Here is a 57,294-nt window from a genome sequence, read left to right as displayed (position 1 = left end):
CCCAGTCCTTGGGTTGAGCGCCTTGTGAGATCCGGTGCCACGTTAGTGGCAGCGCCCTGGCGCAGGAGGGAACACAGCGCGATGCCAAAGGACGAGCCCTCTCGGGCTTGAGAGCACCAAACCAAGAGATGAAACTATAGGCTTGTGGGAACTACAGGATCAGCAGCAGCTAGTAAGTATAGCCTGTGTCAAAAAGTAGAAAGCAGCGGCTAGGGAAGTATGGCTGAAGTATAAAGACACAGGCGGACGCCCCGAAATGCTCCGGGACTTTCAGCTTGCGCCAGGAAAGTATGAAGTATAGCAGTAAGTATAAATCAGCAAGTATAAAAAGTATGCTTACGCGGATTAGGGAATCCGCAGCAGAGAGGTTCCGGACAGGGGTGTCCGGAACAGCAATTTTAAACCTGGAACAGCAAGTATAAAGTATAACTCAAGTATAAAAACCACAGCCTTATGAATCGGAAAACCCGGAGCACTTGCAGGAAGGCGCTGGGGCTCTACTTCCGGAATTTTGAAGCTGTAAGAAACATCATCTTTAATTAATCTGCTTCCGGAATCCACCTTTGCCGCTGCTCCTGCGGCCTTTGCCGGCGGTACCGAAACCTTTGGTGCGTACACCACTGCCGTCACTTCCGCTGCTGCCTTTGGCTATACTTTGTAGCTGCTCCACTTCCTCGGGGGTAAGTTCGCGCCACTCACCGGGCTGCAGACTGCCTATACTTAGCGGGCCAATTTCCGGACGGATCAGGCGGAGCGTGGGGTAACCCACGGCGGCGGTCATGCGGCGCACCTGGCGGTTCATGCCCTGTGCTATTTTGATCTCCAGCCAAGTGGTGGGGACGTTTTTCCGGAAACGGATTGGGGTGGAGCGCTCCCATACGTCAGGATCGCCCTCCAGCAGGCGCACTTTGGCCGGGGTTGTTTTGCCGCCCTTTATCTGAACGCCTAGCCGCAACCTGGTCAGCGCCTCATCAGCAGGCACACCCTCCACCTGCACCCAGTAGGTTTTCTCAACCTTAAACTTGGGGTCGGAGAGGCGGTGCTGCAGTTTTTTGTCATCAGTCAGCAGCACCAGTCCCTCGCTGTCATAATCGAGGCGGCCGACGGGGTAGATACCAGGCACGGGCACAAAATCCTTCAGCGTGGCGCGGCCTGCCTCGTCGGTGAACTGCGTGAGCACTTCGTAGGGCTTATTTACTAGGATGTATTTCAAAGTATAAGTATAAATCGTGGATGGTTTAGCTAGCCCGACTGCTTTTGCTGCCTGGCCTGCCACTCCTCAAACTCCGGTTTCAGGAGCGAGAACATGATGGAATCCTCCAGTTGGCCACCTACCAGGTAGTGGTTGCGCAGCCGGCCTTCGCGCTTAAAGCCAAAATGCTGCACCAGCTGCAGCGAGGGCGTGTTGTAATCGGCGATCAGCGCCTCCACGCGGTACAGGTCCATTTGCCGGAAGCCAAAGGTAAGTATAGTTTCCAGCGCTTCCGTCATCAGGCCCTTGTTTTTATACTTTGGATTGGTCATGGCATAGCCCACCTCCGCGCGGCGGTGGCCGGGCACCCAGGTATGAAAGTCGCAGTGGCCGATGACCTGCTTCGTCTCGCGGTCCAGCAGGTGGAAGCCTTTAAAATCATGAAAATACGTGGTGATGCCCTTGGTGTAGCGCTCCTCCATCTCCTCGAACTGCTGGTCGGTCTGCAGGTGCAGGTACGTCATGATCTCCTCCTTGGTCTTTTTTAGGAAGAGCTGGTTGAAAATAGCCGGTGTCAGCTCGCGGAGCAGCAGGCGCTTGGTGGTAAGTACGACGGGGGAGACACTGAGCATTTTGTCTGAATCAGGATTTACAGAATCTAGGGATGCATACTATTATATACTTGTAGCTGGCTGAGAAGGTACAGCTAGAACGAAGTATACTTTTCTGCCCTTAGGTTGTGGGATGCAGCATAAAGTATGTTTTTCTGCTCTCGCAGAAAGCAGGTTGAAAACATGCCAAAATTCAGCCACATTTACGCTGCCGCCATACGTTGTCCAAGTATAGCTTACACACCCTACAACGTAGCTATCAATAACTGCCGTTATACTTGCGCACGAACCACTCCACGATCACCAGGCCCAGCAGCAGGAAGAAGAGCCATTTCATGTCCACCAGGTCGCTGAGCTCCTCTTTGCTGTAGATCACGTTTTTGTGGTCTGCCTGCAGAATGTCCTGCTCCAGCTGCTGCAGTTGCTGCGGATAATATAGCCTGGAGCCGCTGTTGCTGGCCAGCTGGAAGAGCAGGTTATGGTCAGCCACGGCGTTGAGCGCCTCCAGCTGCAGTTCCTCCACCACAAACTCCCCTTCGTCCTTTTGCTGCTGCCTGTTTATACTTGCCGTGGCCGTGTAGGTATAGCGCCCGCCGGGCAGGGTGCCGATGTTCACGCCGCTCTGGTTCTCGCCGTTGGCAAAGGTAAAATTGCGGGTCTGTTCGTCCTCGCCGGTAATTTTTAAGGTAATGTTCTGACCATAGATTGGCTCCAGCGCCTCGTTGTAGGCTTCTGCGTTAAAGCGGATCTCGTCGGAGCTGGTATACTCGGTTTGAGTAGGGTACACGTTCAGGCGCTTCTTGTTTCGTGGCGCGTTCAGGAGCTGCACCAGGTTGGTAATGAGCTGGTTGTAGACCTGGGGCTGCTCGTGGTTGGCGGCCTCCTGCAGGCGCCACTGCCAGGTGCCGGAGGCCAGCAGCACGGCGTTGCGCTTGTTATCGGAGGTCTGCACCGTGAGCAGCGGCTTGTTGGTGCGCACGCGGCCCACCTGCTGGTAAAGTATAACTTCGGTGTTGGGGGATAGCCTGACATCGCCAAAGGGCACCCGCGCCGGCGGGTACTCCTGCAGCCGCTCCGCCGCGTTCTCGGGCAGCTGGAAATTGCTGAAGCTGGAGTTGGGCACCGCCGTTACCTCATCGGTTTGCCCGCTGCTGATCAGGTTGATACCAATGTTCAAACGGTTGAAGTTGGGCAGGTCGCTTTGCGGGCCGAGGATGTAGAGAGCAGGCAGGTTCTTCTGGCGCACCAGGTTAAGCGCGGGCTCGGCACCGGCCATGCGCCCGGGCAGTTGGTGCAGCACTGCCACATCGTAATCCTGTTGCTTCAGCTCGTTCACGCTGGGTATAAACAGGGTTGTCTCATAATTCTCGTTCGATTCGATGGCGGAGCGGATGGCCTTGATATCGGGGTGCGGGGCGGCAGCGGCGATGAGCACTTTTATCTTGCCCTTCACCACATCGATATAAGCATGCTTGGTGTTGTTGAGGGTGGTGAACTCGCCCTCCAGCGGCGCTACCTGCACCACGTAATGGCGCTTTCCCAACCCACTGGCCAGCACCTGGAACGGCACCTGCTGCACCGGCTGGTTATCTCTGAAAAGCACCTTCTTGCTGGCGATGGTTTTGCCGTTCTCCTGAAGTATAACGTTGGCCGTCCGGCCGCCAAAGCCCTCTTGCTGCACCTCCACCTCCAGCGGGAAGCGGCTGCCGCTGTAGTTTACCTTGTTGTAGCGCAGCGAGGCTAACAGCACGTCTTTCTTCGGCACGGTATCGCCCACGGCCACCGGGTACAAAGTATAGCCATAGTTGCTGTAGGTCGGCGACATGCCCTGGTTCACGATGCCATCCGAGAGCAACACCACACCCGCCAGGTTCTGCCCTACATATTTATCCTGCACCCGCGTCAGCAGCTGGCTCAGGTTAGTGGTCTCGAAGCCGTAGGTTACATTATTTATACTTTCCTGCTGCTCCTCGCCCAGCGTCTGTATGGCCGTCCGGTAGCCCTGTTCCTCCAGCCGCTCCCGCACCTGTTGCAGTTGCTGCTGGGTGGCCTGCAGCGCCGCAGAGTCCGAAAATAGCGCCACCGATTGCGAGTTATCCAAGGCAAACACAATAGTAGGAGGCACCGTGGTGTTGGATACGTACCTTATCAGTGGCCCCATCAGCAGAAAACAAAGTATACTTACCACCACAAATCGCAGCGCTGCCAGGCCATAGTTGAGCGATTTTGGCCACGGCGCTTTTTTACTGTAGAGCAGCCACGCATACAGCGCGCCCGCTGCCAGGCAGGCAAGTATAAGCCAGGGTGAGGCGGTGGTGATGAGGCGGAGCGACACTTTTAAGTTAGAAAGTTAGAAAGTTAAAGAGTTATACTTTACGGCAGTTCTGCAAGTATAGGTGCTGGTGCTTAATTTATACTTTGATGTGCGATTGAGACGGGCTCATCAACTAAAGTTAAAATATAAAGACCAATGCTACTAACGTAATCTTAACGCAGGTGCATTGGTCTTTATAAAAATCAGAGTGATTTTTATTCACTCATTCACAATTCACTCATTCAAAATTAAGTGAGCATGCCGCCGTCTACCTGCAGCACCTGGCCGGAGATGTAGGCCGAGTCGTCGGAGGCCAGGAACACGGCTGCTTTGGCCACGTCCTCCGGCGTGCCGCCGCGCTTCAAAGGTATAGCCTTGCGCCACTCGTCCACAACTTTCTGGTCCAGTTCGCCGGTCATCTCGGTTTCGATGAAGCCCGGGGCGATGGCGTTGCAGCGGATATTACGCGAGCCCAGCTCCAGCGCCACCGACTTGGTAAAGCCGATGATACCCGCCTTGGAGGCCGCGTAGTTGGCCTGGCCGGCATTGCCTTTGATGCCTACCACCGAGGTGATGTTGATCACAGAGCCGCTCTTGGCGCGCATCATGTGCTTGGTAGCCGCCTTGGTCACCGCAAAAACCGACTTCAGGTTCACGTTCATCACCGCGTCCCACTGCTCCTCGTTCATGCGCATCAGCAGGCCGTCGCGCGTGATGCCGGCGTTGTTCACCACCACGTCGATCTTGCCAAACTCCTTTACCACGTCCTCTACCAGTTGCTCTGCCTGGGTGTAGTCGGAGGCGTCGGAGCGGTAACCTTTTACCTTGCCGCCGCCAGCCGCCAGTTCCTGCTCCAGTTGCTGTCCTTTTTCCACGCTCGAGAGGTAAGTGAACGCTACCTGGGCGCCATGCTCCACAAACTGCTGTGCAATGGCGCGTCCTATTCCTTTTGATGCCCCGGTGATCAGGGCTACTTTTCCTTCTAATGCTTTCATGGGAGCCAAAGTTAAAAAAGATTTCGATAATCCGATGCAGCGGCTGCAACGGCCTCGGCAGGCAGCACGGAAGCTGCTGTTGCTAAGAAGGTTGCCGGAAGTATGGCAAAGGTATAATTGAGGTATAAAATGTAGCTATATAGGAGTTTATTATATGTATGATTCCATGGAAAGTATGGTAACATATTTACAATCTGAATATTGTGTGAAAATTGACTTTTATTTTTATAGGTTAAAGTCTATTTTCGTGACCATTATTAATCAAAGGTACCCCGAATTTTATGTTGAAACGCAGAAAAGGATTCGCCATCCTGATCGCGTTGTCGTTGTTGATCTGCATTACGGCTGCGCAAACATTGGACTTTATCCCGGTAAACCTGCTGGGGTCTAAGCGAGCGGAAGCGGCTCCCACAGAGGAAGTTGCCGAAGAAAGAGAGAAGCTAGAACTGCCCGCGCCCGTCGTCTACGGCATCGCCACCGACTCGCTGGAGATAGTGGAAGGGGAGATAGCCCGCGGCGAGGTGCTCTCGCAACTACTGGCCCAGTACAACATCGACGCACCCACAGTACACAACCTGGCCCAGAAAGCGAAAGACATATTTAACGTCCGCAAGATTGCCGCCGGCCGTAACTACATGATCCTGCACCAGCGCGACTCCGCGCAAACTGCCCAATACTTTATTTATGAACCCAACCAGGTGGAGTACGTGATCTTCGACCTGCGCGACAGCCTGGCGGTAACGCTGGAGAAGCGCAAGATAGAAGTGATCGAGCGCACCATTACCGGTGAGATCAACAGCTCGCTGTACGTAAGCATGGTGGAGGCCGGCGGATCGCCGCAACTGGTGAACAGCTTTGCCGACATCTTTGCCTGGCGCCTGGACCTGAACCGCCTGCAGCCCGGCGACAACTTTAAGCTGATCTATGAGGAGAAAGTGGTGAATGGCCAGACCATCGGCTTTGGTGAGTTGAAGTCGGCCGTTTTCGAGCATGAGGGCGAGGAGATCTACGCTATCGGGTTTGACGAGGGCAATGGCATCAATTACTACGACCAGAAGGGGCAGAGCCTGAAAAGAGCTTTCCTGAAGGAGCCGCTGGAGTACACCCGCATCAGTTCCCGCTTCTCCAAGCGCCGTTTCCACCCGGTGCAGAAGCGCTACAAAGCGCACCTGGGCACCGACTACGCCGCCCCGCGCGGCACACCAATCCGTACGGTGGGTGACGGGGTGGTAGTAGCGGCCCATTATACCAGAGGCAACGGCTACTTCGTAAAAGTGCGTCACAACGATACCTATACTACCCAGTACCTGCACATGTCTAAGTTTGCAAAAGGCGTACGCAAGGGAGCGCGCGTAAAGATGGGGCAGACGATTGGATACGTTGGCAGCACCGGCCTGGCCACCGGCCCGCACCTCTGCTACCGCTTCTGGAAGAACGGCCGCCAGGTAGATGCCCTGAGCGTGAAACTACCAGCAGCCAAGCCCATAAACAAAAAGCACCTGGATGCCTTTGACGAGCTAAAGGAAGAAACCATGCAACGCATGCAGGCCATTGATATTAAGAACGTGAAACAGGAGCTACTGGCCTCCGGCAAAACCAAAGAGCCAAACGATGCTTAAAACTATACTTTAGTGAACATTTGATTTATAAAGCAAAAGGCGCTGGAAACGGCGCCTTTTGCTGTTTATGGCTTGGGCAAATGTTTGTTATGTAGCATACTTTCTGCTTCTGGCGCAGGTCTTCAGGCTTGTGTCCTACGGGTGGTGCCGAGTCTCTGACTTGGCTGTCTTGAAAAGCCATACTTATACTTTGGCTATACTTCTATACTTTCCTGGCGCAAGCGTCCGCTTGTGCCTTTTTATACTTGAGCCATACTTTATACTTCGGCTATACTTGCTACAGCCATACTTTGCTAGCCGCCGCTTCCTTCTGCTTGAAACAAGCTATCCTTTCTAGCTGCCGTTCATCCTCCAGATTAACTTACTCTATAGTTGCATTTCATACTTTGGTGCTCTCAAGCCCGAGAGGGCTCGCCTTCGGGCATCGCGCTGGGAGCTTTTCCTGCCCTCGTTCCTCGGGCTGCCTCGCTAGCGCTCGTCACCGGAAAAACTCGCATAGGCGCTCAACCCAAAGGCTGGGATCAGATTCGATAGCCGCCTGCTATGCAGCTTGAACCAAAGTCCCCCTTTTGAAGGGGGCAGGGGGATGATAATCGTTCATGGAGCTTAACCTGATGCCTCCGGCCTCAGTGAAGTCGGAGACTTCACATCATTGGCAGGACACGAGTCTGGAGACTCGCGCCAGAAACAAACAAAAGAACTCCCTTACTTGGTCCTTGGATAAGGAGGGGTAGGGGTGGTTGGAACCGGTACCATGAGAATCCCCTCCCTTCTACTTAAATTACGTTATACACTGGTCCTACTTACAATACTTCTTCAGGTAGGGCTCGGCTTCTTTCAGGCCCAGTTTCTTGGCTCTGGACCAGTCGGAGCAGGCGTTGGCTTTCTCGCCGATGTTGTAGCGCGGCGCGCCGCGGTTGTAGTAAGCTTCGGCGTAATCCTTGTCCAGTTCCAGGGCTTTGGTGTAGTCGGAGATGGCGCCGCTGTAGTCTTTGAGGGCGTAGCGCACCAGGCCGCGGTTGTTAAAAGCGCGGGCGTCCTTGGGGTTCAGTTCCAGCCCTTTGTTAAAATCCTGCAGCGCGGCTTTGTACTCGCGCATGTTGTAGCGGGAGAGGCCGCGGCTCAGGTAAGCCTCGGCATACTTTTTATTGGCGGCGATGGCCCTGGTGAAATCCTCGATGGCGCCCCGGTAGTCGCGCAGACGGTCTTTGGCTACGCCGCGGTTGGTAAGGGTGGGGGCGTGGCGTGGCTCCAACCGCAGCACCTCGTCGTATTGCTGTATCGCCTCGGTGTACCTTGCGGCCTTGAACTGCTCATTTCCGTTTCTAAAGAAATCTTTTGCCGTTTGCTGTGCAGCTGCAGAGAGGGTGATAAGCACAAAAAATAAAAGGGGTAGAATTTTAAGCATACGCACGCAGAATTTATACTTTTGGGGCTAAAGTACGGCAGTATGGGGCACTCTCAAAATTAATTTAGGATAATAATCATACAAGGGGCCGTAAGTCCTATCAAGTTCCTGCCATTGTACTAAAAGCCAGGGATATAGAAGGTGGTTTTGCAGTGTTGGGATTATCGTTTAATTTTGTCAACAAACTATAACAAAGAGACTATGGCATCAAAATACGATTTAGTAGTGCTGGGTAGTGGCCCGGGCGGTTACGTGGCGGCAATCCGTGCGTCGCAGCTTGGTTTGAAGGTGGGCGTTGTGGAGCGCGAGTCGCTGGGTGGCATCTGCCTGAACTGGGGCTGTATCCCGACCAAGGCACTGCTGAAAAGCGCGAACGTTTTCGAGTACATCAACCATGCTGCTGATTATGGTATCACCATCGGCGAGGCTTCGGTGGATTTTGATAAAGTGATCCAGCGCAGCCGCGGCGTGGCCGACGGCATGAGCAAAGGCATCCAGTTCCTGTTCCGCAAGAACAAGATCGATGCGATCATGGGCAACGGAAAAGTGGTGGCCAAAGGCAAGCTGGAAGTGACGGACGCAGAAGGCAAGAAAAGCACGGTGGAGGCTGATAACATCATCATCGCCACCGGTGCCCGCTCCCGCGAGCTGCCGAACCTGCCTATCGACGGCAAGAAGATCATCGGCTACCGCCAGGCCATGGCCCTGGACAAGAAGCCTGAAAGTATGGTCGTGGTGGGTTCCGGCGCCATCGGTGTGGAGTTTGCCTACTTCTACAACGCGATGGGCACGAAGGTGACGATCGTGGAGTACATGCCGAACATTGTGCCGGTAGAGGACGAGGAGGTGTCACGCCAACTTTCCAAGTCGTTCCGCAAGTCCGGCATCAACATCATGACCGACTCTTCTGTAGAGCACGTGGACACGAAGGGCGACTTGTGCAAGGTTACCGTTAAAACGGCCAAAGGCGAAGAGATACTGGAGGCTGAGGTAGTGCTTTCTGCCGTGGGTATCCAGACAAACCTGGAGAACATCGGCCTGGAGGAACTGGGCATTAAAGTAGACCGCGGCCGCGTGGTGGTGGATGAGTTCTACAAAACCAACGTGGACGGCATCTACGCGATCGGCGACATCGTGCCGGGCCCTGCGCTGGCGCACGTGGCCTCTGCCGAAGGTATTATCTGCGTGGAGAAGATAGCCGGCCAGAACCCTGAGCCGCTGAACTACGGCAACATCCCGGGCTGTACGTACTGCTCTCCGGAGATCGCCTCTGTGGGCCTGACCGAGAAGGCAGCCCGCGAGCAAGGCCTGGAGGTTAAGATAGGCAAGTTCCCGTTCTCTGCTTCTGGTAAGGCAAGCGCCGCCGGTGCCAAGGATGGTTTCGTGAAAGTAATATTTGACGCCAAGTATGGCGAGTTCCTGGGCGCGCACATGATCGGTGCCAACGTAACCGAGATGATCGCCGAGGTGGTAGTAGCCCGTAAACTGGAGACCACCGGCCACGAAATGATCAAGGCGGTGCACCCGCACCCAACCATGAGCGAGGCGATTATGGAAGCCGCCGCCGCCGCTTACGACGAGGTGATCCACCTGTAGGCAGGAAGCAGGAGCAGCTAACAAATAAGGAAGAGGCTGGCCGGATTTTCGGTCGGCCCCTTTTTATTTGGCAAAGCCGCCGAAGTATACTTGGAACATTTTGGGCCCGGCTGTGTTATTGGCATACCGGAAGTATACTTCACTGCTTACTTTCTTCTCTTTCAGGCACCTACCCTTATACTGATTTATGCTTTTAGTTCGTTTAATGGACCAGCACACCCTATAACTTAAATTTATAGTTCCGGCCTGCATTGTTGGTTCAGTATTTGAGCATATACCTGTCAATCAGATTTTTAATCCGTATCCTTGATTCACTCTTTTGCTCTTTCAGCCTTTTTGTGAGTTTGGTTTTACCACACGTATTCCCTAGTTATGAAGCTAAAAGGCAAAGTAAAATTCGTATCCAAAGATAAAAACCTCTTCTTCGCCACCCTCCGCAAGCGTGTAGATTTATACTTTGCAGAGAACAATATCCCCAGGACGGCCAACACCGCTATGGTTGTGAAGAGCGTGGTACTGTTGCTGGCGTATGTGCTGCCGTTTGTCGCGCTGCTGGCGCTGCAGCCCGCTTTCCCGCTTAGTTTGCTGCTTTGGTTTGTGATGGGCCTGGGCGTGGCCGGCATTGGCATGAGCGTGATGCACGACGCCAACCACGGCGCTTTCTCCAGCAATAAAAGAGTGAATTTTTTGATGGGCCATACCCTGAACCTGGTGGGCGGCTCGGCTTTTAACTGGAAGCTGCAGCACAACATCCTGCACCATACCTACACCAATGTGGTGGAGATGGACGAGGACATACAGGACAGGCTGGTGCTCCGCTTCTCGCCGCACACCAAAGTTAAGTTTTTCCACCAGCTGCAGTGGGTGTACGCATTCGTGTTCTACGGCCTGCTCACGCTGTATTGGGTGGTAGCAAAGGATTTTGTGCAGTACAAGCTCTTTATCAGCAACGGCGTGAATGCCAACACGGCTGCCGAGAACCGCACCATGCTCGGGAAGATCATCACCATGAAGGTGCTATACTTCTTTGCGGTGCTGGCGGTGCCCACGGTGTTTTTCGGTATCCCTTTCCTGGAGGTTATACTTGGGTTCCTGCTGATGCACTTTGTGGCCGGGATTATACTTACCGTCGTGTTCCAGCTGGCGCACACGGTGGAGGGCACGAGCCACCCAAGGCCCGATGAGAACGGCAACATCGAGAACGACTGGGCCATACACCAACTGAACACCACCGTGAACTTTTCGCGCCACAGCAAGCTGCTTTCATGGTACGTGGGCGGGTTAAACTTCCAGATCGAGCATCACCTGTTCCCGCGTGTCTGCCATGTGCACTACCCCGCCATTGCCGGCATTGTAAAGGAAACCGCTGAAGAGTTCGGCATCCCTTACATGGAGAACGAAACCCTTGGCCAGGCCGTACGCTCCCATATAGCCACGCTGCACCGCTTTGGCAGGCTGCCGGGCCTGAACGAGGCGATCGGCTAAAATTATTTCCGGGCAAGTGTTTTTAGAAACCAAAAGCGCTAAATTCGCGCCCGTTTTACGAATTATCAAGCATACTGAATGAAATTAAAAGGCAAAGTAAAATTCGTCAATAAAGACAAAAACCTCTTTTTCGCCACCTTGCGCAAACGCGTAGATACTTACTTCTCAGAGAATAACCTTTCCAAGTCAGGTAATGGTAATTTGCTGGTGAAGAGCATTGTACTGCTGTTACTATACCTTGTTCCCTTTGCAGGGATGCTTGCCTTCACTCCATCGCTGGGTATCAGCCTGGCGCTTTGGTTTGTGATGGGGATTGGCGTGGCCGGCGTGGCGATGAGCGTGATGCACGACGCCAACCATGGCGCTTTCTCCAAAAACAAAACCGTTAATTACCTGATGGCGCACTCCGTGAACCTGCTGGGCGCGTCGGCCTTTAACTGGAAACTGCAGCACAACATCCTGCACCATACTTACACCAACGTGGTAGAGATGGACGAGGACATCGACGATATTGTGTTCATGCGCTTCTCACCCCACACAAAGGTGAAGTTTTACCATAAGATACAGTGGGCTTACGCCTTCATGTTCTACGGTTTGCTGACGCTGTACTGGGTTATCCTAAAGGATTTCGTGCAGTTCTTCCACTATATCCGCAACGGCGTGAATGCGAATTCGAAGGCTAAGAACCAGGTGGCGTTTGCCAAGATCGTGGCGTTTAAGGTGCTCTACTTCTTCTCGATACTGGTGGCCCCGACGCTGCTGTTCGGCATCCCGTTCTGGGAGGTTGTTCTTGGATTCCTGCTGATGCACTTTGTGGCGGGCATTATACTTTCCACCGTGTTTCAGCTGGCACATACGGTGGAGGGCACCAGCCACCCGCTGCCTTCTGAGGCCGGTACTATCGAAAACGACTGGGCCATCCACCAACTGAACACGACGGCTAATTTCTCGCGCAAGAGCAGACTGCTCTCGTGGTATGTGGGTGGCCTGAACTTCCAGGTGGAGCATCACCTGTTCCCGCGCATCTCGCATGTGCATTACCCGGCCATTGCCGATATCGTGAAGAACACTGCAGCAGAGTATGGCATCCCATACCTCGAAAGCGAAACGCTGGTGCAGGCCGTGAGGTCGCACCTGGCCACGCTGCACCGCTTTGGCAGGCTGCAACTGCCCCGCCTGAGCGAGGTGTTGGCGTAACCAGAATTTATACTTTGAGAAACAGCAGGGAGGCGACTTCCTGCCGTTTTTGGTTTATACCCATCTCCTGAATTCTTCCGGACCTCCGCGTTTTTGAGTAATTTAGCGCAGCAAAACCGCTATACCCATGCCCGAAATCCGCATCACCCCCTGCACCGTCACCGGCCTTTATACTTTGCAGGACATCGCCATCCGCTCCTACAACGACCACTATTTATACTTGTGGTTTGATGGGGGAGACTGGTACCTGGACCGCAGCTTTAGCGAAGAAGCCCTGCGCGACGAGCTGACAGATCCGAATGCGGCATTTTACCTGATCTATGCGGATGAAGAGCTGGTGGGTTTTCTGAAACTGAACCTGCACAAGGCCTTTGAAGACTACCCGGCGGAGGAGGCGCTGGAGCTGGAGCGGATTTACCTTACCAAGGAGGCCTCGGGCAGGGGCATTGGTCGGGAAGTGGTGAAGTTCGCTATAAGTATAGCTGCAAAGTATAACAAGCGCGTTATCTGGCTCAAGGCCATGGACAGCAGCCGCTCCGTGGATTTCTATGAGCAGAATGGCTTTGTAAAGTGCGGCACCTATACCTTGCCGTTCGAGCAGATGAAGCCCGAGTACCGCGGCATGTACGTGATGAAGGTGGTGCTGTAGGATGTCTCGCTGAAATGCCTGGGTGCGGACACTAAACCTAATGCCTCCGCAGCCTGTTGTACAGAAGTGCACCTATAGTGCGCCGCATCAGAAAGTATAAAATTTGGAAAAGACTTACGATATACTCATCATCGGGGCCGGACCTATTGGGCTGGCCGCCGGCCTGGAGGCGCAGCGGGAGGGACTGAGTTACCTCATCGTGGAGCGGGGCTGCCTCGTTAACTCCATCTACAATTACCCGCTCAACATGACCTTCTTCTCTACCTCCGAGCGGCTGGAGATCGGCGGCATCCCCTTTACCTCCCTGAATGCCAAGCCTACCCGCGCCGAGGCGCTGGAGTACTACCGCCGCGTGGCCGACTCGGCCGAGCTGAACATACACCTGTTTGAGGAGGTGCAGCACCTGCAGCCGGAGGCCGATGCCTACCGTATCGACACGAGCAAAGGCAGCTACCTGGCCCGCAAAGTGGTGGTGGCGCTGGGCTTTTACGGCATCCCGAACCTGCTGCACGTGCCGGGCGAGGAGCTGCCCAAAGTACGACATTACTACTTCGACCCACATTATTACTTCCGCCAGAAAGTGGTGGTGGTGGGAGCCAACAACTCCGCTGCCGATGCCGCCCTGGAAACCTGGCGCAAAGGTGCCGACGTGACGCTGGTGGTACGCCAGCCGGAGCTTGGAAGTATAAAATACTGGACGAAGCCCGACCTGGAGAACCGCATTGCAGCCGGAGAGATAAAAGCATACTTTAACACAAGTATAACGGAGATACGCGAACGCGAGGTGGATATACAGACGCCGGAGGGTAAGGTAACACTGGAAAACGACTTCGTGCTGGCCATGACCGGCTATCAGCCCGACTTCAGCTTTCTGGAGAAGATAGGCATACGCCTGAGCCAGGACGAGAAGCGCTACCCGCAGTACGATCCGGAGACGATGGAAACCAACCTGCCCGGCGTGTACCTGGCCGGCGTGGTATGCGGTGGTATGGACACGCGTGTGTGGTTTATTGAGAACTCCCGCGAGCACGCCGTAAAGATTGTGAAGCACATAAGGCAGGTGCTGCAGGAGGAGGAAGTATAGGAGGAGGGAGTATAAGTATAGCTGCAATAAAGTAAGTGCAGCAATTGCCGTAGCAGACGGTAAATGCCGTAGAGTAAAATGGCTTTACCCGTAGCTGGGTAAGTATAGCCAAGGCATCGCTACGCCAAAAGTCATACTTATCGTATCAGCACACTGTCCAACCACCCCTACCCCTCCTTATCCAAGGAGGGGAATCTGTTACTGCTAGTTCTAAAGTATGAGTCGCATAGTCAAAGTATAAACACCCCTATAGTCCCCTCCAAGGGATATCCTATACTTGTTGCAAGGCAAAAGCGGTAGCTATCGAATCTGATCCCAGTCCTTGGGTTGAGCGCCTTGTGAGATCCGGTGCCCGTCAAGGGCAGCCGTAGCGCAGCGGAGGCAGGAGGGAACACAGCGCGATGCCAAAGGACGAGCCCTCTCGGGCTTGAGAGCACCAAAGTATGAGATGCAACTGTAGGCTTGTGGGAACTAGAGGATCAGCAGTTGCTAGAAAGTATAGCTTGGTCCAAATGGAAGGAAGCAGCGGCTATGAAAGTATAAATCAGCAAGTACAAAAGTATAGCTCGAATTATAAAGTATGGCTCAAGTATAAAAAGGCACAAGCGGACGCTTGCGCCAGAGAAGTATAAAAGTATAGTCAAGCATAAAAGTATAAGACCTCAGGAATAGCAGCTACACCAGCAAAAGCTGAGCCTACACCCACGCAAAGTATAAAACCTGCCAAAATAGGAACTGAGAAATCCTGGCGCTATCTTTGCACATTACACATATCCCAACTTCCTAAAAGAAACTATACTTTCGGTTTTTAAGTTGATGGGAACAACACCGGTCGGGAATGGCCTTTTGCAGCCTGCTGCACTCATATCAAATTCCGGCCTCCTTACCGCGAAAGCAGCGCACAAAGCGTTGCGCGGTTTTATTTGAAAAACCATTGAATGACATTCGAGAATCTTAATTTGATAGAGCCCATCCTTAGAGCTCTTAAAACAGAAGGATACACCACTCCAACACCCATCCAAGCCAAATCCATCCCGCTTATACTTCAGAAGAAAGACCTGTTGGGCTGCGCCCAGACGGGTACTGGTAAAACAGCGGCCTTCTCTATTCCGATTCTGCAGCTGCTGTATGAGAAGCAGGGAAGCGACAAGGGGCAACGCAAGATCAAAGCGCTTATACTGACACCTACCCGCGAACTGGCCCTCCAGATTGCGGATAGCATAGCGTCCTACGGCAAGCATACCGGCTTGAAACACACCGTTATTTTTGGTGGCGTGCCGCAGAAGAAGCAGACCGACGCCCTGCGCGCCGGCGTGGATATTCTGGTAGCCACCCCGGGCCGTTTGCTCGACCTGATGGCGCAGAAGTACGTGCACCTGCAGCATCTGGAGCTGTTCGTGCTGGACGAGGCCGACCGCATGCTGGACATGGGTTTTGTGAACGACGTAAGAAAGGTGCTGAAAGTGCTGCCGGAGAAAAAGCAGTCGCTGTTTTTCTCGGCTACCATGGCCCCGGAGATTATGAAGCTGGCCGATACCATCCTGGTGGATCCCGCCAAGGTGGAGGTAACGCCTGTTTCATCTACAGCCAACACCATTCAGCAATCGGTATACTATGTGAAGGGGCCGGACAAGCGCAAGCTGTTGCTGCACCTGCTTAAGGACGAGGAGATGGAAAGCGTGCTGGTGTTTACCCGCACCAAGCGCGGCGCCGACCGTGTAGCCAAGGATATTGCCAGCGCCGGCGTAACCGCAGAGGCCATCCATGGCAACAAGGCACAGAACGCGCGTGTGCGTGCGCTGGATAACTTCAAGTCGCGCAAGACGCGCGTGCTGGTAGCCACCGATATTGCCGCACGCGGCATCGACGTGGACGATCTGAGCCACGTGGTGAACTACGAGCTGCCAAACGAGCCGGAAACCTATGTCCACCGCATCGGCCGTACAGGTAGGGCAGGGGCAAGCGGTATCGCACTTTCTTTTTGTGGTGCCGATGAAGTGCCTTACCTGGCCAGCATCCAGAAGCTGATCTCCAAGAACGTGCCGGTGATCGACAACCACCCGTTCCCGCTCACAGCCAAGGATTTTGCCGAGGCAGCCAGCACCGTGAAGGAGCAGAAGAAGCAAGGCGGCAGAGGCGGACGCGGCAACTGGAGCAACAAGCCAGCTGGTGAAGGCCGCAGCAGCAGCGCCAACGCCAACAGGCCGGCCGGTGGTCCCCGCAACGGAGGCAGCCGCACCAGTGGCAACCGAAACAGAACGCACCAGTCAAATTAATACTGCGTACGCCTAAAGTATGAAAGTCCTGCCGGAGCTGATCCGGCAGGACTTTTTTTGTTTAAATCGGGATCATGCCGTTGCTGGAAGTATAACTTGCGTCGCCTTGCCAGTTACAAAGTATGGCCCTACACTTCTTCCTGGATTCATCTACTCCTCCGTCACCGCCTGCCTGGTGCGGCTCACCAGGTACACCCCCGCGAAGATCAGCAAGGCGTACAACGCTTTCTCCAGGGTGAAAACATCCCTTCCCACGCTTATCGCGATCACGATGGCCAGCAGCGGCTGCAGGTAAATGTAGGCCCCAACCAGCGACGGATTGGCGTAACGCAGCGCCCAGGTGTTGAACAGGTAAGCAATTATCGTCACGGCAATCACCATAAAGGCAATCGCCCACCAGATCTCCGCCGGGAACGAACTGTAGTCGGGTACCATCACCTGTTGCCAGCCGAAGGGAATCACGATCACGGCGCCTACGGTAAAGATGCGGCTCACCACGGTAAAGGCGTTATACTTCTGCATCAGCGGCTTTACCAGCACCAGGTATAAGCCATAGCTGGCCGCGTTCAGCACAATAAGCAAATCACCTAGCAGGTTGCCGGGCGTGCCTTCGCCACTGGAAGTATAAATCAGCAGGAAAGCGCCGGAGCAGGCCAGCACTATGCCGCCCACCTTCCGCATACCTACCCGCTCCCGCAAAAGTATAGCCGAGAAAATCAGTACGATAATAGGCACGATCACCATGAGCAGGGCCGCGTTGATGGGCGAGGTCAGGTTAAGTCCGCCGAAAAAGCCAAGCTGGTTGATGGCGATACCCGTGATGCCGCAAAGTATGGCGCGCATGTTATCAGCCCGTCCCACGATTTTTTCCTTTACCACCAGCCGCGACAAGATCCCGAAGAAAAGAGCCGCCGACACCACCCGGATCACGATCAGCCCGAAGGGCCCCATGTAGGCGGGCATCACTGCTTTGGCTATGCTATAGTTGCTGCCGTAGATCAGGGCCACCAGGAAAAGCGCCCCGTGCACCTGCAATTGCTTATTCATGCCGCAAAGGTACGTGCTAAATCGTGCCGCTCCGTATAAGGGAGGAAACAAAAACAACACCTACAAACAAAAGGTATATGAACGGGATTCCCCTTACGGTGCGGCGGTCAATAGAAATCATGGGACTGTTCTTTCTGGGATGGTTTGTTGTGCTGGCAAAGGGACTGCTGACCCCGCTGCTGCTGGCCTTCTTCATCAGCATCATGCTGATGCCGCTCTACCGGATCTTCATAAAGTATAAACTGCCCGACGCGCTTGCCATCTTCATAAGTATACTGGCCATGGCGATAGTGTTTGGCCTGATCATCTGGTTCTTCTCCTCCCAGATCGGTAACCTGATATCCGATTTTCCGGTCATCCAGAAGAACGTGACCAACCACCTGAACGCGCTGAGCGGCTGGATCGGGGAGCACTCGCCCTTCTCCACCACCGAGCAACTGAACTTTATAAAGGAGCAAAGCAACAGGCTGCTGGGCTTCACGGGCACCCTCCTGACCGGGGCCGCCGGGTCGGTTACCTCGCTGGTGGTGCTGCTGGGTTTGCTGCCTATCTACATCTTCCTGATCATGTTCTACAAGAACCTGCTGCTGCGCTTCATCTTTTTCTGGTTTCCGCAGGAGCAGCACGGCAAGGTGGAGGAGACGCTGCGCGAGATGCAGGTGATCATTAAAAGTTACCTGTTCGGCCTGCTGATCCAGGTAAGTTACATGACGGTGCTGTTGGGTGGTTTGCTGCTCATCATCGGTATCAAGCACGCCTTGCTCATCGGGCTGATCTTCGCCTTCCTCAACCTGATTCCCTACGTAGGCGCTTTGCTGGGTAACATTATCGGCGTGCTGCTGACCCTGGCTTCTTCTTCGGAGCTGTGGCCGGTCTTTGCCGTGCTGGGCACCATCACCTTCGTGCAGTTCCTGGACAACAACATCCTGATGCCCCGCATCGTGGGCTCTAAGGTAAGGCTGAACGCGCTGGCTACCATTGTGGGCGTCATCGTGGGTGGGGAGATTGCGGGGGTGGCCGGCATGTTCCTGTCCTTGCCCATCATGGCCGTGCTCAAGGTGGTGTTCGACCGCACCGAGCAGTTCAAGCAGTGGGGCGTGCTGTTCGGCGACGAAAGGCCGAAGCGCAGCCCCATGGAGGTGCCGTTATTCCGGAAGAAAAGCGAGCGTATCCGCAGGAGGCTGGAGCGCGAGAACAAGGTGGAGCCGCCGCAGGAGGGCTAAAGGGGCGCTTTTTATGCGCACCCCTTTGCCTGCAAATTCGTAGCTTTGCCTTTACCGACACCGGAGATAGTTAAGAGCAGATGAACCACCCGAACATACCCCTGGCCGAGCGCATGCGGCCTCACAACCTCGATCAGTATTACGGACAGAAGCACCTGGTAGGGCCCGACGGCATCCTGCGTCGCTACATAGAGGGCGGCGTGATACCAAGTATGATTTTGTGGGGGCCTCCGGGCGTGGGCAAAACCACGCTGGCCAACATCATCGCCAACCAGATGAAGGTGCCTTTCGTGGCGCTGAGCGCGATCAACTCCGGCGTGAAGGACATCCGCGAGGTGATCGACCAGGCCAAAAAGCGCCAGGGCACCGTGCTGTTCATCGACGAGATCCACCGCTTTAACAAATCGCAGCAGGATGCCTTGCTGGGCGCCGTGGAGAAGGGTACTGTGACGTTGGTGGGCGCCACCACCGAGAACCCTTCCTTTGAGGTGATCTCGGCCTTGCTCTCGCGCTGCCAGGTATACATCCTCAAGCACCTGACCAAGGATGAACTCATAGAGCTGGTGGACACAGCGCTGGCGCAGGACGAGTGGATGAAGCACCGCAGGGTGCGGGTGCAGGAGTACGAGGCGCTGCTGACCATCTCGGGCGGCGATGCGCGAAAGCTGCTGAACCTGCTCGAGATTGTGGCCGAGGGTGTGAAGGCCGAGGAAGTGGTGGTGACCAACGAGCTGGTGAAGCAGGTGGCGCAGCAGAACATCGTGATGTACGACAAGTCCGGTGAGATGCACTACGACCTGGTGTCAGCCTTCATCAAGTCCATCCGCGGCTCCGACCCGAACGCGGCGGTGTACTGGCTGGCACGCATGATCGAGGGCGGCGAGGACCCCAAGTTCATTGCCCGCCGCTTGCTCATAGCCGCCTCGGAGGACATCGGCCTGGCGAATGCGAACGCCCTGCTCATGGCCACCAACTGTTTCCAGGCGGTGCAGATGATTGGCTACCCGGAGGCAGAGATCATACTTTCGCAGTGCACGATTTACCTGGCTACCTCGCCCAAGAGCAACGCCAGTTACAAGGCCATCAAAACGGCAAGAGCTTTGGTGCAGCAAACCGGCAACCTGCCCGTGCCGCTGCACCTCCGCAACGCGCCTACCAAGCTGATGAAGGAGATCGGCTACGGCAACAACTACAAGTATGCCCACGACTACGAAGGCAACTTTGTGGCGCAGGAGTTTATGCCGCAGGAGCTGAGCAACACCGCGCTCTACCAACCCGGCAAGAACGGCCGCGAAAACGAGATGCTGAAGCAACTGCAGGCGCAGTGGGGGAAAAAGTATCGTTATTAGTTAATGGTAATTCATTATTCGTGAGGAAGTATAAGCAGCAGGAAAGAGGCAGAGCGCAAGAGAATCTGAAGTATAAAACCAGGATCGGCTGTGTGCTTCGTACAAACGCGCTGCCGATTCGCTAAACCTCGCTTCTGCCACACGCAGCGAATACCAAATCAATCACAACCAACAACCAATAACGATCAACTAACAACCAGTAACGAATAACAACTACGTGAACAGGACCTTATTTATAGTTTCGCTTGTGCTGCTGATCGCTTTCTACATTTTGTGGGGGCAGTTGGGCAACCATTTTGGCGGCATACTGGTGTTTGTGGGCATGGTCGCGCTGATCTACTTCCGCAGGCGCTACCTGGATATGCGGCCTTACTGGACCGGCAGCTTGTCTGATATTCCCAAATACTTTAAATTACCCTGAGTTATAAATTTCTAAATTTTTAACCTTCTAACTTTATAACTAAAAAGGTTTGTCTAGAAATAAGTGTGGTTGGTCGAGTTGGGGTGGGGCGGATGAACTTTAAGCCTTAGATTTGATTATGAAGTATGGGGGCGAACGGCTCCCGAAGTATAAAGAACCAATTTTAACCCTGATAAACCATGCTAAATTTCCTGAAATATGTGTTGGCCACTTTTGTAGGCCTGCTCATATTCTTCTTTATCAGCGTCCTGCTGCTGATCGGCATTGCCGCCAGCACAGCCTCTGAAGACGAGGTAAAGGTTGCTGATAATTCTGTGCTCGAACTTAAACTGGACAGGCCCATCACAGAGCGCGACCCTAAGGACCCCCTTTCTGAGATTGGCTTCTCATTTGGCGGCTTCTCCAGCACCGACGGCCTCGACCAGATCAAAGCCTCCATCCGCCGTGCCAAGAACGATGACAAGATCAAGGGCATTTTCCTGAACATGACCTACGTGGATGCCGGGATGGGCAAGCTGGAGGAGATCCGCAAAGACCTGATCGACTTTAAGGAGTCCGGCAAGTTCATCGTGTCCTACACCGACCTCTCTACCGAGAAAGCCTACTACCTGTCCTCTGTGGCCGATAAGATCTACATGAACCCGATGGGCACCGTCGAGTTTAACGGCATGAGCTCGGAGCTATACTTTGTGAAGCGCATGCTGGACAAGCTCAACATCGAGGCGCAGATCTTTAAGGTGGGCACCTACAAGAGTGCCGTGGAGATGTTCTTCCTGGAGAAGGCCAGCGACGCCAACCGCGAGCAGGTAACCTCTTTCCTCAACTCCATCAACAACTACCAGCTCAGCCAGATATCCAAGTCGCGCGGCGTAACGGCAGCGGAGCTTAAGAATGTGCAGGACAACCTGCTGGTGCGCGACCCCGAGGACGCCAAAAAGTATAAGCTCATCACCGACATCGGCTACTACGACGAGGCCATCACCTACATGAAAGAAAAGATGGGTCTGGAGGAGCAGGACAAGCTGGAGATGGTGAAGCTGGCCAAGTATAAAAAGGTAAAGGACAAGGACATCAGCACGTCCAAGAACCGTATCGCGCTCATTTACGCCGAAGGCGACATTGTGGACGGGGAAGGCGACGAGGACAACATTGGCGGCCACCGCTTTGCCGAGGCCATCCGCGAGGCTCGCCTCGACGAGGATGTGAAGGCCGTTGTGCTGCGTATCAGCTCCCCGGGTGGCAGCGCCCTGGCCTCTGATGTGATCTGGCGCGAGGTGCAGCTCACCAAAAAGGTAAAGCCTGTGATTGCCTCTATGTCTGATGTGGCGGCCTCTGGCGGCTACTATATTGCCATGGGCGCCGATACGATTGTGGCGCACCCGAACACCATTACCGGCAGCATCGGCGTGTTTGGCGTGGTGCCGAACATGGAGGGCTTCCTGGGTGATAAGCTCGGCATTACGGTGGACCACGTGAGCACCGGCAAGTTCTCGGACATGCCCACGGTTACCCGCCCGATGACGGCGCAGGAAAAAGAGATCATGCAGCACCAGATCGACCAGATCTACGAGGTATTCACAAGCAAGGCCGCGCAGGGCCGCAACATGACGCAGGACCAGCTGAAGGAGTACGCCTCGGGCCGCGTTTGGTCGGGTACGGAGGCCATGGAGCGCAAGCTGGTGGATGTGTACGGCGGCCTGGACGAGGCTATTGCCATTGCAGCCAAAAAAGCCGGTGTGGTTGATGATTACCGCCTGAAGGAGCTACCCGCCCGCAAAACCTTCTTCGATGAGCTGATAGGCGGCATGGGGGCCAAGGCGAAAGAGCAGGCCATGAAGGCCGAGATGGGCGAGCTTTATCCGTATTACAAGCTCTACAAAAAAGCCTCCACGATCGTGGGCGCCCAGGCGCGCATGCCGTATGAGATGACGATAGAGTAAGCTGTAATTTTGAATGAGTGAATGTGTGCACGAGTGATCTTGCACAACATCGACCTATAACTTTAAACCGCCCCGGATGACTTTGCCGGGGCGGTTTTTGTTTTATGGAAAGGCTATTTTTTGCAACTTGCCGGCCTATACTTGCGGCTGCGGCCAGCAAGTATAAAAAGGAGGCAGCCCGTAAAGTATGGGGCATGATGAAAGTCATTTTAACTGACAGGTCAAACCGCTTACTTCGCGCCAGCAAAACGTAGAAAATAATTCACCCATTCACTCAATCAGTCATTCACAATTAAAGCCATGATGGAGAAATTACAGGAATCAACAGAACATATAAAAAGACAGATCGGCGACTTTGCGCCTGAGTTCGGGATTATACTTGGCACCGGCCTGGGGGCGCTGGTAAACGAATTGGATATCGCGTTTTCCATCGATTATGCGGATATCCCGAACTTTCCGGTGTCCACGGTGGAGAGCCACTCCGGCAAACTGATTTTCGGGCACCTGGCCGAGCGCCGCGTGGTGGTGATGCAGGGCCGCTTCCATTATTACGAAGGCTACAGCATGGAGCAGGTGGTGTTTCCGGTGCGCGTGATGAAGCTGATGGGCGTAACCAAACTGTTCGTATCGAATGCCGCCGGCGGCCTGAACCCGGCCTTCAACACCTCCGACCTGATGGTGATCACCGACCACATCAACCTGCAGCCAAGCAACCCACTGATCGGCAAGAACATCGACGAGTTGGGCCCGCGCTTCCCTGACATGAGCGACGCGTACGACGAGCACATGATACGCGAAGCAATGGTGATTGCCGAGGATGCCGGCTTCACGCTGCAAGAGGGAGTGTACGCGAGCGTGCCCGGCCCTATGCTGGAGACCCCCGCCGAGTACCGCTACATCACGATTTTAGGTGCTGACGCCGTGGGCATGTCCACGGTGCCGGAGGTGATCGCGGCCCGCCACATGGGGATGAAGGTGTTCGCGATCTCTGCGATAACGGACATGGGCACGCCGGACCGCATCAAGAAAGTAGTGTTGTCGGATATTCTGGAGGCAGCTGCCATTGCAGAGCCACGCATGGCGCTCATCATCCGTGAGCTGGTGCGCCGCGCCTAGAGGACCCTCAAAAGTATAAACCTATAAAATGCGTCCGGGCAGAAGCGTTCATTGTTTCTGCCCGGACGCATTTTTACGTTAGCCTGAGAGTGCTGTCCGGGAGAGGTTGGTTGCCTAAACCCTGGCCATGTAGCCGAACAGCAGGAGCAGCACCATCAGGTTGTGGTACATGTGCAGCGCCACCGCCCAGCCCATGCCCAGGCGCAGGCGCGTATATCCCAGGAAAACGCCTCCCACCAACTTCGGCAGCAGCAACAGCAACAGCAGCGCCAGAGGTAAGGCAGAACGCTGGTAGTTGAGCAGGTGCAGCAGCCCGAACAAAACCGTGGAAGTATAAAACACCAGCCCGAAACGCCGCTTCCAAAGCAGATACATGCTTGCCTGCCATTTTCTGGACCATAGGTAGCCGCCCAGAAGTATAACCAACAGCAGGGCGCCCGCTGCGACAAGCCAGGCAGGTGCGCCCGCCGCCTGTGCCAGCACCGGCCCGTAGCAAATCGAGAAGGACAGCACAGCCACCACTATAAAACTGCGCGAGTAAACCAGCGGCAGCCGGAAAACGAGTTCCTCGGTAAGCGGGGCCAGGAGTACGGCCATCACAAACACCGGAAAGAAAGACAGGTTAGCGGAAAAAGCCCTGGCATAGCCGGTTGGCAGGTAGTCTGCCCCCGCCGCGCTGAACACCAGTGCCAGGGCAATAAAAAGCAATGTCTGAAGCACCGTCTCGATCAGAGCCAGCTGCAGGATAAGCGGGAGCTTTGTCTCCACAACCTTGTGCTCCCGCCTGGGCAACTTTGGCCGCAGCGCAAACACCCAAAGCTGCCTCAGCGTGTCCTGTACCGTGGGAGGTGCTGCGTAGGGCGGTGCCGCCGTAAAGAAGAAGACAGGTGTTCTCATAGAAGAAGGCGCTATATAGTATAATATAAATATATATAATATTTATTATAAACAAAACAAGTGCTGAGGAAGCTGGGAACAGGTCTATAGTGGCGGCTCTGGCGTTCTGTGCTGTGGCCGGGGCGTGAGCGGTGCGGCAGGTTACTACCGATTCATACTTTATTTGTGCGGTTTAGGTTGAGGCGGGTACAAAAAGAACGGCTGCCGGTAAGGGCAGCCGCAGAAAAAGCAAAGAGCCGGTACGCAGGCTATTTCGTGATGACGACGGACTTACGGTCGTAAGCCAGGTTGGTGAAGATGCCGAAGCCGCCCTCCACCGACGAGTTAATCTGCGAAGGCTGCGCGAAGGGGTTGCCATTGGCGCTCTTGGCGTCGGAGATGGAGGCCAGAAAATCGTAGTACTGCTTCTCGATGTGGTAGAGCGTCACGATCAGCGTATCGCCCTCCCTATACTTGTAAGAAGATCCCAAAGAGACGCGCTTGCCGTTCGTCAGGTCGTCGGAAGTCACAAAGTCGCGGTCGGAGCCGCCGCTGAGGCTGTCGATGTGGGTCATGTAGCGGTAGTAGTTGGCGGTGTTGGCATCATCCTGAAAAGAGGTGAGCAGGTACGCCTCCTCCTCATCGTTAAACTTCCACTCCACCTCCTCTATGGGCACGCGCGGCTGTATTTTGGTGAAGCCGGTTACCCTGCGCCCCTTGCCATCCACTACCTCCAGCTGATACGTCTGTCCCGGCTGGCCGCTTAGTATCTCGGTGGAGGTGTGCGTGTAGAAGCGCCCCGTGCTCTTCACGATCACCGGTTTATACTTTAGCTCGATGCGCTTGCCGGCGGGGGTGGTGATGTATACCTCCGCATCGGGTACCATGGGCGGGGCGGGGTCCTCGAAGTAGCCGGAACTCTCCAGCACCGAGGCCCGGATATACTTGCCCTGCTCCAGGTAACACTCCACCACCAGCTGCGGCTCGTGGTTTGGCAGCTCCACGTCAATGTCCTTTTCCAGGTCGCAGGCGGCGAGCAGGGCCAGCAGCGGCACCAGCAAGTATAAAAAAAGCTTTCGCATCATCAGAATCTGAAATTATAGGTAACCGACGGAATAAAGGGGAACAGCGATACCTGCTTAGCCTGGAAGCCCAGGATTGTCTGCTCGTCGTTCCGGTCCTTCTGTTGCTCAAAGTACACGAAGTAGGGGTTGCGCCGGTTGTACACGTTGTACACGCTAAACGTAAGGTCGGCCTCGCCCCACCTGGGCCTCAGCTTCAGCACGGCCCCCAGGTCCAGGCGGTGGTAGGCAGCCAGGCGGTAGGCGTTCCGGTCTTCGTAGATCGGCACGATGCTCGGCTCCTTGCCCTCCACATCCTGAAAAGCAAACCTGGCCACCGGCACAGAATAGGCGCTGCCCGTGCCATAGACAAAGGCAGTGGTCAGGCTGAGGCGCTTGTTGAGCTGGTGCATCAGCACCAGGCTGATGTCGTGGCGGCGGTCGTAGCGGGCCGGGAAGCGCCGGCCGTTGTTAATGCCATCGAAGGTGCGGTAGGTCCAGGAGAGGGTGTAGCCCAGCCAGCCGGTGGTCTTGCCGCTCACTTTCTCCAGGTACAGCTCGTTGCCGTAGCTCTCTCCCCTGCCAAACAGGAATTCGTTCTCCAGGCTGTCGTTCACAAACAGGTTGGCCCCGTCGCGGAAGTCGATCTGGTTGTGCATCCACTTGTAGTATACCTCGTTGGTGACCAGGTACCTGCCTTTTCCGAAGAGGTGGCTAACGCCCACGGCGGCCTGCTGCGAGCGCTGCGGCTTTACGCCTTCGTTGGAGGGGTACCAGATATCGGTGGGCAGCGAGGCGCCGGAGTTGGTGAGCAGGTGCACATACTGCATCATGCTGGCGTAGCTGGCCTTCAGCGAAGTGTGCTCATTCAACGTATACTTTACCGATGCCCGGGGCTCCGGGGCCGCATAGGTTTTGCCGCCGCTGTTAAAGCCCGACAGGCGCAGGCCGTAGTTGAACGAGAGCATCGGGCTGAGCACGAAATCGTCGGAGGCATAGAGGCCGAACTCCAGTCCGCTGTAAGTGCTGCCAGCGCCGAAGTTCAGGGTGCTGTCCGAGGACTCGAAGTTAAGGCGGCCCACCGTGAAGCCGTGGTGCGTGGCCTGCGCCCCGAGCTTAAGGCTGTGCCCATCCCCTAAAAACCAGTCGAAATCGGTCTTGAAAGTATAATCCTGCACCTGGGAGGTGAGCTTAAAGCTGAAGATATCGATCTTGTTGTTGATGTTATACTTGTAGCCGGTGGAGGTGAGGGAGGTGGTGGCGTAGAGGTTGTCGTTGAACTTGTGGCGCCAGCGCAGGCTGCCCATGGTGTTGCCCCAGTCAAACCCGAAACTGAAGTCACTGTCGTTGAACCCGAAGAAGTCGCGGCCATAGTAACCGCTCAGGCTCAGTTCGTCGTTCTCGCCTAAAGTATAAGTCAGGTTGCCGTTGAGGTCGTAAAAATAATAATCGGGGATGGGGCTGAAGTCGTCGTCGCCCTCTTTCAGGCGGTTGATCTGCCGGGTGAAAATATCCACGTAGGTGCGCCTGCCGGAGACGGAGAAGTTGAGTTTGTCTTTGACGATGGGGCCGTCCACGGTGAGGCGCGAGGAAATTAGCCCCAGGCCGCCGGTACTGCGCACGCGCTCGTTGTTGCCCCTGTTCATCTTCACATCCACCACCGACGAGAGCCGGCCGCCGAACTGCGCCGGGAAACCACCCTTGTACAGCTCCACGCTTTTGACGGCATCGGGGTTAAACACACTGAAGAAACCAAACAGGTGCGAGGGGTTATAGATCAGGGCGTCGTCGAGCAGCACCAGGTTCTGGTCGGGGCCGCCGCCGCGCACGTAAAGCCCCGAGGTGCCCTCACCGCTGGACTGCACGCCGGGCTTCAACTGCAGCGTTTTCAGAAGATCCACTTCCCCAAAAAGAGCCGGCAGCAGCTTGGCCTCCCGTGAGGTGAGGGTCTCCACGCTCATGCGGGTGTCGTTTAGCTTCTGGCGCAGCGAGCTGGCCTGAATCTCTACCACCTGCAGCTCGTTGCTGGCCGGCTCAAGTATAAAGTTTATACTTTGGCCGCTCCCGGCCACCGAAATGGAGCGTGTGGCGGTGGTATAGCCCACATAGGTTGCCTGCAGGCTGTGCTCGCCCCGTGGCAGGCTTAAGGTATAAAACCCTTCCTCGTTGGTGATGGTGCCAAGGCCAGCCTCCGGTGCCGAAATGGTGGCCCCTATCAGTGCCTCGTTGTTGCTGGCGGCCCGCACGTAGCCCTGCACCACCTGCCGCTGCGCCCAGGCGGGCAGCGAGACAAGCAGGAACAGGAAAAGTAAGGTGGTATGGTAATTCCGCATGTGTGCAGCTGCTGGGCTGGTGTCTGGTCAAGTTAGCCAATCAACGGCGTAACAGGAAATCTTTTATACTTCCTCCAAGGCTAAACTGTTGATCTGTGCATTTGGTTTATTTTGAGGCTGCCTTCCGCAAAAAGTAACAGCCATTGCCAGCGGCAACCGCCTTTGCAGTAGTTGCCTGGTTTTGGGTCAATTTATACTTTCATACTTCTGCTGGCGCGAGTTTGCAAGTCGTGTATTTCCCCCTCTCTGGCGCAAGTCTTCAGACTTGTGTCCTACGGATAGTGTCAAGTCTCTGACTTGACTGGCTCGCAGAGCCATACTTGCTTTGGCTATACTTTATACTTAAGCCATACTTTCTCTGGCACAAGCGGACGCTTGTGCCTTTTTAACTTTTATACTTGCTCATACTTGATTTATACTTTCCTAGCCGCTGCTTCCTTCCACTTGACACAGGCTATACTTGCTAGCTGCCGCTGATCCTCAGTCTTACTTGCCTATTGTTTTTATTTTATACTTTGGCTCCCTCAAGGCCGGGAGGCCGCGCCTTGGGGGTAGGGGCCCTCGATAAGGGCATCGCGCTGGGAGCTTTTCCTGCCCTCGTGCCTCGGGCTGCCTCACTCTCGTTCGGCACCGGAAAAACTCGCATAGGCGCTCAACCCAAAGGCTGGGATCAGATTCGATAGCCGCTGCTGACGGAGCTACAACAGAACTCCCCTCCTTGGCTAAGGAGGGGTAGGGGTGGTTGGACCCGGCAGTGCAAAACTCCCTCCCCTGTTTTTAGGGGAGGGTTGGGGAGGGGTGAAAATTCCCCGCCTTGGCTAAGGAGGGACAGTTGGACCCATTACTTTACCATCATCATCCCTGATACAGCTCCAAAATACGCTTCTTTAAGTAGAATTCACACTTGCTCTGCAGCAGCTCGGCCTGCGCCCTGTTCATGTTGTTCAGCGACTCCATGTAGGCAAAGAAATCAATGTTGCCCAGCTCGTAGCGGCGCCTGGCAGACTCGAAAGCGCGTTGGGTGTACTCCAAGTTGGCGATCACGGTGTTATACTTTTCGCGGGCGGCCAGCACATCCTGGTAAGCCTGCTGCACCGTCTGGCGTAGTTGGTTCTGACTGGCCACATAATCCAGCTCGGCGTTGCGCAGGTCCAGGCGGGCGGTCTGGGCATCGAAGTGGCGGCTCAGGCCATTGAAGATCGGGAAGCTCAGGCTCAGGGCCACCACCTTGCGCTGGTTCAGGTCCAGCTGATCGAAGTAGGGCATGGTCTTCAGGTTGCCGTTCTCAGGGTCTTTGAAGATGTTGCTGGAATAGTTGGAACCGATCATACCCTCCAGGGTAAGGGTGGGGGAGAAATTGCTTTTGGCCACCTTCAGCTCGGTTTTGGCGGCATCCAGCGTGGCAGCGGAGGATTTTACGAGCGGCGAGTAGGCCAGTGCGTTGACCATCACCTCCTGCTCTGCGGGCAGCTCCATACGTATCTCGTCAGGCGTGGCCGGCATTTCGAGCGCGTAGTCCGGTGTGCCCTCCACGTTCATCTCCTGCACCAGCTGCAGCATGGCCTTGCGGTAGTTGTTTTGATAGGTGATCAGGTTCAGCTTTTCAGTGGCTAACTGTGCCTTTATCTGGTATACTTCGTCCATGGCCCGCACACCGGCGCGCTCCAGCTTCTCCATCTGGCTTAGCTGCCCCTCCAACAGCTCAATTCGTCCTTCTGAAATCCGGATGTTCTCGCGGTCCACAAGCGCCTGCAGGTAGTAGCCGGTTATATTGGTCTCCAGGTCTATGCCGGCCTGCTGCTCAGCATAGGCGCTGGCCTGTGCCTGCTGCTTTGACTTCTTGAGTTCGTGTAGCTTGGAAAAGCCGTCAAACAGCACCACTTGCCCGGCAAGGTAGGGATAGGAGGTGGTGGTGTTGCCGCGCTGCACCTGCCCCGTCACGTTGTCAAACACCAGGCCGTTGGTGCGGCTTACATCGGTGTTGGCGGAGATACTGGGCAGGTAGCCATACTTGTTGCGGCGTACGTTGATGTCGGATTTGGAGCTGTTGTAGCGGGCCTGGCGCAGCGCCACGTTGTGCTGGCGGGCCAGCTCCAGGCTTTTCTCCAGCGTGAGTGGCTCCTGCGCGTGGGCAGCAGTTGCTAAACTAAGGCATAAGGCTAGCCCTCCCAGCTTTTGGAGCAGGGCTCTGGTCATACATTTTTTCATAGTTTTATTTTATACTAGTGGCAATGATCCTTATGCAGTGTATAGCCTTAGGCCTCCTCCAGCCCGAGCCAGGCATTGCGCAGCTGCACCTGCTCCGGCGTGGCCATCGGGTCCAGTTGCAGTATGTGTTGCTGCTCGCGTTTCACGGCGGTTGCCTTGCCTTTCAGCTTTTTCTCCTTCACTTCGCCCTTCTCGTTCACGCGGCCAACGGTAAAGGTCAGTTTCTCACCGGGCTTCATGTTTTGCAGGTCCTCGGCCAGCAGCTGGCGTATGTTGGCAGGGGTGATCTCGGTACCGTTGAAGGCCAGCAGCAGGTCGCCGGTCCGGAAGCCGATCTTGCGGCCAAACGCATCCATGTCGGCGGTGTCGGCCACTTTTATCTTGTTTGTTTCCTCATCAAAACCAGGGGCAAAGCCACCGTAGGAGATGATCTGCTGTGAGCCCTTTGGCTGATAAATGATGCCCACCTTGCGGAAGGTTTCCTCCAGCGGCAGCGGCTCCGACCCCTCCACATACTTGGCGAAGAACTCCCGGATCTCCGGGCTGGTCATCTCGGCTATCTTGTCGAACAGCTCGTCATCCTTAAAGGCGTTCTCCTTGCCGTAGGTCTTGGAGAGGTCCAGCATCAGGTCGCGGAGGCCATACTTGCCCTGGCTCAGCTCGCGCAGCTTCACATCCAGCACCAGGCCAATCAAAGCGCCTTTCTGGTACACGTTGCCATATTCGTTCTCATACTTCTCCAGCACCTGTGCGCTCATCTCGGTAAACGGCAGGGTGTCGTTGTAATAGATTTTGGAGGTGAGGATGTAGTCGCGGATCTTCTGCAGGAACTCCTCCACATCATAGAGGTTCTCATACACCTGCACGTGCGTGGCGAAGTACTCGGTCACGCCCTCGTAGAGCCACAGGTGCTTCGACATCTTGGGGTTGATGAAGTCGAAGTTGCCGATCTCTTCGGAGTGGATGTTGAGTGGCGTAACGATGTGGAAAAACTCGTGCGCGGCCACATCGCGGATGGTGCTGCTGAACTGCGCCTCCGGCATCTCCGGCAGAAAGTATACCGAGGAGTAGGAATGCTCCAGCGCCCCGAAAGAACCTGACTTGCCCACGCGCTCCGGCACGTAGATCAGGAAGGCATACTTATCTACGGGCAGGGTGCCGCCCAGGTAGCTGCGCTGCGCCTCCAGTATACTTTGCACGGTCTGCGCAATCGGCTCAGAGGTCACGCGGCCCGAAGGGGAGTATACCGACACCAGCACCTCCGTTTCGCCCAGGTGCAGCACCGTGGTGTCGGGCAAGTTGTACATTAGCGGCGAGTCGGCCAGGTCCACGTAGTTGGGCAGCTCGTACGTATCTAGCGAGTCGTTGGAGGCTACCGCCTTTAAGGGGGTGGAGCCGTAGAAGCCCTGCGGCTTGGTGATGTTTAAAGTATAAGGTGCCTGCTTCAGCCCATCGAAATAGCCTACAAAGCCAAAGGTGTTCAGCAGGAAATTCTTGCCCTCCTCAATGTTGGTGCCGCCGGGCTCAAACACCATGTCCTCGCGCTTGGCGGCGTCGAACGTGTCGTCTACCCAGTAGGTAATCCTGTCCAGCTTGTCGGCATTGCTGATCTGCCACCGGTTGGTGTCCAGCTTTTTCACGGCCAGGGTATCGCCATTCGCAGCGTAGGCTTTGAAGTCGGTAACGAATTTGCCAAAATCAGAGACAGAATAAGTGCCCGGCACGATCTTGGGCATGTTGTAAATGGCTTGTTTCTCTTTTAGCTGCGGCGCCCGGACGGTTACCTGCACGCGGTCGTTCTTTACGTTTCTCAGGTCAACGGTGACGTTATACTTCCGGGCAGCGCTGGTCTGCGGCGCATCTCCTGCCAGCGCGGCTAGGTGCAGCCCGAGGCAAAGCGTTAGCGCAGTGAGTGTGTTTTTTAGCATGATATGTTCAGTTTCTATCAATATAACTCATACGAAGTATAAAGGATAGCTTTTTTAGACCAAAGGGCACTTTTTGTAGACCAGCCTCCCCGGCAGGTTTTTCTGTTATTGGTAGATGCTGCCGCTGTCTGAAAGGTTGCCTGGCTTATTAGGCGGTTTGCCCCGGCTGCGGCAGGCCTTACCGCACTTGCCGGGGTTTCACCTTACAAACAAACAACAAACTTTAAAGAGTTAGAGAGATTAAGGGTTTGGGAGTTAGAGACTTCATTACCAGTAACTAACAACTTAAAACTAATAACCATACTTACTGTGTGCGAATAGCCTTTACCGGATCGGCTATGGCTGCTTTTATGGCCTGAAAGCTTACAGTGGCAATGGCAATAGCCATGGCCGAAGCACCCGCCAGGGCAAAGATCCACCAGCTTAGGTCGATGCGGTAGGCGAAGTCCTGTAGCCACTTGCTCATGCCATACCAGGCAATCGGGCTAGCGATAACAATGGCCAGGCACACCAGCAGGGCGAAGTCCCGCGTCAGCAGCATCACGATGCCAGAGACCGAGCTGCCCAGCACTTTGCGGATGCCGATCTCCTTGGTGCGCTGCTCTGCCGTGAAGGAGGCGAGGCCAAACAGCCCGAGGCAGGCGATGAGTATGGTAAGGCCGGCAAAATATCCGAACACGGTCAGCATCTTTTCCTCGGCGCGGTACTGTGCGTCAAAGTGCTCGTCCAGGAAGAAGTACTCCATGGGGTGTCTGGGGTCAAAGGCGCTCCACTGTTGCTCAACAAAACGAATGGTGCTGGCCTGGTCTGCCGCAGCAATGCGGGCCAGCAGGTAGCCCGGAGATTCCGGGGCCAGTACAATCGCGATTGGCTGTACACTTGAGTGCAGGGAGGACACGTGGAAGTCCTTCACCACGCCGATGATCCGCGCGTTTCCATCGTTTGCGCCGTCATCGCTTAACTGCAGTTTTTTTCCGATCGGATCTGCCCAGCCGAGCCATTTTACTGCCGCCTCGTTAATGATCACGCCGGCTTTTTCGTCCGTTTTTATATCGCGCGAGAAATTACGGCCTGCCTGCATCCCAACCCCCATCAGCGGTATAAAGTCATAGTCCACTGCCATGATATCGAAGGTTTTCTCCACCATCTTCCCCTCCTGCTCCACCAGCATCAGGGTGCGGTTCATGGCTTCGGCGGGAATGCTGTAGGAATTGGACACCTGCAGTACGTTGGGGTTCTGCAACAGCTTCTGCTTGATCACCGGGAGGCGCTGTACCAGCGTGGAGTCGCCGCCCGGAACATCTATCACCAGTACCTGCTCCTTGTTGAAACCCAGGTCGGAGTTCTTCAGGAAGTGCATCTGTGTGAATACGACAATGGTGCCGATGATCATGATAAGCGAGATGCTGAACTGCACCACCACCAGGGCGCGGCGTAAAATGGCACTGCCGCCTTTGGGTTGCTTATCCGATTTCAGCACCTCGGCCGGTTTGAAGGCAGAGAGAAAGAAGGCCGGATAGCTGCCTGCCACCACACCCACCAGCAGCACAATAGCCGCAATCAAGAGCAGGAACTCCCACTGCAGGAAGAAATCGGAGGAGAAGTTCTTTTCGGTGAGGTTGTTGAAGCTTGGGATAAAGATCTGCACCAGCGCCAGCGCCAGCAACACCGCAATCAGCGTCAGCAGCACCGACTCGCCCAGGAACTGACGGATAATCTGGCTGCGGTTGGCGCCTACCACCTTTCGCAGGCCAACCTCTTTTGCACGTTTGGCCGAGCGGGCGGTGGCCAGGTTCATGTAGTTTATACTTGCAATGAGCAGCAGGAAAACAGCCACGGCGGCAAAAATATAAATGTAGGAGATGTTACCGTGCGGCGTTAGATCGTGTTGGAAATGCGTGTCGAAATGAATGTCCTGGAGCGGCTGCGCGATAAAGTTCATCCTGGCGCTTAGCTTGCTTTCCTTGATCCAGGGGTTGACCACGGTGTTGGCCAGGGTATTTAACTGGTCCTGCAGCGCGGCAGCCTGGCTTTTGTCGGCCAGGAGCACATAGGTAAAGTAGTTGAGGTTGAGCCAGTGGTTGCCCTGCTCATCGTCGCGCAGGCGGGCGTCCACGGTGATGCGGGAAAGAAGGCCAGAGGCAGCGATATGCGAGTGCCCCGGATCGCGGTACACGCCCGATACGGTGTAGGAGTCGCGGCTGAACCGCAGCACTTGTCCCATCGCCTGCTCCGCGCTTCCGAACAGCTTCCGGGCCAGTTCCTCCGTCAGCACGATTTGCCTTGGGGAACTTAGCGCCGTGGCAGGGTTGCCGGCCACCATCTCATAGTCGAACACGTGGAAGAAGGCACTGTCGGCAAAAAGCAGGTCCTCCTCGTTAAAGCTCTGGTCGTTGTACCAGATCGTTTGCCTACCGGCACTGAAGTACTGCGTTACCGCCTCAGCCTCCGGAAACTCCCGTACGGCATCCTGCAGGGGCAAAGCGGTCACGGCAAAATTATCCTGGTGTCCCTCAAAAATAGCCTCTCCCACAACCCGCATGATACGGTCTGATTTGCTGAAGTTGCTCTCGTAGCTCAGTTCATCCTGCACATACAGGAAGATGAGGATACAGGAAGCTACCCCAATGGCCAGCCCCACGATGTTGATGGCCGAGTATACTTTGTTCCGCAGCAGGTTGCGGACCGCTATTTTGAGGTAGTTGGCGAACATGGTTTTATGGTATGGATGGGCATATGGCTTTGAGGGGACAAGTATGGAAAGTATAAATCAGGCCCCTGCAAGGTATAAATTAGGTGGCGGGGGCCTGCGTTATACTTTACAGCAGCTCGGCGGCGTGACGTTTTACGTTCAGGTTCTCGGTCACGATCTGGCCGTCGAACAGGTTCACGATGCGATGGGCATATTCGGCGTCGGTGGGGGAGTGCGTTACCATCACCACGGTGGTACCGGCCTCATTCAGCTCCGATAGCAGCTGCATTACCTCGCGGCCGTGCACCGAGTCCAGGTTACCGGTCGGTTCGTCGGCAAGTATAAGGGCCGGCTCCGAAACCACGGCCCGGGCAATGGCGGCGCGCTGCTGCTGGCCACCCGACAGCTGCTGCGGGAAGTGGTTGCGGCGGTGCGCGATGCCCATGCGCTCCATGGCCTGCAGGGTACGCTGCGTCATCTCAGCCTTGGAGAAACCCAGGTAAGCCAGCGGCAGGGAAATATTCTCCTCCACGGTCAGCTCGTCTATCAGGTTAAAGCTCTGGAACACGAAGCCCAGGTTCTGCTTGCGCAGCTTGGCGCGCTGGCGCTCCGACACGTTGGCTACCTCCTGGCCCTGAAACTTGAAGCTTCCGGCAGAGGGGCTATCGAGCATGCCCAGAATGTTGAGCAGCGTGGACTTGCCGCAGCCCGACGGGCCCATGATGGCCACAAATTCGCCCCGTTTGATTTTTAGGTCCACGCCGGCCAGGGCGGTGGTTTCCACAGTGTCCGTAATGTACTTTTTCTGCAGGTTCTGCGTGTCGATGATAAGTTCTTGCGTGCTCATGGTTCTTGCTGTTGTAGAGGTTCTTATAGTTTTATCCTGTACTAATACTATATTGATTGTCAGTTGTTAATTGTTGATTGCTGGTTCATCTCAAAGTATAGATGAAAAACAATTAGCAATCATCAATCAACCATTTACTTGAGTTCCAGCTGGTCTATGTCGCCGTAGCTGTCGTAGGAGGAGAGCACGACTTTTTCGCCCGGCTGCAGGCCCTCCAGCACTTCGTAATAGTTCGGGTTCTGGCGGCCCAGTTTTATCTGGCGTTTGTCGGCGGTGCCGCTGGACTCGTTCACCACAAACACCCAATTGCCGCCGGTGCTCTGGTAGAAACCGCCTCGAGGCAAAAGTATGGCTTGCGCCCCATCGTTCAGGTTCAGCTTCACCTGCAGCGTCTGGCCCCGGCGTATGCCCTCGGGAGCGCCTTCTGCAAATTCCATATCTACCTGAAACGTGTTATTCTGTACCTCCGGGAATACCTTCACCACCGTTACCTTGTAGCTCTTGCCATTAAAGTCGAAGGTGCCGGCCAAGCCGGGGTGTATTCTGGAGATGTAGTGCTCGTCTATGTTGGCTTTTACCTTGTAGCCGTTCAGGTCGTCTATCTGGCCGATGTTCTCACCTGCCGCCTTGGATTCGCCTACTTCTGCCTTTAGGGTGGAAAGCTGACCGGTGAAAGGGGCCGTCACGTAGAGGTTGTTGAGCGTGTTGCGGGCCATGTTAATATTGGCCTCCATGCGGCGGATGGACTCGTCTAACTGCTTGAGGCGATCGTTCATCAGCTGGGCATCCTGCTTCACGGAGCGCTCGGCCAGGTTCTTGCGGGTAGTCAGGTAATCGTACTCGTCTTTAGAAGCTTCAAACTCCTCGCGGGAGATCACTTTTTCCCCGATCAGCATTTTGTTGCGCTCATACTTGCGGTTAGCCAGGGCCAGCTGGTATTTTATCTCGGCCAGGTCGTTCTCCTTTCGGATCAGATCCTGCTTCATGGTAATTTCGGAGTTCTGGCGCTCGTTCATCAGATCGTACAGCTGTGTTTCGCGCGTCATAAAGTCGATCTGGAGCGTGGTGTTGGAGAGTTTCAGGATCGTATCGCCCTGCTCCACCATTTTGCCGTCATCGGTGAAAATCTTCTCCACACGGCCTCCCTCGGTAATGTCCAGGTAAAATGTCTTGAGCGGCTCCACGGCGCCGTCGATGGCAATGAACTCCTGGAACATGCCCTCACTTACCTGCCCGATGGTGACGCGCTTGCTGTCCACGTTCAGTTTGGAGCTGTGCTCGGCGAAGAGGAGGTTATAGAGTACCAGCACCAGCACCACGGCACCGGCTGCGATAAGTATAACTTTCTTTGGCGTTACTTTTTTCTTTTCTATTACGCGGTCCATAGGGGTACATTGTGGTCGTGAGCATGGGTTTCAGCGTTCCCTTCTCCCCATTGCCAATTAGTGTGCCATTATTCGTAAACCTCTGAATATTAGTAGGTTGACTACAAGTATAGTATGGATGCTATTTCTATACTGTCCGGTTCCGTACACCTGGGTGTCCTGTAGCGAACAGCGGACCGGCAAGAGTGGAGGAATTTGTGGTTGATACTTTATACTTAGCCGGAAACATGGCATATTGCACAGAAAAAACGTAGTTTTAAGTGTACAGCTGCGCGAAATCAGAATAAAACTATGCCTAAAATCCCCTGCAAAGTATTGGTGGTAGATGATGAGGAAGATATCCTGTTAGCGGGAAAACTGCTCCTGAAGCAATACTTCGAGGTGGTGGTAACGACCTCTGACCCCTACCGGATCCCTACGCTTTTGCAGGAAAACGCCATTGATGTGGTGCTGCTGGATATGAACTACAGCACCGGCGCCACCTCCAGCAGGGAAGGGTTCCACTGGCTGAAGCAGATACTCCAGCTCTCCCCAAACACTACCGTTATACTTATGACGGCCTATGGCGACATAGAGCTAGCCGTGCGCGCCTTAAAAGAGGGAGCCACCGATTTTGTACTGAAGCCCTGGCAGAACGAGAAGCTGATGGCTATACTGAAGAGCGCCTGCCAGAACAAGGCTTCCGCAGGCAAACGCAGCGCGGAGGTGGCCGAGCGCGAGAACACCGCCTACCACTACGATGGCTTCATCGGTGTGTCGCCGGCCATGCAGCGCGTGTACCAGACCATAGACAAGGTGGCCGCCACCGATGCCAACGTGCTGATACTTGGCGAGAACGGAACCGGCAAGGAAGTGGCCGCGCGCGCCCTGCATCAGAAATCAAAGCGGGCTAAAAACGTCTTCGAGCCCGTGGACCTGGGCGCTATCAGCACCACGCTGTTCGAGAGTGAGTTGTTCGGCCATGCAAAAGGGGCTTACACCGATGCCAAGGAGGAGCGGGCGGGCAGGCTGGAGGCGGCCTCCGGCGGCACGCTTTTCCTGGATGAGATCGGTAACCTGACGCTGGCGCTGCAGGCCAAGCTCTTAACGGTGCTGCAGAGCAGGCAGGTCATCCGCCTCGGTACCAACAAACCGCGCCCCATCGACATCCGCCTTGTCTGCGCCACCAACATGCCGCTATACGAGATGGTGCGCGAGGGCTCGTTCCGGCAGGACCTGCTTTACCGCATCAACACCGTAGAGATACACCTGCCGCCCCTGCGCGAGCGGCGCGAGGACATCAAGCTGCTGGCCGAGCACTTCCTGCAAGTATACCGCCAAAAGTATGACCGCCCCAACCTGCACCTGAACGCCGAGACGCTGCGCCGCCTCAACAGCTACCACTGGCCCGGCAACATACGCGAGCTGGACCATGCCATGGAGCGCGCCATTATACTTTGTGACGGCAACGAACTGCACCCCGACGATTTTTACTTTGCCCCCGGCGAAAACGGGCAGCAACAGCGGTTCTCCCCCGAAAGTATAGACGGGAACGAGTATACCCTGGAGGCGCTGGAGAAAATGATGGTGCAGAAGGCGCTGGTAAAGCACGCGGGCAATATCACCCACGCCGCCAAGGAACTGGGCATCACGCGCACGGCCCTGTACCGCAGAATAGAGAAGCATGGGCTATAGCGGCTTCAGGGTAAGGCTGCTGCTGCGCCTGATTCTGCTGGTAGCCGGGGTAGTGGGGCTCCTGCTGGTACTCTTCCGCACCGATTGGTACTTGACGACGCTGGTGCTGTTCCTGCTGTTGCTGTTCCAACTCTACGACCTCATCCATTTTGTGGAGCGCACCAACCGCGACATCAGCAGTTTTCTGCAGTCCATCCGCCACTCCGACTTTACCCAGCGTTTCGCCACCGAGGGCGTGAACCCCTCTTACCGCGAACTCTACCAGAGCTTCAACGATATCTCAGAGGCCTTCCAGCGGGTGAAAACCGAGAAGCAGGCGCACTACCACTACCTGCAGGCCATTGTGGAGCAGGTAGGGGTGGGCATACTTTCCTTTGATGAGGACGGGGAGGTGCAACTGGTGAACCACGTGACCAGGGAGCTGCTGCACGTGCCGCACCTGCGCCACATCAACTCGCTGGAGCGGATCAGCCGGGAACTGGTACAGGCGCTGTACACGATCGGCCACGAGGAGAAGCGGCTGGTAACGCTGCAGGTAAACGACGAGCAGCTGCTGCTGAACCTGAGCGCTACCGAGCTGCAGCTGCAGGGGCAGCCTGTCAGGATCGTGACGCTGCAGAACATCAAATCGGAGCTGGAGGAGCAGGAGCTGCAGACCTGGCAGAAAGTCATCCGGGTGCTGACGCACGAGATCATGAACTCCATGACGCCGGTAGTGTCGCTGGCCACCACCTTGAGCAACCTGCTGGAGACCGAGGTCGTGACAAAGTATAAAGCCAGCGAAAGTATTGAGGAAGAGGTGCTGGAGGACATGCAAGCAGGCCTGAAGACGATCGAGAAGCGCAGCGCCGGCATGCTGCACTTCGTGAAAAACTACCGCCGCCTGATGCGCCTGCCCGCCTCGGAACTAAGGCCGGTGCGGGTGGCGGAGCTGCTCCGAAACGTGCGTACGCTGTTGCAGCAGCAGCTGGAGGAACAGCACGTAAGCCTGAAACTATACCTGCCCGACGAGAAAACGGAGGTGCTGGCCGATGCCGAACAATTGGAGCAGGTGCTCATCAACCTGATAAAAAACGGTGTGGAGGCTTGCCAGGGGCAGGAAGATAAACCTTGCGTGGAGATAGTGGCCTTTGTACCTGAAAACGAGCGCGACAAGTTTCGGATAGACGTGACCGACAACGGGCCAGGTATCCCGGACGAGGTGCTGGACAAGATCTTTATCCCTTTCTACACCACCAAAAAGCAGGGCTCGGGCATAGGGCTGAGCCTTTCCAGGCAGATTATACAGCAGCACGGCGGCACCATCCGCGTGCACACCCAACCCGGCCAAACCACCTTCAGCCTGGGGCTGAAGAGAATTTTTGAATGAGTGAATGAGTGATTGTGTGAATGAGTACACCTTAAAAAGCGAATAGAATAACTAAAAATGTATTTTTTATTCACTCATTCACTCACACACTCATTCAAAATTAAATTTTAAACATACTGCTGTATCGCCTGTGTAAGCTGCTGCGCCGGCATGGCCCCCGACTGCCGCCATACTTGCTGGCCCTTATGGAAAAGTATGAAGGTAGGCACGCCCTGCACCCTGAACTGCGCGGCAGCTGCCTGGTTGCTGTCGATGTTCACCTTTATCACCTTTAGCTTGCCGTTGAACTGGCCGGCCACCTGCTGTACCACCGGGCTCATGGCCTTGCAGGGTCCGCACCAGTCGGCGTAAAAGTCCACGAGTACCGGCATGCCCGGGCTGTTGATCAGTTCCTGAAAAGATTTCTTTGCCATTGCTCTTTGTATAAGGTATAAAATACTGCACTAAAGTATAAGCTACTCTTCATACGGCTGCGTGCGCCGTACCGTTCGTGGCCAGGGTAGCCCGGGCGCTGCCGCTGTACACTGACCAAAGTATAAGGGTATGCAGACAGGTACCGTTGCAGGCTCATCTTTCTGTACAAGACAATTTATTCTTCTGTTTCTTAAAAACTTAGCTTCCCGTTTGTGTTAAACTAAATTAGAAATTCACTATATTTCGTCTTTCAACCTAAGCCAAAACTATATGCCGAAATTCGACGGATCAGAGGGTGTAGCCATAGAACTGGCCACAGCCGTTAAATGGACCAAAAACTACCGTGAAAGAGCCGCGCCAGACCCTGTGCGGGGAGTCGTGATCAAGGGCCACTTCTTTGGGCGTGAGCTTCTGGAGAAGATCCTGAGCCAGGATGGCTGCATGGGCATCCGGATCTACCACGCGCGCGACGAGAGAGGGCAGCGCCAGCTCGTGCTGGTGGGTGCCGATGCAGATGGCGAGGATATGACGGCGGGCACAATGGCCGATGGTGCAAAGGTATGCCCACCCGACTGCGCGACCGGTGAGCTGAATGGCTAATGGAGTTTTACATTCGGGAAATTTATCCCTGGTTAGTTGATGTATCTTCCTTTAGCTTTAGCATACCGCTCATTGCCGGCATCCTGCTGATAAAAAAGCGGGACAGCAAGCTGTTTAACCTGCTCTTGCTCTACACTGTCTTCATTGCCCTGATAGAGATAACCGGGCAGCTGACCATATACCTGGGCACCAGGAACAACCATTGGATACAGCATATTTACACGCCCATAGAGTACGTGTTGCTGGCGATGGTCTATTTTTATAGCCTCCACAGCCGGGCCATAAAACGTGCGATCGTGGTAAGTATAGCCGGCGTAAGCCTGTTAAGTGTGCTGACCGGAGTTCTGGTGGAAGACATCACGCAGATGAATTCCTCGACGCGAATGATAGCCGGGGCACTGTTGATTGCCATGGCCGTGCTGTACTTTTACCAAACTGCCAGCAAGCCGAGCTTCACCTACCTGGACCGCGACCCCATGTTTGTGCTCAGCAGCGGGGTTATTTTTTACCAGGCGGGCACGGCTATGGCATTCAGCATGTTCAACGCAGCGCTGGCCGAGTCTTACGATGCCGCCCGGATCTGCATTTCCATTATCGTGGTGCTCAATATGCTGTTTAGAATTATACTGATGATGGCCCTGAGGAGGGCTCCCGTAGCATGAAGACGCTGGACCCACTCATACTGATCACCCCCGTCATGCTGATGCTGGCGGTGGGCATCATCGTGTTCGTGGTGCTCTACCAGCGGCGCATGCTGCAGCACCAGGAGCAACTGCGCCAGCTGCAGTCGGTGAAGCAACAGCAACTGCTAGAGGCGACCCTGCACGCGCAGGAAGAGGAGCGCCGCCGCGTGGCCCGAGACCTGCACGACGAAGTGGGCGCCATGCTGGCCCTTATCCGCCTGAACCTGCACCAGATGGTGAGCGGAGCCGAAATCAGGGATGAGAAATTGCTGCAAAACGCCCAGCACCTGAAGCAGCAGCTGGACGAGGTGCTCAGCAGCGTGCGCCGCATCTCCCACGACCTGATGCCGGTGGTGCTGGAGAAGATGGGGCTGGCGCAGGCCCTGGACGCCCTGCGCCGCGCCCTTGCCACCAGCGGGCAGATAGAGCTGGTTATCAGTTACAACGACAAAACAAAACGCCTGAAACCGCAACACGAACTCTTGCTGTACCGTATGGTGCAGGAATTGCTCAACAATACCATTAAGCACGCGCAGGCAACTCAGGTAAGTATAGACCTGCAGTTTACCACCACCGGGACAAGGCTACTGTACAAAGACAATGGCGTAGGCTTTGACATGGCCGCCATGCAGCAGGAGAAGGCACTGAGCGGGGGGCTGGGCATTATGAGCCTGCAGAGCCGTGCAGCCCTCCTGAACGGGAGCATTAGCTTTACGTCTGCCCCGGGAGGAGGCACAACCGCCACCATTAGCATACCCACTACTTCACCCGAACTAACACCAACACAATCAACATAAATCTAAACCTGTTACTGCCCATGGAGTATCAGCCGCTTACCTTGGCTATTGCCGATGATCACAACCTGTTCCGGAAGGGGGTTCTGGAACTGTTAAAGGCCTTTGAGGAAATCACCTTGGTAGCCGACGCCAGCAACGGCGCCGAGTTGCTCGAAAAAATTGAGTCTGACCTGCCCGATGTGGTGATGCTGGACCTGGAAATGCCCGAAATGGACGGTGTGGCCACCTCGCGTTACCTGTTGTCAAAATACCCCGACGTGCGCATCCTGGTGATGTCCACCTACGGGGATGAGGCACTGGTGGAGAGCCTGCTGGAGGAAGGCGTGAAAGGCTACCTGCTCAAGAACTCAGAACCCGACGAACTGCGGCAGGCCCTGCAAGCCCTGCGTGCCGGCGATGGCTACTTCTCATCCGGTATCAAAATCGACGCGTTCTAATCAGCACCCTGGCTAAAGCATTAAAAAGCCCGGCTCCACAAGAGCCGGGCTTTTTGTTTTTGTGTAGGATTTATAGTTTTCCAATATTTAACTAAACTTTTTTTAAGGGATCAAGTATTAAGGCTATATACTATAGATTTAATATAAATTTGGAGTATTTCGCTTTGCACCCTATGAAAACAGACGTGGGGCGACTGGTTCAGGCAGCGCTTATACTTTGCAGCGCCATACTTTTGCCGGCAGCGGCAAGGGCTCAGCATACTGCCAGGCAAGACACCGCCCAGCAGCAGGCAAAAGCCCGGCAGCATACCTCCCCGCGACCAAACCAATTTGAGGAAGGCATCCGCAGCTCAGCCGACCTGGAAGTAGACGGCCTGATCGTAGACGAGACCATCACCAAGATTGGCCGCGACTTCTACGAGGTTTTTCACCGGCAATGGGAGGCGCCACCTGCCGCCAAAAACTTCACCATACTTATAAAAGAGCGCCCTACCCGAGGCAGCGGCGCCCTGATCCAGGTGGCGTTGAACGATGAGATGCTCTTTGAGCAGCAACTGCAGCCCAGGTATGATGTGATAGAGGAGACAGCGACTTATGTGGCGGCAGGGCTTTACGAGTACCTGGCCCGAAACCAGTTGCAGCAACAACTGGAGGCGGAGGGGCAGCAACTGAGAGAGGTTTTTTAGGAAAAGTATAATCTAATGCATACTTACGTATCTATGAAAAATGTTATTTCTACCCTGGTAGCATTTCTTTTGCTCTCTTTAACCAACCTTGGTAATGTGCAAGCGCAGGACATGGTTTACACCCCGAAGAACCCTGCCTTTGGCGGCAACCCCTACAACTACTCCTGGATGCACAGCTCTGCCCAGTCGCAGGATAAGCTGAAGGACCCGGACGCCGAGAGCGGCTCGCTGTATAGCCGCGATCCGATGGAGGATTTCAAGAACAACCTGAACCGCCAGATACTAAATGAGCTGTCCCGGAATCTGATCTCCAAACAATTCGGAGAGGATGGCGTGACGCCGGGCAGCTATACGTTGGGCGATTACCAGATAGAGGTGACCGAAGGCCCCGGTGGCATCAGCATCGATATAGTGGACATGACCTCGGGCAACCGCACATCGGTGACCATTCCATACTATTAAAGCTTAGGTATTTTCGCCAATTGTTCCTGTACTCCGCTTCCTCTTATCTTCCCCGCCCTTGCTTATGATCCCAAAATTTTACACCTATACTTTCAATGCCTTGCTGTTGTTGGGGCTTTGTCTGGCGCAGAGCTGCTCGCCATACTTTCAGCAGCCCATGCAGAGCTCAAAGGCTTCGCTGGGCATACCTTCCCCTGCCTATCAGGACCTGGTGAGCCTGCCCGAGCCGCAGCAAAAAGTAGTGGCCGCCGTGTACAAGTTCAGAGACCAGACAGGGCAGTACAAACCCTCCGAGATCGGTACCAGCTGGTCTACCGCTGTAACGCAGGGTGCCACCACTATCCTTATTAACTCCCTGGAGGAATCGGGCTGGTTTACGACGATAGAGCGCGAGAACCTGGGCAACCTGCTCAACGAGCGCAAGATTATCCGCTCCACCCGTGCCGAGTCCGAGGCCATCACGGGCAAAAAGGAGCCGAACCTGCCGGGGTTGCTGTTTGCTGGCATCATACTGGAAGGCGGCATCATTTCCTATGACGCGAACGTGGTGACAGGCGGGGCCGGACTGCGCTATTTTGGCGCCGGCGGCTCCGGGCAGTATCGCGAGGACAAGGTAACGGTGTACCTGCGGGCCATATCCACCAGCACCGGTGAGATCCTGAAAACGGTTTATACTTCCAAAACCATACTTTCGCAGTCGATTGATTTTGGGGTCTTCCGGTATGTGCATTTCAAGCGCCTGCTGGAGGCAGAGACGGGTTTTACCTATAACGAGCCTTCCGAGATTGCCGTGAAGGAGGCGATCGACAAAGCCGTGCAAAGTATGGTGATCGAGGGGATGCTGTCCGGGTACTGGCGGCCGAAAAACAAGGCTGATCTGGAGTCGCAGGTGGTGAAGGACTACCTGCAGGAGAAGGAGGATATCCGCAGCAGCGACATCCATGGGAACCTGATGGCGGAGCGCCGCAGCCTGGTGGGGGTGGCCGGCGCGGCGGGGGCCATGTACTACAAAGGCGATTTCCCGGACCCACAATTTAAGTTCCTGGGCGAAGGCGGCCTGAAGATAAGCTCGCGGCAAAACATCGGCCTGGACCTGCGGCTGGGCAGAGGCAGGCTGGCAACAGAGAATGGCTTCGAGGCAGGTATAAACTACGCGGAGCTGAACCTCAACTACCTGCTCTTTCCGAAGCTGCGCTACACCCCATACGTGCAGGTAGGCGCCGGGGGACTGGTGGTAGGCAACGGCATCGTGGATATCTTCGATAGCTTCGGCGACAGCGGCCTGACGCCTTACGTGAAAGCCGGCATCGGCATGGAGTACCTGCTTACCCGGAACATTGGGTTGGACGTGAGCCTGGGGAGTTCATACTTGCTGGACGACGACCTGGACGAGGTGGAGCAGGGCCGGTTCAACGATTACTTCTGGACAGGGAAAGTAGGGGTTAACTTCTATCTGGGTTTATATAAGTAGAGCCAGCCTGTTCAGTCTTTACACCCTATTATAAACATATATGTTATATGTATTAACAAATAAAAAATATTAATAATTTTTGAAACATTAATATTTGTAAAAGGTATAGTGCTAATGTAAATCATCTTAAATCTTAAAAATCATTAGCATGAAAAAAAGAGTAATGTATGCTGCCGCGGCAGCATTGATGTTCACAGCAGGCTCTGCTTTCGCACAGAGCACAGGTAACACCGCCGCCACGACACAGACAGGCACTACAAACGTAGCTACTGCAACCCAGACAGGCGGTGTGGGTAATAATGCCAGCATCAGCCAGGCTGTTCTCAGTAACACCGCGTCTATCCTGCAGGAAGGTGGTGAGGGAAATGATGCCTCAGTAGACCAGAACGGTACAGAGAACAGTGCCGCTGTATGGCAGGCTGGCGGCGCACTTAATGACGCTGACGTTGATCAGGTCGGTATGTACAACTCCGCCTATGTGGAGCAGTTGGGTGGCTTAGACAACGACGCCGATGTGGACCAGGAAGGCGAAGGCAACTACGCAGAAGTGCTACAGTTATTTGGCGAAGATAACGACGCCGACGTGGACCAGGAGGGTGCCTACAATGAGGCTTATGTGAACCAGGAAGAAGGCGAGAACAACGACGCTGACATCGATCAGGATGGTGATTACAACGTAGCTGCCATTGACCAGGTATTTGGCGAAAGCAATGATGCCGACATCGATCAGGATGGTGACTTTAACTCTGCTTACATTAACCAGACGGATGGCGAGGACAACGACGCTGACATTGAGCAGGATGGTGACGGTAACTTAGCCGAGATTTACCAGCTAGGTGGTGAGAACAACGATTCTGACATTGACCAGGACGGTGATCTGAACAGCGCTCTTGTAGTACAACTTGGCGGCGAAAGCAACGAGGGTGACGTTTATCAGGATGGAGCTCTCAACTCCGCCTACATCGAGCAGACTGAAGGTTTCAGAAACGATGCTGAAATCAGACAAGACGGTTTAGCTAACGGAGCTGCGATTTACCAGTTTGGCGGCGACCATAACACAGCTGCTGTTGCACAGTATGGCGTTGGTAACGTTGCGCTTGTTGAGCAAGACATGGCTTCTTACAACACGGCCAGTGTTGCACAAAGTGGCTGGTTCAATGGCGCGGCAGTATCTCAGACTGGCTTACTAAACACAGCTTCGGTTTCGCAGGCTGGCATTCTGAACGGTGCCAGTGTGGAGCAGGCAGGAGACACCAATACCGCCACCATCAGCCAGATGGGATGGGGTAATGCTGCCTCAGCTACCCAGAGCGGTTCCGGAAACGTGAGCACCATCACGCAGCACTAATTAAGAACTGCTTCAGTCTCAAACATGGCACCCAACGAAATTGGGTGCCATGTTTATTTATACCATTCCCAATAACGGGTTAAAGTATGTACAATTATATAAAATAATGCTAAAGACGAGGTTGTGCTATGTCATTATATAGAGAGGTTCTATAATTAGAAAAGTATAAATTATAATCATCTTACTGAAACTAATACGTGAAGGTAAAGTATAATAAAACTGTAAATCATTTTAAACCTTCTAATAGTTACAACACTATGAAAAACAAACAAAAGTATGCAGCAGCAGCTGTAGCAGCTATGCTATTGGCTTCCGGCTCAGTGTTTGCCCAGAGCGGTAGCAACACCACCACCACAACGCAAGCAGGTACCCTGAACAGCGCCGTAGTTGACCAGGTAGCAGGCATGAACAACATTGTGGAAGTGGTGCAGACCGAGGACGGAAACGTAGCCACAGTATTGCAGAATGTGAGTGTCGGAAACGAAGTTTACATCGACCAGGCCAGCACAGCAAACGATGCCACCGTGGTGCAGGAGGGTGGGCTTAACAACGACGCCGACGTGGACCAGGACGGTGACATGAACGTGGGCTACATAGGGCAGTACCTTGGCTCGGATAACGACGCCGATATTGACCAGGATGGAAACATGAATGATGCTGCGATTGAGCAGGATGGTGGCCTGGAAAATGACGCCGACATTGATCAGGACGGTGACGCAAATGCTGCCTATATAGGACAAACGGGGGGTGAGGACAATGACGCTGATATTGACCAGGACGGAACGTTGAACAGCGCCTATATTGGCCAATTCGGCGGCTTGGACAACGACGCTGACATCGACCAGGATGGGGATGCGAACTATGCAGCCATACTCCAGGACGGAGGTGAGGATAACGATGCTGATATCGACCAGGATGGAACAAACAACTGGGCGGAAACAAACCAAATTGGAGGTGAAAACAATGATGCAGAAGTTGACCAGGAAGGCATAGGTAACATGGCGGAAGTATGGCAAGTGGAGGGCGAGAACAACGATGCTGACATTGTACAGGATGGAGAGATGAACGTAGCTAGTATTTCTCAGACCGGAGGGGAAAGCAATGATGCTGACATCACACAGCAAATCAGCATTGAAAACGAAGCTTCGATAATGCAGGAAGACGGATTGGACAATGAGGCGGAGATAAACCAGCTACACGATTACAATAATGCCTTCATTACTCAAATAGGCGGCGAAAGCAATGAGGCATACATCAGTCAGAGCAGTGATTATAACATTGCGACCATCAATCAAGTGGAAGGCCTGAATAATTATGCCAGTACCAATCAGGTAGGAGAAGGCGGCTGGTCATCTATCTTACAGGAAGGTGGACACGATAATAGTGCCATGATTGAACAAAGCGGCTTGGGCGCAGCAGCCAGTATTGAGCAACTTGGAGGTGCAGCCAATAGCGCGAGCGTGGTTCAGAACAGTTTCGGAGATCGTGCAGAGATTTATCAGTATGGTGGAGATAACAACACCGCTTCTATTGAGCAAGATGGTACTTTCTCAACCGCTGTAATCGTGCAGGATATGGCTTCGTTAAATAATGCCAGCATTATGCAAGAAACAGGAGACAGTATGGCTGATATCTACCAGACAGGTGTGATGAACACTGCCTCGATTACGCAGAGCGGTGAACTGAACAATGCTTCTATCTCCCAAAGTGGCACAGGCAACAGCAGTGTGATCAACCAGCAATAAAATGTACAAAAACTTCTCCGCGGTGGGTGCAGAGTCCATCGCGGAGATTTTATAAAGTTACTCCAAAGCAGGCGTTATGAGAAAAGTTATCTTGGCTGTAGTAGCCATCACTGTGCTGGTGCTGAACCAGGCAACGGCGCAAAACGGTAGAACCGAGGAGGCCCTGCTTGAGAACCTCCGCTCGAAGAACATGCAGAACAGGTTATCAGGCGCAGCCGAGGCGGCGCAGGAAGGGCAGGCCATTGTCTCTTTGGTGCAGCAGGTGCAGACAAGCACTGCGGCGAACCTGGCCAATGTGCTGCAAGTGGGGAACTACAACAACGCGGTAGTACAGCAAAACGGGGCCGACATACGTGCCACCATCGGGCAGTATGGCAACAGCAATTCGTATGAGGGGAGCCTGGTGGGCAACAACCTAAGCGCTGATGTGGAGCAGCACGGCGATGGCAATGCCGTGAACCAGCACATCAGAGGCAACAACCTGGATTACAACCTGATCCAACTGGGCAACAACAACACCATCAACCAGATCGAAACCACCCCGGCCTCCCGGTCTTACAGGGTGGTGCAGGAGGGAAATAACATGAACATCACCATTGAGCAGAGCAGGGGCTTTGCGCCTGTCACCATTCAAAAGCAGTAACAGGACGGAATGAACCTCTGCCTTGTCCATCATTTCCTGTAAGTGGCAGTACAACTGCCTAAAGAGGAGCTACTGTATAATACCGGGTCAACAGCAGCAATCAGTGCCATTTAGTGGTAAAAGTTTAAAAAATTCAATAAATAAGACAACGTAAGTAAAATATATAAGTATATGATTATACTTAGCTGGGCCTTCCCGGCTTGCTCCTGAATCACCAAATCTAACCTTCGCATGTTGAAAGCCGCTTCTACCCTTAAGCTGTTTTGCTTTTTACTCCTTTGTACTGGTCTTGCCTCCTGCAACGAAGAAACCGTGGAGCCTGAGGGGGGCGGCTCCATCAGTGGGGTGGTCATACATGCCGAAACTGAAGCACCGATCTCAGGTGTGAGTATCAGCACAAAACCAGCCACCGCAGCCGTTATTACCAATCAGGAAGGAAACTTCTCGATACCGGAGGTAGATGCCGGAGAGTATAATGTGGTAGCCCAGAAGCTAGGGTATAAGGTGAAAGGTGTGACGGTGGCCGTTAAAAGCTTCAAGAGCAGCCATGTTACCATTGTGCTGGAGGAGGCAACTGGCGGGGGACTGGCCCCAGGAAAGGCAACCAACCCGGTGCCCGCGTCGGGCACCACGTCTCAGCCCACGGACGTAACCCTGCGCTGGAAGGCCCCGAAGTCTAACAGCGGCGACACGCTTTCCTATGACGTGTACCTGTATGAGTCCGGAAACACGGAGAAGAAACTGATCGCCGAGGCTATTTCAGACACAAGCGTGGTGGCCAAAAACCTGAAGTACAACACGACATACTTTTGGCAGGTGGTGGTGCGGGATGCCAGTAGCCGAACGTCCAACGGGGATGTCTGGAGTTTTACCACGCTGGCGCTCACCAATGCCCGCTACCTGTTTGCCCGGGCCATTGAGGGTGATTACAACATTTACCGCTCAGACGGCACTGAGGCCAACACTTTCAGGCTAACCTCGGGCGTGAGCCGCGACTGGTGGCCGCTGCTGAACCCAAAGCGCGATGTGATTGCCTATTCCTCGAACGAGACCATTGAGCCCCAGATTTACACCATGAACCTGGATGGGACGAGCAGGCTGCAGATCACCACAGTGCCTGTAGCCGGCTACCATAACCAGGGAATCGGATTTGTGTGGTCGCCGGACGGGGGGCAGCTGATCTACCCGCACTATGATAAACTTTACCGCATCGAGCGCGACGGCTCTGGGCTTACCGTGCTGGCCACGGCTCCGGAGGGCCGCCACTTCCGGATGCTTGAGTGGACAGACCGCGGCAACAAGATCCTGGCGCAGACCATCGGGCAGAACATCAACGACTCTGAGATCTACATCATGGATTCCAACGGGGCCAACATGACGCTGCTGGTGGAGAACCTGCCGGGGCGTGTGGAGAGCCCAGTTTTCTCGATAGACGGTAGAAGTATACTTTATACCCAGGATGCGGCCGGCTTCGAGAACACCGAGGGCCGCCAGTTGAATTCCCGCATCTACCGAAAGGATTTGAACACGAACCGCATGACGGATTTATCCGGCGGAAAGCCAGCCGGCACCAACGACCTGTACCCGCGCTACTCGCCCACAGGCGATAAGATCATCTTCGTGAACACGCCAAACGATGGCTTCGGCCCTTTTGATATTTATGTGATGGATACCAACGGCAGCAACCGCACCAAGATCTTCTCCAACGGCACCATGCCGGACTGGAAATAAGCATCATCTTAAACCACTCAAGAGCAAAGAGCCACGGTCCGTATCGTGGCTCTTTCTGTTTACATGCCCATCCGCAAGTATGAAAAGTATACTTTATACTTGTACAGACCGGGAAAACCATACGACCAGGATTGCTGTTTAGGTTGATGGAAGTATAACGTAAAACTGCTGGGTAGTATGGCAAGGAAGCAGGCGGAACAAGTATGCGAGCTTTGCGGGAGGGAGGTACTAAACCTGTCGCGGCACCACCTGGTGCCGCGCGAGGAGGGAGGCCGTTATGGCGCCACTGCCGAGCTTTGCCAGCCCTGCCACAGTACCCTGCACCTCACCTTCAGCAACCGGGAGCTGGCGCAGCTCTACAACTCCATTCCCGCGCTGCAGCAGGCCGCGCCGCTGCAGAAATACCTGAAGTGGGTGCGCGGAAAACGCATCGAGAAAATAGCGAACCGCCGCGGAAAGCGCAGGTAAAGTATGAACAAATGAAAAGGCACCCTTGTGGGTGCCCTTTCTGTTAGGTTTTCAGTTATTGCGCTGTCTCCCTCAGCTTTAGGATCAGATCCATTTTGTAGTGATGCAGGCTGCTTTCGAGGCCGGCCGGGTAGCTGTGCGGGTTCAGGTGGCGGCGTATACTTTCGTGCAGCTGGGCAATCTCCTCCGAAGTATGTTTTTTTATACTTTGCAGGTCGGGCAAAGTATAAACCAGGCTGCCTTGCCTGAAGATCGGCACCAGCAGGTCTTTATACTTGGCGTCTTCCTCCACGTTGCGGCGGCGTGTCGAGTCCAGCGGGTCCACGATCTGCGGGTGCTCCGGAAGCTGCTCCTGCTCGTTGTAGATCATGTCGGCCAGATAACGCTCCTGGTTGTAATAGCGCCTAACCTGCAGTATGCCCGGGTTGGATGTTTTGGCCAGCTGCTCCGAAAGCTTGATCTTATACTCCCACTTGCCGTTTTTGATCGCCGCCAGTTTGTACACACCGCCCAGGGCAGGCTGATCGTAGGCCGTAACCATCTTGGTGCCGATGCCCCATACGTTAATTTTGGCGCCCTCCTGCTTCAGGTGCGTAATCAGGCGCTCGTCCAGGTCGTTGCTGGCCACTATGCTGGTGTCGTGGAACCCGGCTTCATCCAACAACTTGCGGGCTTCCTTGCTCAGGTAGGTCAGGTCGCCGGAGTCGAGGCGGATGCCCCCGAAGACAAAGCCCTTTGGCTGCAGTTTCCGGGCCACCGCGATGGCTTTCTTCACGCCCTCCACGGTATCGTAGGTATCCACCAGAAAAACAGAGTCCTTCGGAAACGCGTCGCCGTACGCCTCAAAAGCCTCCTCTTCGGTGTCAAAGGCCTGTACCCAACTGTGGGCGTGCGTGCCCTTTACGGGGATGTTGAACAGCTGCCCCGCCAGCAGGTTGGAAGTGGCATCTACGCCGCCAATGTAGGCCGCGCGGGCCGCAGAAAGCGAGCCATCAATACCCTGTGCCCGGCGCATGCCGAACTCTATCACGGTATCGCCCTTGGCGGCCTGCTTAATGCGGGCGGCTTTGGTGGCAATAAGTGTCTGAAAATTGATGATGGTGAGCAGCGGCGTCTCGATGAGCTGCGCCTGCAGCAGCGGCCCTTTTACGCGCACCAGCGGCTCGCTTGGGAACACCACCGTCCCTTCCGGAATGGCGTCCACGTCGCAGGAAAACTCCATCTGCCCCAGGTAGTCAATAAATTCCTGTTCAAAAAGCGGTTGCCCCTGGCTGCCCTTCAGGCTGCTGAGGTAGGCAAGGTCGTCCTCCGTGAATTTCAGCGCCTGTAGGTACTCCACCGCCTGCTCCAGCCCTGCCGCCACCGTATAGCCGCCGCCAAACGGGTGCTTGCGGAAGTATAGATGGAACACCGCCTCGCGCTCGGCCATGCCCTGTTTCCAGTAGCCGTAAGCCATCGTCAGTTGATAGAGGTCGGTGAGGAGGGTGAGGGAGGTGCGGTAGGTTTGCTGAAGTGCCATGGGCCGTTTTTTGTTGATTGTGCTGAAATTTAAGAAGTATACCTGAGAAAAGCCGAAAAGGCTGCAGGTTGAGTAAAGTATCGGCCTAACCCTCAAATCAATAAAATTATACTTGCGGTTTGATGCACGTATCTGCAACTTTAGGCCATGCAGAAACGACAGTTTATACCTTTCTCGGAGGTTAAGGATAAAAAAGCGATTGTAGTGGACAGCACCCATGCCAACGGGTTCATGCTCTCTCACTGGAGAGGCGCGCCAAGCCCGGAGCCGGTGAAGGACGACACCAGCGCCGCCATCGTGCTGAACGCCATGCGCCAACGCCTGCCCGAGCTGGACCTGCCCTACGTGACCGCCAACCATTTCGACATCGACGGTTTTGTGGGGGTATGGGCGCTGCTGAATCCGGAGCTGGCGCTGGAGAACGAGGAACTGCTGCGGCAAATGGCGCTGATCGGCGATTTCCGGGAGCTGGACCTGAACCACCCGCTGGCCGGGGAGGCGCTGAAGCTGGTGTGCTGGGTTAACGCCAGGGAGCGGGAGCTGTTTTACAGGCCTTTTGAGGCCGATGAGATGGAGGAGAAGGAGGCGGCGCAGTGTGTGCAGAAGTTCCGCTATTTCCTGCGTGAGTTTAACCGCGTGCTGCAGGACCCGGACTGGGAGAAAGGCGCCTGGGAGGAGGAGGCGGCTAGCGTGCTGCTAGGCTACCGCGACATGTACAAGCCGGAGACAAAGATCACCCGCCACCCCGAGGTCGGCCTGATCATCATCGAAACACCACATCCATTGCATTACTACGCCCTTTTCAGCCGCACGCAGGGTTTTGACATGGTGCTGGCCTGCTACCAGGGCAATAAGTATGAACTGGAATATAAGTATACCACCTGGGTAGACATCGCCTCCCGGCCCACGCTGCCCCGGCTACCGATGGCCCCGCTGGCAGAGCGCCTCAACGAAATCGAGTCCTCCGGCCGCCGCTGGACTTACGAGCCTGTGACCGAAACCGGCCCGCTCCTGCGCCTGGATGGCGACAAGCTCACCCGCTCCGAAACCTACGCCAACCCCACTGAGCGCGAAATCTATACTTCGTCCATACCTGTGGAGCAGCTGAAGCAGGAGGTGGTGCAGTATTATCGCCAGGCTTACCAGGGCATCCAACCCAAGTATAACTGGACCTGGAAAGAGGTGAAGGAGCTGAACAGGGGAAGTTAAATCCGAAAATTAGGTAATCGTGAGCCAAGGGGAACCTGCTTTTGCTCCTGCTGGAGTATAAGTTTTATTGCTGCTGTTCTCGCGCGGACAGGTCGCGACCTGTCCCTACAAGTATAAACCCACCCCAACCCCTCCGAGGAGGGGAATTATACTTGTTGCTATACTTTACTTTCATCTCGAGCAGGGCGAGAGATCTATCTGGAACTCTAAAGCGATCTCCCCCGATGGTCGAGATGACAGCAAAGGCAGGGGCTATCGAATCTGAACCCAGTCCTTGGGTTGAGCGCCTTGTGAGATCCGATGCCACGTTAGTGGCAGCGCCCTGGCGCAGGAGGGAACACAGCGCGATGCCCGAGGACGAGCCCTCTCGGGCTGGAGAGCACCAAAGTATGAAATGGAACTGTAGGTTCGTAAGTCTGGAGGATCAGCAGGAGCTAGAAAGTATAGCCTGGTTCAAATGGAAGGAAGCAGCGGCTATGCAAGTATAGCCGAAGTATAAAAGTATGGCTCTGCGAGCCAGTCGGGTTGCAAACCCGACACCATCGTAGGACACAAGTCTAAAGACTTGCGCCATAGAAATGAAGCGGTGTAAAGTATGGCTTACGCGGATCCGGGATCCGCAGCAGAAGTGGCTCCGGACAAGGATTTCCGGAACAGCGAGGCGCGTATTGGGAAGAGCAGAACACCCTTCCCAAATATTAAGAAATACTAAAACAACGTACCGGCACTACCCTCCTGTGGCTTGGCAGGGACCTCGCAATTCTCCTCGCTGAACACCTGGTCGATGGCTTTTTCGGCTTTACGCAGTTTCTCTTTGCACAGCTTTATCAGCTGCGACGAGCGCTGTACTTTCTGCGTCAGTTCGTCCACATCCACGGCGTCGTTCTCAATGGCGCGCAAGATCTCCTCCAGTTCCTGCGTTGCCTCGCGGTAGGTCATGTTATTTAAGTCCTTGTTCATCTGTGTCGATATTTACAACCATGCTGTGGAGGCTGCCATCCTGCATTCTGGTTTCCACCACATCATCGGTTTTTACCTCTTTTATACTTTTAATGATCTTGCCGTTCAGGAGCGTGAGCGTGTAGCCGCGCAGCAGCAGCTTCTCGGGGTTGTTCGCCTCGATGCTCATTTCCAGTAGCTTCAGCCTATGGTTTTCGTTCTGCAATTTGCCTTTGGCGCCATACGCCAGCTTGTCGATATACTTGGAGAAGGTCAGTTGCCTTTGTTTCAGCTTGTCTTTCGCCTCCGTCTCCACGCAATGTACCAGGTGGTTCAGCTCGTGCTCCTTCATGTGCAGGTAGCGCTGGCTTTTGCCCTCCACGCACACCGAGAGTTCCTGCAGGTGCCGCTGCCGCTCGTGCAGCAGGTCTTTGGTACCCGCGTTCAGGTCCTTGTCCAGGTCGCTCACAAAATGACGCTGCGCCTCCAGGTAGGCCTTTGGCTTGAGTAACAGCCCCCGCGAGAGCGCTTCCAGTTTGTCTTTGTTTGCCTGCAGCAGCTGCCTGGTGATGTTCTGGAAACGCAGGCTCAGGCGTTCCAACTTGTCGTCTGTCAGCTTCATTTGCTGCGCCGCAAACATCCGGATACTGTCGAACAGATCCTCCGCGTACTCCTCCGCCTCCCGGAACCTGTCTATCAGGAAACCAGCCACAGCGGTCGGTGTTTTCAGGCGTGTGTGTGCCACCAGGTCGGCTATACTTTCGTCGCGCTCGTGGCCAATGCCCGTGAGCACCGGCAGCGGCGAATTTCCAATGGCTGCCGCAATTTTATAATCGTCAAAACAGCTCAGGTCCGTCTGGGAGCCGCCGCCCCTGATCAGCACAATGGCATCAAACTGATCGCTGCGCTTGGCGATCTGTGCGAATGCCTGCGCCACCGAGGCCGGTGCCTCGTTTCCCTGCACCGTGGCCGCAAAAAGCGTGGCCTCAAAAGTATAGCCGTAGCTGTTATGCTCCAGTTGGTGCATAAAATCCTGGAAACCGGCCGCCGTGGCGGACGAAATCACTGCCAGGCGTTGCGGCACCAGCGGAAGCTCCAGCTCTTTGTTTGCCTCCAGCAGGCCTTCCGCCTCCAGGCGCTTCAGCGTTTCGAGGCGCTGGCGGGCCAGATCGCCGATAGTATAGTTGGGGTCGATGTTGGTGATGTCGAGGCTGAGGCCGTAGAGCTCATGGAAACGCACCGTTGCCTGCAGCAGCACCTTGAGCCCCGCCTTCAGCGGCTGCCCCGTTTTCTCCTCGAAGTAGCGCGCCAGCATCTGGTAACGCGACCCCCAGATGGTTGCCCGTGCCTGGGCCAGCATCTGCCTTGCGTCATCGCCTTTGTCCACCAGCGTCAGGTAGCAGTGGCCCTTGCGGCGATCCAAATTTACCTGGGCCACCTCCGCCACCACCCAATAGCTGTCCGGAAAAGCCACCTCCAGCTCCTCGCGTATCTGCTGGTGCAGCTCATACAGCGAGAGCGGGGCCTGCTCCTCATACACAACCGTCTGGCGGAAAAAGATCTGGGACATGGTTCAACAACGTTACAATCTCCTGCACAACCGGCAGAGCGCCGGCTCCTGTGCCTCGAAGATAGGATTTTCTGGCTAAAATAATTAGTACGGTGGCGGAGAAAAAGTTTTTGGTTGTTGGAATCAGGGTGGGGAGGATTATGGGATGAACAGGATTTCTGTAGTGCCGGGTCCAACCCCTCCCCCGAAACAAGTTCGGGATCCGAGACTTGTCTAAGGCGGGGAATCTGTAGTTGCTTTGGCTGAAGTATAAGTTTTGTAGCTGCTGTCCTCGCGCGGACAGGTCGCGACCTGTCCCTACAAATATAGACCCACCCCCAGCCCCTCCCGAGAGGGGAATTATACTTACTACTCCACCGTCATCTCGAATGAAATGAGAGACTTATCTGGAATTCTAAAGAGATCTCTCATGAAGGTCGAGATGACAAAAGGCTGTAGCATCGAATCTGATTCCAGCCTTTGGGTTGAGCGCCTATGCGAGTTTTTCCGGTGCCGAACGCTAGTGAAGCAGCCCGAGGCACGAGGGCAGGAAAAGCTCCCAGCGCGATGCCCGAGGATGAGCCCTCTCGGGCTTGAGAGCATCAAAGTATGAAATGCAACAGTAGGTATGTGGGAACTAGAGGATCGGAGGTAGCTAGCTAGTATAGCTTGGTTCAAGCAGAAGGAAGCAGTGGCTC

The 57,294-nt window shown here is 54.8% G+C and carries 45 protein-coding genes; 27 read left to right on the top strand and 18 right to left on the bottom strand.

All coding sequences use genetic code 11. The features are described 5' to 3' along the window. Positions 1-535: 535 nt before the first annotated feature. From A3841_RS17575 to fabG, 4 genes are all read right to left on the bottom strand, one after another. Complete coding sequence (locus tag A3841_RS17575) at positions 536-1,213, bottom strand: pseudouridine synthase (RefSeq protein WP_073854370.1); 678 nt, start codon at positions 1,211-1,213, stop codon at positions 536-538. A 29-nt stretch (positions 1,214-1,242) separates the two neighbouring features. Next, positions 1,243-1,824: a GNAT family N-acetyltransferase gene (locus A3841_RS17570; protein WP_073854368.1), complete on the bottom strand. Its 582-nt coding sequence runs from the start codon at positions 1,822-1,824 to the stop codon at positions 1,243-1,245. A gap of 238 nt (positions 1,825-2,062) precedes the next feature. Beyond that, on the bottom strand, positions 2,063-4,138 hold the full coding sequence (locus A3841_RS17565) for a hypothetical protein (RefSeq protein ID WP_073854366.1): 2,076 nt from the start codon (positions 4,136-4,138) through the stop codon (positions 2,063-2,065). Positions 4,139-4,365: 227 nt separating this feature from the next. Next, positions 4,366-5,112 (bottom strand): 3-oxoacyl-[acyl-carrier-protein] reductase, encoded by a 747-nt coding sequence (gene fabG, locus A3841_RS17560; protein WP_073854364.1) that lies wholly within the window; start codon positions 5,110-5,112, stop codon positions 4,366-4,368. Positions 5,113-5,393: 281 nt separating this feature from the next. On the opposite strand from fabG, the gene A3841_RS17555 reads away from it, so the two are divergent. Then, complete coding sequence (locus A3841_RS17555) at positions 5,394-6,731, top strand: peptidoglycan DD-metalloendopeptidase family protein (RefSeq protein ID WP_073854362.1); 1,338 nt, start codon at positions 5,394-5,396, stop codon at positions 6,729-6,731. 799 nt (positions 6,732-7,530) lie between these two features. Here A3841_RS17555 and A3841_RS17550 read toward each other — a convergent pair. After that, a complete protein-coding gene (locus A3841_RS17550) occupies positions 7,531-8,139 on the bottom strand; it encodes a tetratricopeptide repeat protein (RefSeq protein ID WP_073854360.1) in 609 nt (202 codons plus the stop codon). Between the two features lie 201 nt (positions 8,140-8,340). On the opposite strand from A3841_RS17550, the gene lpdA reads away from it, so the two are divergent. The 6 genes from lpdA to A3841_RS17520 all read left to right on the top strand — a co-directional run bounded on the left by lpdA (position 8,341) and on the right by A3841_RS17520 (position 16,426). Next, complete coding sequence (lpdA, locus tag A3841_RS17545) at positions 8,341-9,735, top strand: dihydrolipoyl dehydrogenase (protein ID WP_073854358.1); 1,395 nt, start codon at positions 8,341-8,343, stop codon at positions 9,733-9,735. Positions 9,736-10,107: 372 nt separating this feature from the next. Beyond that, positions 10,108-11,220, top strand: coding sequence for a fatty acid desaturase family protein (locus A3841_RS17540; protein ID WP_073854356.1), 1,113 nt, complete (start codon positions 10,108-10,110; stop codon positions 11,218-11,220). 78 nt (positions 11,221-11,298) lie between these two features. Next, the gene (locus A3841_RS17535) at positions 11,299-12,417 is read left to right on the top strand and encodes a fatty acid desaturase family protein (RefSeq protein WP_073854354.1); all 1,119 of its coding nucleotides are present in this window, start codon (positions 11,299-11,301) and stop codon (positions 12,415-12,417) included. 127 nt (positions 12,418-12,544) lie between these two features. Next, positions 12,545-13,066, top strand: a complete 522-nt coding sequence (locus A3841_RS17530; protein ID WP_073854352.1) for a GNAT family N-acetyltransferase — start codon at positions 12,545-12,547, stop codon at positions 13,064-13,066. Between the two features lie 103 nt (positions 13,067-13,169). Beyond that, the gene (locus tag A3841_RS17525) at positions 13,170-14,150 is read left to right on the top strand and encodes a YpdA family putative bacillithiol disulfide reductase (RefSeq protein ID WP_073854350.1); all 981 of its coding nucleotides are present in this window, start codon (positions 13,170-13,172) and stop codon (positions 14,148-14,150) included. 938 nt (positions 14,151-15,088) lie between these two features. Next, a complete protein-coding gene (locus tag A3841_RS17520; RefSeq protein ID WP_073854348.1) occupies positions 15,089-16,426 on the top strand; it encodes a DEAD/DEAH box helicase in 1,338 nt (445 codons plus the stop codon). Between the two features lie 150 nt (positions 16,427-16,576). On the opposite strand, the gene A3841_RS17515 is transcribed toward A3841_RS17520, so the two are convergent. Then, the gene (locus A3841_RS17515) at positions 16,577-17,473 is read right to left on the bottom strand and encodes a DMT family transporter (protein ID WP_073854346.1); all 897 of its coding nucleotides are present in this window, start codon (positions 17,471-17,473) and stop codon (positions 16,577-16,579) included. 77 nt (positions 17,474-17,550) lie between these two features. Between A3841_RS17515 and A3841_RS17510 the strand changes: the two genes are divergently transcribed. The 5 genes from A3841_RS17510 (at position 17,551) to A3841_RS17495 (ending at position 23,522) form a co-directional block, all read left to right on the top strand. Beyond that, positions 17,551-18,696 (top strand): AI-2E family transporter, encoded by a 1,146-nt coding sequence (locus A3841_RS17510; protein ID WP_073854344.1) that lies wholly within the window; start codon positions 17,551-17,553, stop codon positions 18,694-18,696. Between the two features lie 80 nt (positions 18,697-18,776). Further along, entirely contained in the window at positions 18,777-20,045 is a 1,269-nt protein-coding gene (locus tag A3841_RS17505; RefSeq protein WP_073854342.1) for a replication-associated recombination protein A, read from the top strand. Between the two features lie 217 nt (positions 20,046-20,262). Continuing rightward, the gene (locus A3841_RS20105) at positions 20,263-20,466 is read left to right on the top strand and encodes a hypothetical protein (RefSeq protein WP_139308005.1); all 204 of its coding nucleotides are present in this window, start codon (positions 20,263-20,265) and stop codon (positions 20,464-20,466) included. 179 nt (positions 20,467-20,645) lie between these two features. Further along, complete coding sequence (sppA, locus tag A3841_RS17500) at positions 20,646-22,406, top strand: signal peptide peptidase SppA (RefSeq protein ID WP_073854340.1); 1,761 nt, start codon at positions 20,646-20,648, stop codon at positions 22,404-22,406. 300 nt (positions 22,407-22,706) lie between these two features. Continuing rightward, positions 22,707-23,522, top strand: a complete 816-nt coding sequence (locus tag A3841_RS17495; protein WP_073854338.1) for a purine-nucleoside phosphorylase — start codon at positions 22,707-22,709, stop codon at positions 23,520-23,522. A 114-nt stretch (positions 23,523-23,636) separates the two neighbouring features. Here the strand turns inward: A3841_RS17495 and A3841_RS17490 are convergent, their stop codons facing one another. From A3841_RS17490 to A3841_RS17455, 8 genes are all read right to left on the bottom strand, one after another. Next, positions 23,637-24,419, bottom strand: a complete 783-nt coding sequence (locus A3841_RS17490; RefSeq protein ID WP_073854336.1) for a CPBP family glutamic-type intramembrane protease — start codon at positions 24,417-24,419, stop codon at positions 23,637-23,639. A gap of 248 nt (positions 24,420-24,667) precedes the next feature. After that, positions 24,668-25,483, bottom strand: a complete 816-nt coding sequence (locus A3841_RS17485; RefSeq protein WP_073854334.1) for a DUF4249 domain-containing protein — start codon at positions 25,481-25,483, stop codon at positions 24,668-24,670. Continuing rightward, positions 25,483-27,792 carry a TonB-dependent receptor gene (locus A3841_RS17480; RefSeq protein ID WP_073854332.1) on the bottom strand — a complete coding sequence of 770 codons (2,310 nt, stop codon included), beginning with the start codon at positions 27,790-27,792 and terminating at the stop codon, positions 25,483-25,485. The genes A3841_RS17485 and A3841_RS17480 overlap by 1 nt, the downstream gene beginning before the upstream one ends. A gap of 855 nt (positions 27,793-28,647) precedes the next feature. After that, positions 28,648-30,000, bottom strand: coding sequence for a TolC family protein (locus A3841_RS17475; RefSeq protein WP_083610416.1), 1,353 nt, complete (start codon positions 29,998-30,000; stop codon positions 28,648-28,650). A gap of 47 nt (positions 30,001-30,047) precedes the next feature. Beyond that, positions 30,048-31,928: a M61 family metallopeptidase gene (locus tag A3841_RS17470; protein ID WP_170866228.1), complete on the bottom strand. Its 1,881-nt coding sequence runs from the start codon at positions 31,926-31,928 to the stop codon at positions 30,048-30,050. 304 nt (positions 31,929-32,232) lie between these two features. Then, entirely contained in the window at positions 32,233-34,641 is a 2,409-nt protein-coding gene (locus A3841_RS17465; RefSeq protein WP_073854328.1) for an ABC transporter permease, read from the bottom strand. 106 nt (positions 34,642-34,747) lie between these two features. Then, positions 34,748-35,449 (bottom strand): ABC transporter ATP-binding protein, encoded by a 702-nt coding sequence (locus tag A3841_RS17460; protein WP_170866229.1) that lies wholly within the window; start codon positions 35,447-35,449, stop codon positions 34,748-34,750. Positions 35,450-35,601: 152 nt separating this feature from the next. Next, a complete protein-coding gene (locus A3841_RS17455) occupies positions 35,602-36,852 on the bottom strand; it encodes an efflux RND transporter periplasmic adaptor subunit (protein ID WP_073854324.1) in 1,251 nt (416 codons plus the stop codon). Positions 36,853-37,143: 291 nt separating this feature from the next. On the opposite strand from A3841_RS17455, the gene A3841_RS17450 reads away from it, so the two are divergent. Both A3841_RS17450 and A3841_RS17445 read left to right on the top strand, forming a co-directional pair. After that, positions 37,144-38,526 (top strand): sigma-54-dependent transcriptional regulator, encoded by a 1,383-nt coding sequence (locus A3841_RS17450; protein WP_073854322.1) that lies wholly within the window; start codon positions 37,144-37,146, stop codon positions 38,524-38,526. Next, positions 38,516-39,895 (top strand): sensor histidine kinase, encoded by a 1,380-nt coding sequence (locus A3841_RS17445; RefSeq protein ID WP_073854320.1) that lies wholly within the window; start codon positions 38,516-38,518, stop codon positions 39,893-39,895. Before A3841_RS17450 ends, A3841_RS17445 begins: the two co-directional genes overlap by 11 nt. Before the next feature lie 107 nt (positions 39,896-40,002). Here the strand turns inward: A3841_RS17445 and trxA are convergent, their stop codons facing one another. Then, positions 40,003-40,308 carry a thioredoxin gene (trxA, locus tag A3841_RS17440; RefSeq protein ID WP_073854318.1) on the bottom strand — a complete coding sequence of 102 codons (306 nt, stop codon included), beginning with the start codon at positions 40,306-40,308 and terminating at the stop codon, positions 40,003-40,005. Positions 40,309-40,579: 271 nt separating this feature from the next. On the opposite strand from trxA, the gene A3841_RS17435 reads away from it, so the two are divergent. The 12 genes from A3841_RS17435 (at position 40,580) to A3841_RS17380 (ending at position 51,380) form a co-directional block, all read left to right on the top strand. After that, positions 40,580-40,909, top strand: coding sequence for a hypothetical protein (locus A3841_RS17435; RefSeq protein WP_073854316.1), 330 nt, complete (start codon positions 40,580-40,582; stop codon positions 40,907-40,909). Next, on the top strand, positions 40,909-41,571 hold the full coding sequence (locus tag A3841_RS17430; protein ID WP_073854314.1) for a hypothetical protein: 663 nt from the start codon (positions 40,909-40,911) through the stop codon (positions 41,569-41,571). The genes A3841_RS17435 and A3841_RS17430 overlap by 1 nt, the downstream gene beginning before the upstream one ends. After that, a complete protein-coding gene (locus tag A3841_RS17425) occupies positions 41,568-42,389 on the top strand; it encodes a sensor histidine kinase (protein ID WP_073854312.1) in 822 nt (273 codons plus the stop codon). Before A3841_RS17430 ends, A3841_RS17425 begins: the two co-directional genes overlap by 4 nt. 20 nt (positions 42,390-42,409) lie before the next feature. Further along, complete coding sequence (locus A3841_RS17420) at positions 42,410-42,826, top strand: response regulator (protein WP_073854310.1); 417 nt, start codon at positions 42,410-42,412, stop codon at positions 42,824-42,826. 173 nt (positions 42,827-42,999) lie between these two features. Then, the gene (locus A3841_RS17415; RefSeq protein ID WP_083610415.1) at positions 43,000-43,512 is read left to right on the top strand and encodes a CsgE family curli-type amyloid fiber assembly protein; all 513 of its coding nucleotides are present in this window, start codon (positions 43,000-43,002) and stop codon (positions 43,510-43,512) included. A 33-nt stretch (positions 43,513-43,545) separates the two neighbouring features. Then, positions 43,546-43,974, top strand: a complete 429-nt coding sequence (locus A3841_RS17410) for a curli production assembly/transport component CsgF (protein ID WP_073854307.1) — start codon at positions 43,546-43,548, stop codon at positions 43,972-43,974. 64 nt (positions 43,975-44,038) lie between these two features. After that, positions 44,039-45,445 (top strand): CsgG/HfaB family protein, encoded by a 1,407-nt coding sequence (locus A3841_RS17405; protein WP_083610414.1) that lies wholly within the window; start codon positions 44,039-44,041, stop codon positions 45,443-45,445. A gap of 148 nt (positions 45,446-45,593) precedes the next feature. Next, on the top strand, positions 45,594-46,793 hold the full coding sequence (locus tag A3841_RS17400; protein WP_083610413.1) for a hypothetical protein: 1,200 nt from the start codon (positions 45,594-45,596) through the stop codon (positions 46,791-46,793). A gap of 257 nt (positions 46,794-47,050) precedes the next feature. Then, positions 47,051-48,538 (top strand): hypothetical protein, encoded by a 1,488-nt coding sequence (locus A3841_RS17395; RefSeq protein WP_073854303.1) that lies wholly within the window; start codon positions 47,051-47,053, stop codon positions 48,536-48,538. Between the two features lie 76 nt (positions 48,539-48,614). Further along, on the top strand, positions 48,615-49,181 hold the full coding sequence (locus A3841_RS17390; protein ID WP_073854301.1) for a hypothetical protein: 567 nt from the start codon (positions 48,615-48,617) through the stop codon (positions 49,179-49,181). Positions 49,182-49,412: 231 nt separating this feature from the next. Next, complete coding sequence (locus A3841_RS17385; RefSeq protein ID WP_073854299.1) at positions 49,413-50,912, top strand: carboxypeptidase-like regulatory domain-containing protein; 1,500 nt, start codon at positions 49,413-49,415, stop codon at positions 50,910-50,912. Between the two features lie 177 nt (positions 50,913-51,089). After that, positions 51,090-51,380 carry an HNH endonuclease family protein gene (locus tag A3841_RS17380; protein ID WP_073854297.1) on the top strand — a complete coding sequence of 97 codons (291 nt, stop codon included), beginning with the start codon at positions 51,090-51,092 and terminating at the stop codon, positions 51,378-51,380. Positions 51,381-51,435: 55 nt separating this feature from the next. Here the strand turns inward: A3841_RS17380 and A3841_RS17375 are convergent, their stop codons facing one another. Next, positions 51,436-52,899, bottom strand: a complete 1,464-nt coding sequence (locus tag A3841_RS17375) for a nicotinate phosphoribosyltransferase (protein ID WP_073854295.1) — start codon at positions 52,897-52,899, stop codon at positions 51,436-51,438. A 147-nt stretch (positions 52,900-53,046) separates the two neighbouring features. On the opposite strand from A3841_RS17375, the gene A3841_RS17370 reads away from it, so the two are divergent. Beyond that, the gene (locus A3841_RS17370) at positions 53,047-54,108 is read left to right on the top strand and encodes a DUF6687 family protein (RefSeq protein WP_073854293.1); all 1,062 of its coding nucleotides are present in this window, start codon (positions 53,047-53,049) and stop codon (positions 54,106-54,108) included. A gap of 708 nt (positions 54,109-54,816) precedes the next feature. Here A3841_RS17370 and xseB read toward each other — a convergent pair. After that, a complete protein-coding gene (xseB, locus tag A3841_RS17360; protein WP_073854290.1) occupies positions 54,817-55,068 on the bottom strand; it encodes an exodeoxyribonuclease VII small subunit in 252 nt (83 codons plus the stop codon). After that, positions 55,049-56,617, bottom strand: coding sequence for an exodeoxyribonuclease VII large subunit (xseA, locus tag A3841_RS17355; protein ID WP_073854288.1), 1,569 nt, complete (start codon positions 56,615-56,617; stop codon positions 55,049-55,051). The genes xseB and xseA overlap by 20 nt, the downstream gene beginning before the upstream one ends. Positions 56,618-57,294 lie beyond the last annotated feature (677 nt).

The sequence above is a fragment of the Pontibacter flavimaris genome, assembly GCF_001907195.1.
GTDB lineage: Bacteria > Bacteroidota > Bacteroidia > Cytophagales > Hymenobacteraceae > Pontibacter > Pontibacter flavimaris.
Note: the sequence above shows the minus strand (reverse complement) of the source record. Positions and strands in the feature narration are given on the sequence as shown.

Coding starts and splice junctions, on each gene's coding strand:
- A3841_RS17570 (WP_073854368.1), bottom strand. CDS start 1,824: ATGCTCAGTGTCTCCCCCGTCGTACTTACCACCAAGCGCCTGCTGCTC.
- fabG (WP_073854364.1), bottom strand. CDS start 5,112: ATGAAAGCATTAGAAGGAAAAGTAGCCCTGATCACCGGGGCATCAAAA.
- A3841_RS17555 (WP_073854362.1), top strand. CDS start 5,394: ATGTTGAAACGCAGAAAAGGATTCGCCATCCTGATCGCGTTGTCGTTG.
- A3841_RS17550 (WP_073854360.1), bottom strand. CDS start 8,139: ATGCTTAAAATTCTACCCCTTTTATTTTTTGTGCTTATCACCCTCTCT.
- lpdA (WP_073854358.1), top strand. CDS start 8,341: ATGGCATCAAAATACGATTTAGTAGTGCTGGGTAGTGGCCCGGGCGGT.
- A3841_RS17540 (WP_073854356.1), top strand. CDS start 10,108: ATGAAGCTAAAAGGCAAAGTAAAATTCGTATCCAAAGATAAAAACCTC.
- A3841_RS17535 (WP_073854354.1), top strand. CDS start 11,299: ATGAAATTAAAAGGCAAAGTAAAATTCGTCAATAAAGACAAAAACCTC.
- A3841_RS17530 (WP_073854352.1), top strand. CDS start 12,545: ATGCCCGAAATCCGCATCACCCCCTGCACCGTCACCGGCCTTTATACT.
- A3841_RS17520 (WP_073854348.1), top strand. CDS start 15,089: ATGACATTCGAGAATCTTAATTTGATAGAGCCCATCCTTAGAGCTCTT.
- A3841_RS17515 (WP_073854346.1), bottom strand. CDS start 17,473: ATGAATAAGCAATTGCAGGTGCACGGGGCGCTTTTCCTGGTGGCCCTG.
- A3841_RS17510 (WP_073854344.1), top strand. CDS start 17,551: ATGAACGGGATTCCCCTTACGGTGCGGCGGTCAATAGAAATCATGGGA.
- A3841_RS17505 (WP_073854342.1), top strand. CDS start 18,777: ATGAACCACCCGAACATACCCCTGGCCGAGCGCATGCGGCCTCACAAC.
- sppA (WP_073854340.1), top strand. CDS start 20,646: ATGCTAAATTTCCTGAAATATGTGTTGGCCACTTTTGTAGGCCTGCTC.
- A3841_RS17495 (WP_073854338.1), top strand. CDS start 22,707: ATGATGGAGAAATTACAGGAATCAACAGAACATATAAAAAGACAGATC.
- A3841_RS17490 (WP_073854336.1), bottom strand. CDS start 24,419: ATGAGAACACCTGTCTTCTTCTTTACGGCGGCACCGCCCTACGCAGCA.
- A3841_RS17485 (WP_073854334.1), bottom strand. CDS start 25,483: ATGATGCGAAAGCTTTTTTTATACTTGCTGGTGCCGCTGCTGGCCCTG.
- A3841_RS17480 (WP_073854332.1), bottom strand. CDS start 27,792: ATGCGGAATTACCATACCACCTTACTTTTCCTGTTCCTGCTTGTCTCG.
- A3841_RS17475 (WP_083610416.1), bottom strand. CDS start 30,000: ATGAAAAAATGTATGACCAGAGCCCTGCTCCAAAAGCTGGGAGGGCTA.
- A3841_RS17470 (WP_170866228.1), bottom strand. CDS start 31,928: ATGCTAAAAAACACACTCACTGCGCTAACGCTTTGCCTCGGGCTGCAC.
- A3841_RS17465 (WP_073854328.1), bottom strand. CDS start 34,641: ATGTTCGCCAACTACCTCAAAATAGCGGTCCGCAACCTGCTGCGGAAC.
- A3841_RS17455 (WP_073854324.1), bottom strand. CDS start 36,852: ATGGACCGCGTAATAGAAAAGAAAAAAGTAACGCCAAAGAAAGTTATA.
- A3841_RS17450 (WP_073854322.1), top strand. CDS start 37,144: ATGCCTAAAATCCCCTGCAAAGTATTGGTGGTAGATGATGAGGAAGAT.
- A3841_RS17445 (WP_073854320.1), top strand. CDS start 38,516: ATGGGCTATAGCGGCTTCAGGGTAAGGCTGCTGCTGCGCCTGATTCTG.
- trxA (WP_073854318.1), bottom strand. CDS start 40,308: ATGGCAAAGAAATCTTTTCAGGAACTGATCAACAGCCCGGGCATGCCG.
- A3841_RS17435 (WP_073854316.1), top strand. CDS start 40,580: ATGCCGAAATTCGACGGATCAGAGGGTGTAGCCATAGAACTGGCCACA.
- A3841_RS17430 (WP_073854314.1), top strand. CDS start 40,909: ATGGAGTTTTACATTCGGGAAATTTATCCCTGGTTAGTTGATGTATCT.
- A3841_RS17425 (WP_073854312.1), top strand. CDS start 41,568: ATGAAGACGCTGGACCCACTCATACTGATCACCCCCGTCATGCTGATG.
- A3841_RS17420 (WP_073854310.1), top strand. CDS start 42,410: ATGGAGTATCAGCCGCTTACCTTGGCTATTGCCGATGATCACAACCTG.
- A3841_RS17415 (WP_083610415.1), top strand. CDS start 43,000: ATGAAAACAGACGTGGGGCGACTGGTTCAGGCAGCGCTTATACTTTGC.
- A3841_RS17410 (WP_073854307.1), top strand. CDS start 43,546: ATGAAAAATGTTATTTCTACCCTGGTAGCATTTCTTTTGCTCTCTTTA.
- A3841_RS17405 (WP_083610414.1), top strand. CDS start 44,039: ATGATCCCAAAATTTTACACCTATACTTTCAATGCCTTGCTGTTGTTG.
- A3841_RS17400 (WP_083610413.1), top strand. CDS start 45,594: ATGAAAAAAAGAGTAATGTATGCTGCCGCGGCAGCATTGATGTTCACA.
- A3841_RS17395 (WP_073854303.1), top strand. CDS start 47,051: ATGAAAAACAAACAAAAGTATGCAGCAGCAGCTGTAGCAGCTATGCTA.
- A3841_RS17390 (WP_073854301.1), top strand. CDS start 48,615: ATGAGAAAAGTTATCTTGGCTGTAGTAGCCATCACTGTGCTGGTGCTG.
- A3841_RS17385 (WP_073854299.1), top strand. CDS start 49,413: ATGTTGAAAGCCGCTTCTACCCTTAAGCTGTTTTGCTTTTTACTCCTT.
- A3841_RS17380 (WP_073854297.1), top strand. CDS start 51,090: ATGGCAAGGAAGCAGGCGGAACAAGTATGCGAGCTTTGCGGGAGGGAG.
- A3841_RS17375 (WP_073854295.1), bottom strand. CDS start 52,899: ATGGCACTTCAGCAAACCTACCGCACCTCCCTCACCCTCCTCACCGAC.
- A3841_RS17370 (WP_073854293.1), top strand. CDS start 53,047: ATGCAGAAACGACAGTTTATACCTTTCTCGGAGGTTAAGGATAAAAAA.
- xseB (WP_073854290.1), bottom strand. CDS start 55,068: ATGAACAAGGACTTAAATAACATGACCTACCGCGAGGCAACGCAGGAA.
- xseA (WP_073854288.1), bottom strand. CDS start 56,617: ATGTCCCAGATCTTTTTCCGCCAGACGGTTGTGTATGAGGAGCAGGCC.